General features: G+C 63.1%; 58 protein-coding genes (1 of these 58 running past the window's edge). 49 read left to right on the top strand and 9 right to left on the bottom strand.

Annotation, left to right across the window (positions count from 1 at the left end; all coding sequences use genetic code 11):
* The 3 genes from WDU96_RS11920 to WDU96_RS11910 all read left to right on the top strand — a co-directional run.
* Nucleotides 1-1,269, top strand: partial view of a polyribonucleotide nucleotidyltransferase gene (locus WDU96_RS11920; protein WP_337338745.1) — the 3' portion only. The gene continues 1,023 nt to the left of window position 1, outside the view; 1,269 of the gene's 2,292 nt are visible here — the last part of the coding sequence; its start codon lies beyond the left edge, outside the window; it ends in the stop codon at nucleotides 1,267-1,269.
* Between the two features lie 265 nt (nucleotides 1,270-1,534).
* Nucleotides 1,535-2,575: an aldo/keto reductase gene (locus WDU96_RS11915; RefSeq protein WP_337338744.1), complete on the top strand. Its 1,041-nt coding sequence runs from the start codon at nucleotides 1,535-1,537 to the stop codon at nucleotides 2,573-2,575.
* An 85-nt stretch (nucleotides 2,576-2,660) separates the two neighbouring features.
* Entirely contained in the window at nucleotides 2,661-3,263 is a 603-nt protein-coding gene (locus WDU96_RS11910) for a histidine phosphatase family protein (RefSeq protein ID WP_337338743.1), read from the top strand.
* Here WDU96_RS11910 and WDU96_RS11905 read toward each other — a convergent pair.
* Nucleotides 3,260-3,739, bottom strand: coding sequence for a GNAT family N-acetyltransferase (locus WDU96_RS11905; RefSeq protein ID WP_337338742.1), 480 nt, complete (start codon nucleotides 3,737-3,739; stop codon nucleotides 3,260-3,262). The two genes, WDU96_RS11910 and WDU96_RS11905, sit on opposite strands and share 4 nt — an antisense overlap.
* Nucleotides 3,740-3,796: 57 nt before the next feature.
* On the opposite strand from WDU96_RS11905, the gene dapB reads away from it, so the two are divergent.
* Nucleotides 3,797-4,615, top strand: a complete 819-nt coding sequence (gene dapB, locus WDU96_RS11900) for a 4-hydroxy-tetrahydrodipicolinate reductase (RefSeq protein WP_337338741.1) — start codon at nucleotides 3,797-3,799, stop codon at nucleotides 4,613-4,615.
* A complete protein-coding gene (locus WDU96_RS11895) occupies nucleotides 4,612-5,061 on the top strand; it encodes a tetratricopeptide repeat protein (RefSeq protein WP_337338740.1) in 450 nt (149 codons plus the stop codon). The genes dapB and WDU96_RS11895 overlap by 4 nt, the downstream gene beginning before the upstream one ends.
* An 8-nt stretch (nucleotides 5,062-5,069) precedes the next feature.
* On the opposite strand, the gene WDU96_RS11890 is transcribed toward WDU96_RS11895, so the two are convergent.
* From WDU96_RS11890 to WDU96_RS11880, 3 genes are all read right to left on the bottom strand, one after another.
* Entirely contained in the window at nucleotides 5,070-5,984 is a 915-nt protein-coding gene (locus tag WDU96_RS11890; protein ID WP_337338739.1) for a TIGR01777 family oxidoreductase, read from the bottom strand.
* The gene (locus WDU96_RS11885; protein ID WP_337338738.1) at nucleotides 5,977-6,402 is read right to left on the bottom strand and encodes an OsmC family peroxiredoxin; all 426 of its coding nucleotides are present in this window, start codon (nucleotides 6,400-6,402) and stop codon (nucleotides 5,977-5,979) included. The genes WDU96_RS11890 and WDU96_RS11885 overlap by 8 nt, the downstream gene beginning before the upstream one ends.
* Nucleotides 6,403-6,505: 103 nt before the next feature.
* The gene (locus WDU96_RS11880) at nucleotides 6,506-6,943 is read right to left on the bottom strand and encodes a TlpA family protein disulfide reductase (protein ID WP_337338737.1); all 438 of its coding nucleotides are present in this window, start codon (nucleotides 6,941-6,943) and stop codon (nucleotides 6,506-6,508) included.
* A gap of 71 nt (nucleotides 6,944-7,014) precedes the next feature.
* On the opposite strand from WDU96_RS11880, the gene WDU96_RS11875 reads away from it, so the two are divergent.
* The 15 genes from WDU96_RS11875 to dapF all read left to right on the top strand — a co-directional run bounded on the left by WDU96_RS11875 (nucleotide 7,015) and on the right by dapF (nucleotide 21,974).
* Nucleotides 7,015-7,824: a thymidylate synthase gene (locus WDU96_RS11875; RefSeq protein ID WP_337338736.1), complete on the top strand. Its 810-nt coding sequence runs from the start codon at nucleotides 7,015-7,017 to the stop codon at nucleotides 7,822-7,824.
* Nucleotides 7,821-8,342: a dihydrofolate reductase gene (locus WDU96_RS11870; RefSeq protein WP_337338735.1), complete on the top strand. Its 522-nt coding sequence runs from the start codon at nucleotides 7,821-7,823 to the stop codon at nucleotides 8,340-8,342. Before WDU96_RS11875 ends, WDU96_RS11870 begins: the two co-directional genes overlap by 4 nt.
* Nucleotides 8,339-9,103 carry an SDR family NAD(P)-dependent oxidoreductase gene (locus tag WDU96_RS11865; RefSeq protein ID WP_337338734.1) on the top strand — a complete coding sequence of 255 codons (765 nt, stop codon included), beginning with the start codon at nucleotides 8,339-8,341 and terminating at the stop codon, nucleotides 9,101-9,103. Before WDU96_RS11870 ends, WDU96_RS11865 begins: the two co-directional genes overlap by 4 nt.
* Nucleotides 9,104-9,126: 23 nt before the next feature.
* Complete coding sequence (dapA, locus tag WDU96_RS11860) at nucleotides 9,127-10,104, top strand: 4-hydroxy-tetrahydrodipicolinate synthase (RefSeq protein WP_337338733.1); 978 nt, start codon at nucleotides 9,127-9,129, stop codon at nucleotides 10,102-10,104.
* A 78-nt stretch (nucleotides 10,105-10,182) separates the two neighbouring features.
* Complete coding sequence (locus WDU96_RS11855) at nucleotides 10,183-11,859, top strand: ribonuclease J (RefSeq protein ID WP_337338732.1); 1,677 nt, start codon at nucleotides 10,183-10,185, stop codon at nucleotides 11,857-11,859.
* A 138-nt stretch (nucleotides 11,860-11,997) separates the two neighbouring features.
* Nucleotides 11,998-14,700: a DNA translocase FtsK gene (locus WDU96_RS11850; RefSeq protein ID WP_337338731.1), complete on the top strand. Its 2,703-nt coding sequence runs from the start codon at nucleotides 11,998-12,000 to the stop codon at nucleotides 14,698-14,700.
* A 21-nt stretch (nucleotides 14,701-14,721) separates the two neighbouring features.
* Nucleotides 14,722-15,291: a CDP-diacylglycerol--glycerol-3-phosphate 3-phosphatidyltransferase gene (pgsA, locus tag WDU96_RS11845; RefSeq protein WP_337338730.1), complete on the top strand. Its 570-nt coding sequence runs from the start codon at nucleotides 14,722-14,724 to the stop codon at nucleotides 15,289-15,291.
* Complete coding sequence (locus WDU96_RS11840; RefSeq protein ID WP_337338729.1) at nucleotides 15,288-15,764, top strand: CinA family protein; 477 nt, start codon at nucleotides 15,288-15,290, stop codon at nucleotides 15,762-15,764. The genes pgsA and WDU96_RS11840 overlap by 4 nt, the downstream gene beginning before the upstream one ends.
* A gap of 184 nt (nucleotides 15,765-15,948) precedes the next feature.
* Nucleotides 15,949-16,257, top strand: coding sequence for a helix-turn-helix domain-containing protein (locus WDU96_RS11835; RefSeq protein ID WP_337338728.1), 309 nt, complete (start codon nucleotides 15,949-15,951; stop codon nucleotides 16,255-16,257).
* 12 nt (nucleotides 16,258-16,269) lie between these two features.
* A complete protein-coding gene (locus WDU96_RS11830) occupies nucleotides 16,270-16,494 on the top strand; it encodes a DUF3046 domain-containing protein (RefSeq protein WP_337338727.1) in 225 nt (74 codons plus the stop codon).
* A gap of 252 nt (nucleotides 16,495-16,746) precedes the next feature.
* Nucleotides 16,747-17,799 (top strand): recombinase RecA, encoded by a 1,053-nt coding sequence (gene recA / locus WDU96_RS11825; RefSeq protein ID WP_337338726.1) that lies wholly within the window; start codon nucleotides 16,747-16,749, stop codon nucleotides 17,797-17,799.
* Nucleotides 17,800-17,801: 2 nt separating this feature from the next.
* Nucleotides 17,802-18,437: a regulatory protein RecX gene (locus WDU96_RS11820; RefSeq protein ID WP_337338725.1), complete on the top strand. Its 636-nt coding sequence runs from the start codon at nucleotides 17,802-17,804 to the stop codon at nucleotides 18,435-18,437.
* A gap of 98 nt (nucleotides 18,438-18,535) precedes the next feature.
* Nucleotides 18,536-20,086 carry a tRNA (N6-isopentenyl adenosine(37)-C2)-methylthiotransferase MiaB gene (gene miaB / locus WDU96_RS11815; protein ID WP_337338920.1) on the top strand — a complete coding sequence of 517 codons (1,551 nt, stop codon included), beginning with the start codon at nucleotides 18,536-18,538 and terminating at the stop codon, nucleotides 20,084-20,086.
* Nucleotides 20,087-20,091: 5 nt separating this feature from the next.
* Nucleotides 20,092-21,036: a tRNA (adenosine(37)-N6)-dimethylallyltransferase MiaA gene (gene miaA / locus WDU96_RS11810; RefSeq protein WP_420063961.1), complete on the top strand. Its 945-nt coding sequence runs from the start codon at nucleotides 20,092-20,094 to the stop codon at nucleotides 21,034-21,036.
* A gap of 68 nt (nucleotides 21,037-21,104) precedes the next feature.
* Nucleotides 21,105-21,974: a diaminopimelate epimerase gene (gene dapF / locus WDU96_RS11805; protein WP_337338723.1), complete on the top strand. Its 870-nt coding sequence runs from the start codon at nucleotides 21,105-21,107 to the stop codon at nucleotides 21,972-21,974.
* A gap of 7 nt (nucleotides 21,975-21,981) precedes the next feature.
* On the opposite strand, the gene WDU96_RS11800 is transcribed toward dapF, so the two are convergent.
* On the bottom strand, nucleotides 21,982-22,623 hold the full coding sequence (locus tag WDU96_RS11800; RefSeq protein WP_337338722.1) for a class I SAM-dependent methyltransferase: 642 nt from the start codon (nucleotides 22,621-22,623) through the stop codon (nucleotides 21,982-21,984).
* A gap of 84 nt (nucleotides 22,624-22,707) precedes the next feature.
* On the opposite strand from WDU96_RS11800, the gene hflX reads away from it, so the two are divergent.
* A complete protein-coding gene (gene hflX / locus WDU96_RS11795) occupies nucleotides 22,708-24,225 on the top strand; it encodes a GTPase HflX (RefSeq protein WP_337338721.1) in 1,518 nt (505 codons plus the stop codon).
* Nucleotides 24,226-24,237: 12 nt separating this feature from the next.
* Here the strand turns inward: hflX and WDU96_RS11790 are convergent, their stop codons facing one another.
* Nucleotides 24,238-26,166, bottom strand: a complete 1,929-nt coding sequence (locus tag WDU96_RS11790; RefSeq protein WP_337338720.1) for a S9 family peptidase — start codon at nucleotides 26,164-26,166, stop codon at nucleotides 24,238-24,240.
* Nucleotides 26,167-26,399: 233 nt separating this feature from the next.
* On the opposite strand from WDU96_RS11790, the gene WDU96_RS11785 reads away from it, so the two are divergent.
* Nucleotides 26,400-27,338, top strand: a complete 939-nt coding sequence (locus WDU96_RS11785) for a methylenetetrahydrofolate reductase (RefSeq protein ID WP_337338719.1) — start codon at nucleotides 26,400-26,402, stop codon at nucleotides 27,336-27,338.
* A gap of 62 nt (nucleotides 27,339-27,400) precedes the next feature.
* Here the strand turns inward: WDU96_RS11785 and WDU96_RS11780 are convergent, their stop codons facing one another.
* Nucleotides 27,401-28,867 (bottom strand): coiled-coil domain-containing protein, encoded by a 1,467-nt coding sequence (locus tag WDU96_RS11780; RefSeq protein WP_337338718.1) that lies wholly within the window; start codon nucleotides 28,865-28,867, stop codon nucleotides 27,401-27,403.
* Nucleotides 28,868-28,913: 46 nt separating this feature from the next.
* A complete protein-coding gene (lexA, locus tag WDU96_RS11775; RefSeq protein ID WP_337338717.1) occupies nucleotides 28,914-29,594 on the bottom strand; it encodes a transcriptional repressor LexA in 681 nt (226 codons plus the stop codon).
* 284 nt (nucleotides 29,595-29,878) lie between these two features.
* Between lexA and WDU96_RS11770 the strand changes: the two genes are divergently transcribed.
* The 6 genes from WDU96_RS11770 to WDU96_RS11745 are packed head-to-tail and all read left to right on the top strand — an operon-like array spanning nucleotide 29,879 to nucleotide 34,229.
* Entirely contained in the window at nucleotides 29,879-30,271 is a 393-nt protein-coding gene (locus WDU96_RS11770; RefSeq protein ID WP_337338716.1) for a LysM peptidoglycan-binding domain-containing protein, read from the top strand.
* A 14-nt stretch (nucleotides 30,272-30,285) separates the two neighbouring features.
* Nucleotides 30,286-31,380: a histidinol-phosphate transaminase gene (locus WDU96_RS11765; protein WP_337338715.1), complete on the top strand. Its 1,095-nt coding sequence runs from the start codon at nucleotides 30,286-30,288 to the stop codon at nucleotides 31,378-31,380.
* Nucleotides 31,377-31,997: an imidazoleglycerol-phosphate dehydratase HisB gene (gene hisB / locus WDU96_RS11760; protein ID WP_337338714.1), complete on the top strand. Its 621-nt coding sequence runs from the start codon at nucleotides 31,377-31,379 to the stop codon at nucleotides 31,995-31,997. Before WDU96_RS11765 ends, hisB begins: the two co-directional genes overlap by 4 nt.
* Nucleotides 31,994-32,644 carry an imidazole glycerol phosphate synthase subunit HisH gene (gene hisH / locus WDU96_RS11755; protein ID WP_337338713.1) on the top strand — a complete coding sequence of 217 codons (651 nt, stop codon included), beginning with the start codon at nucleotides 31,994-31,996 and terminating at the stop codon, nucleotides 32,642-32,644. The genes hisB and hisH overlap by 4 nt, the downstream gene beginning before the upstream one ends.
* Before the next feature lie 54 nt (nucleotides 32,645-32,698).
* Nucleotides 32,699-33,445: a bifunctional 1-(5-phosphoribosyl)-5-((5-phosphoribosylamino)methylideneamino)imidazole-4-carboxamide isomerase/phosphoribosylanthranilate isomerase PriA gene (gene priA / locus WDU96_RS11750; RefSeq protein ID WP_337338712.1), complete on the top strand. Its 747-nt coding sequence runs from the start codon at nucleotides 32,699-32,701 to the stop codon at nucleotides 33,443-33,445.
* Nucleotides 33,429-34,229 carry an SseB family protein gene (locus WDU96_RS11745; protein WP_337338711.1) on the top strand — a complete coding sequence of 267 codons (801 nt, stop codon included), beginning with the start codon at nucleotides 33,429-33,431 and terminating at the stop codon, nucleotides 34,227-34,229. Before priA ends, WDU96_RS11745 begins: the two co-directional genes overlap by 17 nt.
* Here the strand turns inward: WDU96_RS11745 and WDU96_RS11740 are convergent.
* Nucleotides 34,222-34,623 (bottom strand): DUF1844 domain-containing protein, encoded by a 402-nt coding sequence (locus WDU96_RS11740; RefSeq protein ID WP_396668878.1) that lies wholly within the window; start codon nucleotides 34,621-34,623, stop codon nucleotides 34,222-34,224. The two genes, WDU96_RS11745 and WDU96_RS11740, sit on opposite strands and share 8 nt — an antisense overlap.
* Before the next feature lie 263 nt (nucleotides 34,624-34,886).
* On the opposite strand from WDU96_RS11740, the gene infC reads away from it, so the two are divergent.
* The 21 genes from infC to WDU96_RS11635 all read left to right on the top strand — a co-directional run bounded on the left by infC (nucleotide 34,887) and on the right by WDU96_RS11635 (nucleotide 55,963).
* Nucleotides 34,887-35,537: a translation initiation factor IF-3 gene (gene infC, locus WDU96_RS11735; RefSeq protein ID WP_337338709.1), complete on the top strand. Its 651-nt coding sequence runs from the start codon at nucleotides 34,887-34,889 to the stop codon at nucleotides 35,535-35,537.
* A gap of 70 nt (nucleotides 35,538-35,607) precedes the next feature.
* Nucleotides 35,608-35,802, top strand: a complete 195-nt coding sequence (gene rpmI, locus WDU96_RS11730) for a 50S ribosomal protein L35 (protein WP_337338708.1) — start codon at nucleotides 35,608-35,610, stop codon at nucleotides 35,800-35,802.
* Nucleotides 35,803-35,834: 32 nt separating this feature from the next.
* Nucleotides 35,835-36,215 carry a 50S ribosomal protein L20 gene (rplT, locus tag WDU96_RS11725; RefSeq protein ID WP_337338707.1) on the top strand — a complete coding sequence of 127 codons (381 nt, stop codon included), beginning with the start codon at nucleotides 35,835-35,837 and terminating at the stop codon, nucleotides 36,213-36,215.
* 76 nt (nucleotides 36,216-36,291) lie between these two features.
* Complete coding sequence (locus WDU96_RS11720; protein ID WP_337338706.1) at nucleotides 36,292-37,092, top strand: TrmH family RNA methyltransferase; 801 nt, start codon at nucleotides 36,292-36,294, stop codon at nucleotides 37,090-37,092.
* 87 nt (nucleotides 37,093-37,179) lie between these two features.
* The gene (locus tag WDU96_RS11715) at nucleotides 37,180-37,977 is read left to right on the top strand and encodes an amino acid ABC transporter ATP-binding protein (RefSeq protein WP_337338705.1); all 798 of its coding nucleotides are present in this window, start codon (nucleotides 37,180-37,182) and stop codon (nucleotides 37,975-37,977) included.
* Between the two features lie 78 nt (nucleotides 37,978-38,055).
* Complete coding sequence (locus tag WDU96_RS11710; protein WP_337338704.1) at nucleotides 38,056-38,925, top strand: glutamate ABC transporter substrate-binding protein; 870 nt, start codon at nucleotides 38,056-38,058, stop codon at nucleotides 38,923-38,925.
* Between the two features lie 72 nt (nucleotides 38,926-38,997).
* Nucleotides 38,998-39,645, top strand: coding sequence for an amino acid ABC transporter permease (locus WDU96_RS11705; protein WP_337338703.1), 648 nt, complete (start codon nucleotides 38,998-39,000; stop codon nucleotides 39,643-39,645).
* Nucleotides 39,642-40,577: an amino acid ABC transporter permease gene (locus WDU96_RS11700; protein ID WP_337338702.1), complete on the top strand. Its 936-nt coding sequence runs from the start codon at nucleotides 39,642-39,644 to the stop codon at nucleotides 40,575-40,577. Before WDU96_RS11705 ends, WDU96_RS11700 begins: the two co-directional genes overlap by 4 nt.
* 45 nt (nucleotides 40,578-40,622) lie before the next feature.
* Nucleotides 40,623-41,663 carry a phenylalanine--tRNA ligase subunit alpha gene (gene pheS, locus WDU96_RS11695; protein ID WP_337338701.1) on the top strand — a complete coding sequence of 347 codons (1,041 nt, stop codon included), beginning with the start codon at nucleotides 40,623-40,625 and terminating at the stop codon, nucleotides 41,661-41,663.
* Entirely contained in the window at nucleotides 41,663-44,191 is a 2,529-nt protein-coding gene (gene pheT / locus WDU96_RS11690; RefSeq protein ID WP_337338700.1) for a phenylalanine--tRNA ligase subunit beta, read from the top strand. The genes pheS and pheT overlap by 1 nt, the downstream gene beginning before the upstream one ends.
* 314 nt (nucleotides 44,192-44,505) lie before the next feature.
* The gene (gene argC, locus WDU96_RS11685; protein ID WP_337338699.1) at nucleotides 44,506-45,558 is read left to right on the top strand and encodes an N-acetyl-gamma-glutamyl-phosphate reductase; all 1,053 of its coding nucleotides are present in this window, start codon (nucleotides 44,506-44,508) and stop codon (nucleotides 45,556-45,558) included.
* A complete protein-coding gene (gene argJ / locus WDU96_RS11680; RefSeq protein WP_337338698.1) occupies nucleotides 45,555-46,712 on the top strand; it encodes a bifunctional glutamate N-acetyltransferase/amino-acid acetyltransferase ArgJ in 1,158 nt (385 codons plus the stop codon). The genes argC and argJ overlap by 4 nt, the downstream gene beginning before the upstream one ends.
* Nucleotides 46,709-47,608, top strand: coding sequence for an acetylglutamate kinase (gene argB / locus WDU96_RS11675; RefSeq protein ID WP_337338697.1), 900 nt, complete (start codon nucleotides 46,709-46,711; stop codon nucleotides 47,606-47,608). The genes argJ and argB overlap by 4 nt, the downstream gene beginning before the upstream one ends.
* A complete protein-coding gene (locus WDU96_RS11670; RefSeq protein ID WP_337338696.1) occupies nucleotides 47,605-48,819 on the top strand; it encodes an acetylornithine transaminase in 1,215 nt (404 codons plus the stop codon). Before argB ends, WDU96_RS11670 begins: the two co-directional genes overlap by 4 nt.
* Nucleotides 48,816-49,739: an ornithine carbamoyltransferase gene (gene argF, locus WDU96_RS11665; RefSeq protein ID WP_337338695.1), complete on the top strand. Its 924-nt coding sequence runs from the start codon at nucleotides 48,816-48,818 to the stop codon at nucleotides 49,737-49,739. Before WDU96_RS11670 ends, argF begins: the two co-directional genes overlap by 4 nt.
* Nucleotides 49,718-50,854 (top strand): heparan-alpha-glucosaminide N-acetyltransferase domain-containing protein, encoded by a 1,137-nt coding sequence (locus WDU96_RS11660; RefSeq protein ID WP_337338694.1) that lies wholly within the window; start codon nucleotides 49,718-49,720, stop codon nucleotides 50,852-50,854. Before argF ends, WDU96_RS11660 begins: the two co-directional genes overlap by 22 nt.
* Before the next feature lie 48 nt (nucleotides 50,855-50,902).
* A complete protein-coding gene (gene argH / locus WDU96_RS11655) occupies nucleotides 50,903-52,333 on the top strand; it encodes an argininosuccinate lyase (protein WP_337338693.1) in 1,431 nt (476 codons plus the stop codon).
* Between the two features lie 57 nt (nucleotides 52,334-52,390).
* Entirely contained in the window at nucleotides 52,391-53,035 is a 645-nt protein-coding gene (locus WDU96_RS11650; protein ID WP_337338692.1) for a SatD family protein, read from the top strand.
* Nucleotides 53,032-53,766, top strand: coding sequence for a hypothetical protein (locus WDU96_RS11645; RefSeq protein WP_337338691.1), 735 nt, complete (start codon nucleotides 53,032-53,034; stop codon nucleotides 53,764-53,766). The genes WDU96_RS11650 and WDU96_RS11645 overlap by 4 nt, the downstream gene beginning before the upstream one ends.
* Before the next feature lie 42 nt (nucleotides 53,767-53,808).
* Nucleotides 53,809-55,113, top strand: coding sequence for a tyrosine--tRNA ligase (tyrS, locus tag WDU96_RS11640; RefSeq protein ID WP_396668528.1), 1,305 nt, complete (start codon nucleotides 53,809-53,811; stop codon nucleotides 55,111-55,113).
* A 22-nt stretch (nucleotides 55,114-55,135) separates the two neighbouring features.
* The gene (locus WDU96_RS11635) at nucleotides 55,136-55,963 is read left to right on the top strand and encodes a DUF4184 family protein (protein ID WP_337338689.1); all 828 of its coding nucleotides are present in this window, start codon (nucleotides 55,136-55,138) and stop codon (nucleotides 55,961-55,963) included.
* Nucleotides 55,964-56,252: the final 289 nt, after the last annotated feature.

Genomic DNA, 56,252 nt, shown 5'->3' with positions numbered 1-56,252 from the left:
ACGAAGACGATCGTTCGCGGTCGCATTCTTGCCGAGGGCGTCCGTATGGATGGTCGTGGTCTTGCTGACATCCGCCCGCTCGACGCGGAGGTGCAGGTCATCCCGCGCGTTCACGGTTCGGCGATTTTCCAGCGCGGCGAGACCCAGATCATGGGCGTCACCACGTTGAACATGCTCAAGATGGAGCAGCAGATCGACTCGCTGTCGCCGATCACGAGCAAGCGCTACATGCACCACTACAACTTCCCGCCGTACTCGACTGGTGAGACCGGTCGAGTGGGTTCGCCGAAGCGTCGCGAGATCGGGCACGGCTTTCTTGCCGAGCGCGCCCTCGTTCCGGTTCTACCGAGCCGCGAAGAGTTCCCCTACGCGATCCGTCAGGTTTCCGAGGCTCTCGGTTCAAACGGTTCGACGTCGATGGGTTCTGTCTGCGCCTCGACGCTGTCGCTGCTGAACGCTGGTGTGCCGCTGCGCGCACCCGTCGCCGGTATCGCCATGGGTCTGGTCTCGGACGAGGTCGACGGCCAGACGCGCTACGCCGCGCTGACCGACATTCTCGGTGCCGAAGACGCTCTGGGTGACATGGACTTCAAGGTCGCAGGTACGAGTGAGTTCGTGACCGCGATCCAGCTCGACACCAAGCTCGATGGCATTCCGTCATCGGTGCTCACGGCGGCGCTCCAGCAGGCACGTGAGGCTCGCCTCACGATCCTGGGTGTGCTCAACGCCGCGATCGACACGCCTGACGAGATGGCTCCCACGGCGCCTCGCGTCATCAGCGTCCAGATCCCCGTCGACAAGATCGGTGAGCTCATCGGGCCCAAGGGCAAGACGATCAACTCGATCCAGGACGAGACGGGCGCTCAGATCTCGATCGAAGAAGACGGCACTGTCTACATCGGTGCTGTCGACGGCCCGTCGGCTGAGGCTGCTCGCGCGCAGGTCAACGCGATCGCCAACCCGACCAACCCCGAGGTCGGCGAGCAGTTCCTCGGAACGGTCGTCAAGATCGCTACGTTCGGTGCGTTCATCTCGCTCCTTCCCGGAAAAGACGGACTGCTGCACGTCAGCGAAGTCCGCAAGCTCGCCGGTGGCAAGCGTGTTGAGAACGTCGACGACGTGCTCGGTGTAGGCCAGAAGCTGCTCGTGCGCATCACGAAGATCGACGACCGCGGCAAGCTGTCGCTGGAGCCGGTTGTCGAAGAGGCCGCAGACCAGGAGGGCCGCGCTGCTGCCAGCGAGGGTCCTGAGGCACCTGCCGAGGGATAGTCCTCTCTCGCGTCGAACGCAGATGCCCGTCTCCCCACTCGGAGGCGGGCATCTGCCGTTTGCAGAAGGCGTTCAATGTGTCCTCCGTTTGGGGGACACATTTGTATTTGGCCACTGGTCTGCCTAAAAGCGTTATCGAATGTTTATAGCTATCTCGCCGTTTCATCCGAGCAAACCGGCACTAGGCCCTAGCCTCGAAGTATCGCACCGGGGGGTGTGTGTCAGTCACGAAGCCTCTTCCAGGGCCATCGTGAGGGGGTAGGGCATGGCTTTTTTTAGCGTAGGTTCGACGCTCTCGTCAGCGGGAGCACACCCTTCGCCGGCGAGCAACGCCGCCGAGCATCCCTCAGCCCCCATCCCTGTTCAGGGGGCGCCGCTGGGCAGCGCACTTCGCGTGCCGTTCGGTGAGACAGGCGAAGAGATCTTCCCGCTGATTCTGGGCGGAGCTGAATTCGGGTGGAACGTCGACCTTGAGTCAAGCCACGAGATCCTCGACGCGTTTGTCGAGCGAGGTGGCAATGCGCTGCACACCGCCGACAGCTACTCCAGCGGCCGTAGCGAGCACATCATCGGCCAGTGGTTGAGCGCGCGGGGACTACGCGACGAGATGGTGCTGGGCGTGAGGGTGGGCGGTCACGCCGACAACCCTGGTCTCGGGTCGGTGAACCTGGTTCGTGCCGTCGAAGCATCCCTCACACGCTTGAACACCGACGTGATCGACGTTCTCTATCTCGATGCCGTTGCCGATTCGAAAACCCCGCTTGAAGACACTCTTGCCACCACCGAGTGGCTGGTTGAAAGCGGAAAGGTGAAGAGCATCGGGGCTGTGGGCTACACCGCAGAGCAGCTGGTGGAAGCGAGGATCCTATCTTCGGCAGGTTTTCCGCGGCTGAAGGTGCTCGACGTGCCGTTCAATGTCTTGCGCCGCCACGAGTTCGATCCCGACCTACGTCTTGTCGCCGGCGCTCAGAACATGGCCGTAACACCGTCTCACGCGCTTGAGCACGGTTTTCTTGCTGGCCGCGCGCGCACTCGTCGCGCGGGAAGCCTTTCGGTGCGAAGCGCGCAACTTGCCGCCAACTTAAATCGTCGGGGCAGTCGCACCCTGCGCGCGCTGGACGCTGTTGGTGCCGAGCTCGGTGTGCCAGACGCGGCCATCGCCGTCGCCTGGCTGCTCGCTCAGAAACTGGTTACCGCACCGATCATCAACGCATTCGCGTCGGGGCACATCGAAGAGCTGGTTCAGGGGGTCGGCGTGCCTCTGAGCCGCGCCCATCTCGCCGATATCGCCCGCGCCGCAGACTGACAGGACGGTCGCGTCCGTGGCGTGACGTAGGGTGGAATGGTGCTCGAATCGGGCACCCGATCCCCTCAACAACGGAGTGAGTTGCGTGACGCACTATATCTACCTCGTGCGGCACGGCGAGCACCAAGACGCGGAGTACGGCCTCTCGGATGGCCCGCTGTCGGCACGTGGTCGCAGGCAGGCCGAGGCTGTTGCCGATCGTCTGTCGGGCATTCCATTCGACCGCATGTGGCATTCACCGCTTGAGCGTGCAAGCGAGACGGCTCGCGCGGTGGCAGAGCGCATGCCGTCGTTGAATCCCGAACCATCGGCGCTGCTGTTCGACTGCGTGCCCACGGGTATGACTGACGACACCCCGCCGGCCTTCGAGCCGTTCTTCGGTTCGATCACCGAAGCAGAAGTCGACGCGGGACGTGCCCAGATGGCCGATGCCGTGAGTGAATTTCTGATCCGCAAGAACGGTGAGGTGCATGATCTGCTGATCACCCACAACTTCGTCATCTCGTGGTTTGTGCGAGAGGTGTTGCAAGCTCCAGATTGGCGCTGGATGACGCTCAACCAAGCTCACTGCGGGTTGAGCGTCATCGCCCAAAAACAGGGTCGGCCCTGGACGCTGCTCTCACACAATGATCTGGCGCACCTGCCGAAGGAGCTTGAGACAGGGCTGCCCGATACCTACCCGTTCTAGCCGACGAGCGACTTGACGTACCAACGCGTTGCGTTGGGATTGTCGTTGTATGGGTCGGTGAGCATATAGCCAGCACTGGCATAGAGCGCGCCCGCTGCGGTCAGCGAGTGATGGGTATCGAGCACCAGCTCACTGGCGCCGAGGGCTTGTGCGTGGCTCTCTAGAGCGCTCAGCAGGTTTCGACCCCACCCGCGGCCGCGCGTCTCGGGACGCAGATAGAGGTGCTTCAGCTCGTAGCGAGTGCCGTTCTGCCCGCTGGGAACGCGGCGAATGCCCCCGCACCCCACGGCCCTGCCGCTCTCGTCACGCGCGATTACGAAGACCCCCGCGGGTGCGGTGAATGCATCGACCGCCGGGAACGCGATCGAGTACACGACGTTCTGGTTTGCGAAGCCCAGTTCGCGCGAGCGGAAGTACTCCTCCAGCAGTGAAAGCGCTTCCGGCGCGTCGACCGCAGATTCTTGAATCGTCACCACGCCTCCACGATATTGCACCGGGGATGCTCGTCCGGCGGCGCACCTAGGATGGAGGCCATGACGACGCGCGTGGCGATAGTAGGCGGCACCGGCAAACTCGGCGGAATAATCCGATCCGTGGTTGAGGCTGAAGACGAGTTCGAGGTTTCGGCGGTGCTCACTTCGCGCTCCGACCTTTCCGAGATTGCGGGCGCCGATCTGGTGGTGGATGCTTCCACTCCCGCGGTGTCGATCGATGTGGTCCGTGCAGCGATCGATCTCGGCATCAACGTGCTCGTGGGAACTTCCGGTTGGTCCGCCGAGCGAATTGCGCAGGTGCGGCCTCTCGTGAAAGCCGCCGAGACGGGTGTCGTGTTCATCCCCAACTTCTCGCTCGGATCGGTGCTGGGCTCTGCACTTGCAGCCGCGGCAGCGCCGTTCTTTCCTTCGATTGAGATCGTCGAAGCCCACCGTGAGTCAAAGATCGATTCCCCCAGTGGCACGGCTGTGCGCACCGCTGAGATGATCGCTGCCGCGCGCACATCGGTAGGGCCGGTGGAGTCACCGCACGTCGACCAACGCGCGCGCGGACAGCAGGTGGCGAGCGTTCCGATTCACTCCCTTCGCCGGCCGGGGGTTGTCGCCAAGCAAGAGACGGTTCTGTCGGGGGCAGGAGAGTCGCTCACGATCGTGCACGACACCGTAGAACCGGCTCTGGCCTACGCGCCTGGCATCCGGTTGGCACTTGCCGCTGCGCGCGATGCGAGCGGAGTCACGGTCGGACTCGATAGCTTTCTTGACATCGGCATCCGCCCGCCCGGCTCGCGCAGAAGCGACGCGAAGCCCTTTGACGACGGCGGCGTCCCCGGCCAGGTGGCGCAGGCAACGAGCACATGAGCGCACGCATCGGGGTCGCCGTCATGGCGGTGCTGTTGTTGCTGTACGTACTCCTCGTGGGTCAGCGTGCGTGGCTCTTGCTCATCTCTGCAGACCCCGTCGGCATCCTGATGGGCGCAGCGCTGGTCGTGCTGCCGCTCATCGCGCTTTGGGCGCTGGGGCGTGAACTGTGGTTCGGGGTTCGTGCAGACCAACTCGGTCGTCGGTTAGAGGCAGCCGGGGCCCTCCCTGACGAACCGGTCTCTGTCCGTCCCAGTGGCCGTGTGGTGCGCGAAGACGCAGACGCGTTGTTCCCCCACTACCGCAGCGCCGTCGAGCAGAACCCCGACGACTGGGCTGGATGGTATCGCCTGGGCATCGCTTATGACGCGTCGGGTGATCGCCGTCGGGCTCGCGGTGCGATCAGACGCGCGATCATCCTCGAAGCGCGACAGCGGCGCGGCTGAGATCAGACCTATGCGGCGGGTAGCGCAGCGGCGACCGCCTCATCGACGGTGGCGTGAGTGAAAGTGAATCCTGACTCGCTCAGCACCTCGGGCACGACGTGAGCGTCGCTGGTGAGCAACGATTCGACGGCATCAGAGCCCAGAGCCGCTTTCATCGCCCACACCGGTGCGGGCAGCACAAACGGACGGTTCATCCTGACCGCCAGCGCGAAACCGAGATCGTTCGCGGTGGCGCGGGTGGGCCCCGATAGGTTGACGGCGCCAGATATCTCGGAGTCGATCACGTGTCGAATCGCGCGAACTTCGTCATCGAGCGAGATCCATGGCCACGCCTGCGTCCCGCGGCCGATCTTTCCGCTCACTCCCGCCTTGGTGAGCACAATCATGGGTTTGAGCACGCCTTCGCGGTGGACGATCGGAGCGGTGCGAAGGCGCGCGACTCGCGCGGCGTCGCCAGCACCGAGTGCAGCTGTCTCCCATTCACCGCAAAGATCAGCGAGAAAGGTTTCACCTCGCCCAGCACGCTCGGTGAGGACGACTCCGGGCGCCGAGCCGTAAAAACCCACCGCGGATGCACTCAAGAAGGCAGGCGCATCCGTTCCAAGGGCTCTGATCGCCTGAGCGATAGCCCGCGTCGGGGCAATGCGCGACCAGAGCAAAGTGTTGCGGTAGGAACTTGTCCACGGGAAGCGTCCGATGCTAGCGCCGTTGAGGCTCACCACAGCGCTTGCCCCGGCGAGAACGTCAGGGTCGAGGCTGTCAGTATCGGTGAGCCACTGCACTTCGTCTGCGCCGGTCGCGGGTCGCCGCACGAGAGTGGTGACGGCGATGCCATCTGCTCGCAGGCTGTCGACAAGAGCGGTGCCAACCAGGCCAGAGGCTCCGGCGACAACGACTCGGGAATCGGGGCGTGCTTCAGGCAAGCGTCGCCTCGAGCGTGATCTCAATCCCTGCGAGCGCCTGCGAGACCGGGCAACCGGCTTTCGCCTCTGCGGCGAAACGTTCGAAATCCTCGGCACTCAGCCCGGGGACCACGGCATTGACGTTGAGGTGGCTGCCGGTGATTCCGGTGCCGGGAGTGAACGACACCGACGCTGTCGCGTCGATGCGTTCTGGCGGTGTGCCATTCTGACCGAGGGCGTGAGACAGCGCCATGCTGAAGCACGACGCGTGCGCGGCAGCCAGCAGCTCTTCGGGGGTCGTCATCGACGTCGAGCCTTCGCTGCGCGCCTTCCAATTCACATCGAAACTGCCAAGACCCGACGACACCAAAGTGACGGCGCCTGATCCGGTTGCGAGGTCACCCTCCCAGGCGGTGGTTGCTTCGCTCGTGACTGTCATGGGTAGCCTCCTGTTTCACGCGCCGGGGAGTCCTTACGCGTCGCGGTCAGCCTAACCGGCGACCGCGATCTGCGCGAGAGATTCCGTCGAAGCAGCGCGCTGATCAGGCGTGTGGTATCTCGGCGCCGAGGCGTGACAGCTCAAGCTCCAGCACGTGGCGGCCCGGTGTTCCCCCGAAGCGCGTCTGCACCGCGCCATCGCGGTCCAGTACAAGCGTGGTGGGCGTCTGCAGTACCTGAAAGTGTCGCGCGATGTCGGGGCGGTGAGTCAAGTCGATGTCGAGGTGGCGAACTCCCACGTGGTCGGCGGCGACGTCAGCGAGAGTCTTGTGCACGCTCGGGCAACGAGCGCCTGCTTCAGTGCTGAACTGCAAGAGGGTCGCGACGTCGCCGAGCGCATCGGCGCCAAGTCGCTGAGGTTGAATCACCTCGTGGTCGATGCTTCGCCTCGGGCGCGATTGCATCCAATGCAGTACCGCCACTACGGCCGTTGTCAGCGCGAGCAAGGCGGCGATGACAATGAGGACGTCGACGAGGTTCACAACACGCAAGGGTATCCCCTTTCACGGTGATCGTCGCCACACGCCCCAAAGCCGGCGGTAAAGTGGGCGCCGTGACGTCGCCAACTCCCACTCCATACGAAGACCTCTTGCGGGATGTGCTGCAAAATGGCACCCACAAGGCAGACCGCACCGGGACGGGGACGACGAGCGCTTTCGGTCGCCAGATCCGATTCGATCTCTCGCAGGGCTTTCCGCTGATCACCACCAAGCGGGTGCACTTCAAATCGATCGCCTATGAACTGCTGTGGTTTCTGCGTGGCGAATCCAATGTGCAATGGCTCCAAGAAAACGGTGTCACCATTTGGGACGAATGGGCCGATGAGCGCGGTGAACTCGGCCCTGTTTACGGCGTGCAGTGGCGCTCATGGCCCTCGCCGAACGGTGCGCAGATCGACCAGATCACAGAAGTGATCGAACAGATCCGCGTCAATCCCGACTCGCGACGCCTCATCGTCTCGGCGTGGAATCCTGCAGATATTCCCAACATGGCGCTCGCTCCGTGTCATGCGCTGTTTCAGTTCTACGTAGCAGACGGAAGGCTGTCGTGCCAGCTCTATCAACGCAGCGCAGACCTCTTCTTGGGGGTTCCCTTCAATATCGCCTCCTACGCGCTGCTCACGCTGATGGTCGCGCAGCAGACAGGACTCGAGCCGGGGGATTTCGTCTGGACTGGCGGAGACTGCCACATCTATGACAATCATCGCGAGCAAGTACGCGAGCAGCTGAGCCGAGAGGCCTATCCTTACCCGACGCTTCGATTCGGCCGCCAGCCTGATTCCGTTTTCGACTACGCGTTCGAGGACTTTGTCGTCGAGGATTACCAGCACCATCCCGCGATCCGGGGCGCCGTGGCGGTATGAGCGTTCTCATTGGTCTGGTTTGGGCTGAAGCCGAAGGGGGTGTGATCGGCGCTGATGGCGGAATGCCGTGGCACGTTCCCGAAGATCTCGCGCACTTCAAAGCGGTGACCATCGGCGCCCCGGTGATCATGGGGCGTCGCACGTGGGAATCGCTGCCCGAAAGATTCCGTCCGTTGCGCGACCGCCGCAACATCGTGGTCACTCGAAACGAGAACTGGACAGCCACTGGCGCGGAACGCGTGAGCTCACTCGAGAGCGCGATCGCGCTGGTTGATGACTCGAGCACGGATTGGGCGTGGGTGATTGGCGGCGGAGCGTTGTTTGCCGAGAGCATGCAACACGCGACGAGGCTCGAAGTGACGCAGCTCGATCTCGCCACTGCAGGAGACACCTTCGCCCCGTCGCGGTCGGGATGGCACACGACCGCCGAGGATCCTTCTGCAGGCTGGCATCTATCGTCGAGCGGGATTCGATATCGCTTTGTGACGTGTGAACGCGACGACAGGAAGAACGAATGAGCAAAACCGCATTGATCACCGGCGCCAGCTCCGGACTCGGCGCCGAATTCGCACGCCAACTCGCTCAGCGCGGCGCAAATCTCGTTCTTGTCGCCCGCGACCATCCGGCCCTTGAATCCCTCGCGACGCGACTGCGCTCCGCCCACGGCGTGAACGTGGAGGTCATGGCGATCGACCTTCTGAAGACGCACCAGCGTGAGAAGGTCGAGCGGCGGGTCGCCGACTCAGATCACCCCATCGAGATTCTGATCAACAATGCCGGCTTCGGGTTGCCGCTGGAGTTCGACAAGAACGACATCGAAGACGAGGTACGTCACCTCGACCTGCACGTCGAAGTTCCCATGCGCCTCACCCATGCGGCGCTAGGAGCCATGCTCGAGCGCGGCCACGGCCGCATCGTCAACGTTGCCAGCGTTGCGGCGTACACGCCGCGCTCCACCTACGGCGCGTGCAAGCGCTGGCTCGTGAGCTTCAGCCAGTGGGCCAACGGAGCTTACGCGCGGCGCGGCGTGACAGTCACAGCGGTGTGTCCCGGGTTCACTCACACCAACTTTCACGAACGAATGGGTCTGGCTCCCGGAAACGAGGGGGTCGCTGGGTGGATGTGGCTGGATGCTGATCGAGTCGTCGGTGATGCGCTGCGCGATGTTGCTCGAGGCAAAGCTGTGTCTGTCCCCTCGAAGCGGTACTCGCTGCTTGTCGCTCTGACGCGGTTTGTGCCAGCGGTGTTGGCTGCACGTGTGGGGGAATCGGGCAGATAGCACGCACCCGGTACTGTTGAGGGGTGGCTCATATTGGCAATCCCTTCGGTCAGGTAATGGTCGCGCTCGTCACTCCGATGACGGCGGACGGCGAGGTTGACTGGGCCGGGGTGGAAAAACACGTCGACGACGTGATCACCGCCGGTGCTGACGGCATCGTCGTCACGGGAACGACCGGCGAGACCTCGACGCTTACCGACGCAGAGAAGCTGCGGCTGGTCGAGGTCGGCAAAGATGTTGCGTCTGGGCGCGCGAAGATCATCACGGGCGGCGGTTCGAACGAGACTGCCCACGCGATAGAGCTCTATAAGGCGAGTGAGCGCGCGGGCGCTGACGGCATCATGATCGTCACCCCTTACTACAACAAGCCCACACAGGCGGGCATTCTGACGCACTTCCGGCTGGTGGCCGATGCCACCGATCTGCCCGTGATCCTTTACGACATTCCCGGTCGCACCGGTGTGCCAATCAAATACGAGACGATCCTGCGGCTGGCAAAGCACCCCAATATCGTCGCGGTGAAAGATGCGAAGGGCGACTTCAGCGAGGTGAGCCGCGTGCTCAACCAAACTGACTTGTTGTACTTCTCCGGTGACGACGCCAACGTTCTTCCGCACCTGTCGATCGGTGCGAGCGGCATGATCGGCGTAACCGCCAACATTGCCGCGCAGCCGTACCGCGAGATCGTCGACGCTGTGAACCGCGGCGACCTTGCTGCTGCGACTGCCGCGCACAAGCAGCTGGAACCGCTCGTGCGCGCAGTGATGACGCATGTTCCGGGCACGGTGTCGGCGAAATACATCCTGCACGGGCTCGGTCGAATCGCGAGCCCCCGCGTGCGCCTGCCCCTTGTCGGCCCAGAAGAGTGGGAAGCGGCGGCAATCGAAGACGAGCTTGCCCTCGTGACCAACGTCCCGAGTGTCGATTTCTCGAATTTCCGACCTGACCGCAATGCCGCCGCCGGTGGCGCTTTGCCGAAGGTGTCGGGCACCACGCGATGAAGTACTTCAGTCCGCGACACGCACTTCGCGCGCGGACCCATTGGATATTGGATGCTTCGGCATCCTGAGGAGATGACCATGCCCCGCACCGTCTACGACCCGCCCGCACTCGAGCCCGGAACGCTGCGGGTCACCCCGCTCGGCGGTCTCGGTGAGATCGGTCGCAACATGACCGTATTCGAGTTCGAGGGCAAGCTGCTCATCGTGGACTGCGGGGTGTTGTTCCCCGAAGAGCACCAGCCGGGTGTCGACCTGATCTTGCCCGACTTTGAGCCCATCAAGGGTCGCCTTGACGATATCGTCGCGGTCGTGCTGACGCACGGCCACGAAGACCACATCGGCGCCGTGCCGTACCTGCTGAAGATGAAGAAGGACATCCCACTCATCGGGTCGGGCCTTACTCTTGCCCTCATCGAGGCAAAGCTCAAAGAGCACCGGATCCGTCCCTTCACTTTGACCGTCGCCGAGGGGCAGAGCGAGAAGCTGGGACCCTTCGATCTCGAGTTCATCGCGGTCAACCACTCCATTCCCGATGCGCTCGCTGTCGCAATCCGAACCCCTGCTGGTCTCGTTCTCGCCACCGGCGACTTCAAGATGGACCAACTGCCGCTGGACGGCCGCCTCACCGACCTGCGCGCCTTCTCGCGCCTGGGCGAAGAAGGCGTTGACCTTTTCCTCGTCGACTCGACCAACGCCGACGTTCCCGGATTCACTCCGCTTGAACGCGACATTGGACCCGTCCTGGAGCAGGTCATCTCCAAGGCTCCGCGGCGTGTGGTGATCGCCAGCTTCTCAAGCCACGTTCACCGCGTGCAGCAGGTGCTCGACGCAGCGCATGCCCACGGGCGTCGTGTCGCGCTGCTCGGGCGGAGCATGGTGCGCAACATGACGATCGCTGCTGATCTCGGCTACCTGAAGGTTCCCGAGGGTGTGCTGATCGACTATAAAAAGGCCAAGGACCTTCCCGAAGACAAGATCGTCTACATGTCGACGGGCTCGCAGGGCGAGCCGATGGCGGTGCTCAGCCGCATGGCGAATCTCGATCACGCGATCGAGCCAGGGCCTGGCGACACGGTGATTCTGGCGTCGAGCCTTATTCCGGGCAACGAGAACGCCGTGTATCGGGTGATTGATGGTCTTACCAAGCTCGGTGCCCATGTCGTCCACAAGGGCAACGCGAAGGTTCACGTTTCCGGGCACGCTGCTGCCGGTGAGCTGCTGTACTGCTACAACATCCTCAAGCCCAAGAACGTCTTGCCGATTCACGGCGAATACCGACACCTGATCGCGAACGCCCAACTCGCTCAAGACACCGGCGTTGAATCTGACCGCACGATCATTGGCGAGAACGGCACGGTCATCGACCTCCGTGACGGCGATGCGCAGGTCGTGGGGCAGCTCGACCTCGGTTTCGTGTACGTCGATGGTTCGACCGTAGGAGAGATCACCGACGCGGATCTGAAGGATCGTCGCATCCTGGGCGAAGAAGGCTTCATCTCGGTGATCGTGGTGGTTGACGCCGCAACCGGGCGCATCATCTCGGGTCCCGAGATTCACGCGCGCGGTTTCGCAGAAGACGACAATGTGTTCGAGAGCGTCAAGCCGAAGATCGCTGCGGCGCTTGAAGAAGCCGCACGCTCAGGTGTGCGTGACTCGCACGCGCTGTCGCAGGTTGTTCGTCGCACGATCGGCAGATGGGTGAACCAGGCGCTGCGTCGACGTCCGATGATCGTGCCGCTCGTCATCGAGGCGTAGACCACCTGCTCGGCTGGGCGCGACGCGACACGACGGTGGCGCGCCCCCGCTCAATCTCGCGCCGGTCGCCACCGACGCGTCTCGTCGGGCGCCGCGTCGTTCCGCGGAAATGTCGGTGCCGCGGCGTAGCGTGGAGGAATGGCCAGGACTACAAGCCCGACCACCAAAGGTGGCGCGCCCGCGAAAGCATCGAACTCGCGCGCGGCGAAGCCTGCCCCCGCGCCCAAAAAGTACGTAGGCGAACCCGAGAAGCCCCCCGTCGTGGTGCGCGCTTGGCTTGGGCTCGCTCACGCGACGGGTGGGCTCTTTCGAGCTTTCGGCCCTGAGTCACTGGAGAAAGACCAGCGCCGCGACGGGTTCCCCTTTTTGCTGGTGCTCCTCGCGATCGTCGGAAGCACGGTCGAGTGGTTCTTCATCGGCAATGAGGTCGCGACGACGATCAGCGCCTATACCGTGGGTGGTCTTCTCGGGCGGGAAGCTTTCATCTTGCCGGTGCTGCTCTTGCTCCTTGCCGGGTGGATGTTTCGGCATCCATCGTCGGTGCACGACAACGGTCGGCTCGGGATCGGCTTCGGCCTGCTCATACTCACGATCGCCGGTTTCTGCCACGTTGCAGGTGGTCGCCCCCAGCCGAGCGAAGGGCTTCCCGCGCTCAGCCAAGCCGGCGGATTGTTCGGGTGGATGATCGGCGAGCCGCTCGCCGTGGTGCTCACCGATATCGGCGCGTACATCGTTCTCAGCCTGCTCGCGTTGCTCAGCGTGCTCATCATCACCAAGACCCCGCCGAACCGCATTGGCCGACGACTTGGTGAGCTTTACACCTGGGCATTCGACGCGCAGCCAGATGAGAAGTCCGACATGAGCTCACAGGGCAAAGACGCGGTGCCTTCTGACGAAGACGATTCCGCGGACTCTTCTCTGCCATGGTGGCGCCGCAATCGCACGGGTCGTGAGCAGGACGACGAGAGTGAGCTGGGCTCGCAGGATCTCACCGAACTGCTGTCCGTCGGCACCACTGACGGTGGCTTCGAGCAGGCCATCGAGCCGCCCGTTGCCGCACCGGCGCCGACCGCCGCACCCGATGCGCTCACTGAGGTCTTCGACGCAACGGCGCTCGCTGGCGTGGCCGCGGGCCAGCCGTCGGGAGTGTCGCTTCGCGATGACTACGATCAAGACCCCACCGCAGATGGTGAGCTTCCTGGGGTGGCCGGCATCGGTGCGGATACACCGCGAGAGGCGCCGCCATTGCCCTACCGACTGCCCTCGGTGAACGCGCTGGGCGAGGGAACACCGCCCAAGGCGCGCTCGCAGGCCAACGACGACACCGTGCGGGCCATCACCAGCGTCCTCGAGCAGTTCGGGGTGAACGCGAAGGTCACGGGGTTCTCGCGCGGGCCCACGGTTACGCAGTACGAAATCGAAGTCGGGCACGGCGTCAAAGTCGAGCGAATCACCGCCCTTCAGAACAACTTCGCATACGCGGTCGCGTCCAACGAGGTCAGAATTCTCGCTCCTATTCCGGGCAAGAGCGCCATTGGCGTCGAGATCCCGAACGCTGATCGCGAGATCGTGACGCTCGGCGATGTGCTGCGTTCGCAGAACGCCACGCAGTCGACTCACCCCATGACGATCGGCGTCGGAAAAGATGTCGGTGGCGGGTTCGTGGTGGCGAATCTCGCGAAAATGCCTCACCTCTTGGTGGCTGGCTCCACAGGCTCGGGCAAGTCGAGCTTTGTGAACTCGATGATCACGAGTCTGCTCATGAAGGCCAAGCCGAGCGATGTGCGCATGGTGCTGATCGACCCGAAACGCGTCGAGCTGACCTCGTACGCTGGGGTGCCGCACCTCATCACACCCATCATCACAAACCCCAAGAAGGCCGCCGAAGCGCTGCAGTGGGTCGTGAAAGAGATGGACATGCGCTACGACGACCTCGCGTCGTTCGGCTACCGCCACATCGACGACTTCAACAAAGCTGTGGTCGCTGGCGAGATCAACCTGCCCGAAGGCAGCGAGCGCGTCCTGAAGCCGTACCCCTACCTGCTGGTGGTAGTCGATGAGCTCGCTGACCTCATGATGGTCGCTCCTCGTGACGTGGAAGATTCGATCGTGAGGATCACGCAGCTGGCGCGAGCAAGCGGCATCCACCTGGTGCTCGCGACTCAGCGGCCTTCCGTCGACGTGGTCACCGGTTTGATCAAGGCCAATGTGCCCTCGCGACTCGCCTTCGCTGTCACCAGCGTGACCGACTCTCGCGTCATTCTGGACCAGCCGGGCGCCGACCGCCTGATCGGCCAGGGCGACGGGCTGTTCTTGCCGATGGGTACGTCAAAGGCGATCCGCGTGCAGGGCGCATGGGTGAGCGAAGCGGAGATCGAGCGGGTCGTCAAACACGTCACACAGCAGGCGCGGCCGGAGTATCGGAATGATGTCGATGCGGTCGTGGAGAAGAAGACCATCGACGCAGACATCGGCGATGATCTTGAACTGCTGCTTGCCGCCGCAGAACTGATCGTTTCCACACAGTTCGGATCCACCTCGATGCTGCAACGCAAACTCAGGGTCGGTTTCGCGAAGGCGGGTCGGTTGATGGACCTTCTCGAAGCACGCGAGATCGTGGGACCGTCTGAAGGCTCCAAGGCGCGTGACGTGATGGTCACCGCCGAGCAGCTGCCCGAAGTTCTCGCCCGCCTCCGCGGCGACGACGCGCCCGCTCCGGCGCCCGCCCCGGCTGCCGACGGCTACGGCCCAGATGCCGTTGCTGCCCAGTATGACGGTGTGCCGGTCGTTGAAGTCGCCGACGACTCTGAAGACGCCTGGGGTCTGACGGGCCGCGACTGATCCGACCGATAGGCTCTGCACATGGCTGTTCCTCGTCAACTTCCCAACGCGATCACGATCGCGCGAATTCTCTGCGCACCGGTGTTTCTATGGATGCTGCTGGCAGATGGGGGAGCCGACGGAGCGCTGCGCTGGTGGGCGGCCGTGCTTTTCATCGTTGCTATCGCCACCGATGGCATCGACGGGTACATAGCCCGCAAGTACAACATCGTCACCGACCTCGGCAAACTTCTTGACCCAATCGCCGACAAAGTCCTCACCGGCGTTGCTTTTGTCGGTCTGTCGATTCTGCTCGAGTTGCCGTGGTGGGTGACCGTTGTCGTGCTGATCCGTGAAATCGGCATTACGGTCTATCGCTTCGTGGTCGTCAGCGACCACGTGCTGGCTGCGGCGTGGATGGGCAAGCTCAAGACAGTCGCGCAGGGTGTTGCGCTGTCACTGGCTCTGCTGCCGCTGTGGACCCTCGTGGGCGAGTGGATCTGGTGGGTGAACGGCGTCACCATGGCTATCGCGGTTGCACTGACGATTGCCAGCGGGATCGACTACATCGTGAGCGAAGTCCGCGCTTCTCGAAAGGCGAAGACCAGTTGACCCAAGGTCGGGCCGCTGAGGTGCTCGAAGCGCTCTCGAAGCGCGGATGGTCTATTGCGACTGCGGAATCGCTCACCGGCGGCTTGCTGGCCGCCGAGATCGTGGGCATCTCGGGAGCATCGACGCATATGCGTGGGGGAGTAATCGCCTACGCCACCGACGTCAAAGAAACGGTGCTCGGCGTCGATGCTCACCTCCTGAAGGAGAGCGGGCCGGTGCATCCTGATGTCGCGGAGCAGATGGCCGTGGGCGTGCGGCGTGCGCTTGACTCGGATGTTGGCCTCGCCACCACGGGGGTCGCTGGCCCCCTGGAGCAAGACGGTCACCCGGTGGGCACCGTTTACGTCGCGGTGTCGACTCCCGACGGCTGTTCCGTGGCCGCGCTCGATTTGGATGGTGACCGCGCCGAAATTCGCGCCCAGAGCGTTGATCATGCGCTTGCACTGTGTCTTTCGGCGTTGCAGGCGCCCTGAGCCTGCGCAGCTTGCGAGAATTCTGGTGCGAGACGGGAACAATTTATGTTTCGTGTCGGTTACTTTCTTCGATTCCCGCCATATGCCCAGCTCACGGGTTTAGATTGTCACCAAGAACGGTGATGTAAAGTTATCCATCCGGATGGCTCTCAGAGCCCGGGAATCAGAAGTGAGGAGGGGGCCCATGATCCTGGTTCGTCAAGAGATCGGCGAAGTCCTTCGTGACTTTCGCCAACAGAAGGGACGCACCCTCCGCCAGGTTGCGAGCCGCGCAAGCGTCGCGCTCGGTTACCTGAGTGAAGTGGAGCGTGGCCAGAAAGAAGCATCGAGCGAGATTCTCGCGTCTGTCGCAGAAGCGCTTGATGTACCCATATCCACCATCATGCGTGAGGTCGGAGATCGGCTTTCGGTGATGGAGGGTCTACAGACATTCCCTGACGTCGTACCCGATGATCTGCTCGCCGAGGTCGACGCTGAGCTCTCGCTTCGCTGAACCAAACGGCTGATGCGTCGCAGTGAATTTGAGCGCGCAGTCTCAGACGAGTTCGGCGCGCGCGGTGGGCCGGTGCTCAACGACCTCGTGTTGACGTCTCTCGGCGATCGGACCGCATCTGAAGCGATGGAAGCTGGCCTGCCCCCGAAAGACATCTGGCTGGCGCTGTGCGTCGAGATGGATGTCGCGCCTGAGCGCCGTTATGGCGCGGGGCGACTTGAGCCCAAAGGGCGCTAAGAGATCCGAATGCAGTGGATGCTGCGAGCGGCGTGTCGTCGAATATCTGTTCGATACCGGCGTAGGCTCCTCCACAGAAGGTGACGGTGCAACGTCATCCACCGCGAGGGGCGTGCCGACGATCGATGTCGGAGGCCACCCGTAGCGTGAATGACGTCACATCGACACCTCATGCCTTGCCGTAGCACCCGTCTTGTGAAGGCGGATCGCGGCAGCCTACAGGCGACGGATCTCATATCTAAGGAGCACGCTATGCCCTCACCCGCTGACCGCGAGAAGGCCCTCGATTCGGCCCTCGCACAAATCGACCGGCAGTTCGGAAAGGGCTCGGTGATGCGTCTTGGCAGCGACGAGCGTGCTCCCGTCGAAGTCATTCCCACCGGCTCCGTCGCGCTGGACGTCGCTCTCGGCGTCGGCGGCCTGCCCCGCGGTCGCATCATCGAGATCTATGGTCCCGAGTCCTCCGGTAAGACGACGCTGACGCTCCACGCCATCGCCAATGCCCAGAAGGCCGGCGGTATTGCTGCATTCATCGATGCCGAGCACGCTCTCGATCCTGACTATGCGCAGAAGCTTGGCGTTGACATTGACGCCTTGCTGGTCTCGCAACCCGATACCGGAGAGCAGGCGCTTGAGATTGCCGACATGCTCGTGCGTTCCGGAGCCATTGACCTCATCGTGATCGACTCCGTGGCCGCGCTGGTGCCCAAGGCCGAGATCGAGGGTGAGATGGGTGACACTCACGTCGGACTTCAGGCTCGACTGATGTCGCAGGCCTTGCGCAAGCTCACCGGTGGCCTCAGCCAGACGAACACCACGATGATCTTCATCAACCAGCTGCGCGAGAAGATCGGTGTGTTCTTCGGGTCCCCTGAAACGACCGCTGGCGGTAAGGCCCTCAAGTTCTATGCCTCGGTGCGTCTGGACATTCGCCGAATCGAAACGTTGAAAGACGGCACCGACGCGGTCGGAAACCGCACTCGCGTCAAGATCGTCAAGAACAAGATGGCTCCGCCCTTCAAGCAGGCCGAGTTCGACATTCTCTACGGCGTCGGTATCTCGCGCGAGGGAAGTCTTATCGACTTCGGCGTTGAGCACGGCCTCGTGAAGAAATCGGGCGCGTGGTACACGTACGACGGTGAACAGCTCGGCCAGGGCAAAGAGAACGCGCGAAACTTCCTCCTCAAAAACCCCGATATTGCCGCTGACATCGAAGGCAAGATCAAGGTGAAGATGGGAATCGGCCAGCCGAAAGAGACGGAAGCCTCAAAGGCTGACGAGCTGGCGGCACGCCGCCCGGCCTGATCATGGTTCGTTTTACAGACGGCGGGGGCGACGATACAGCTGCCGCGGCTTCGGATCTCGCCCCCGTCATCGATCTCTTCCCCGCTTCGTCGGCTTCGTCGGCTTCGTCGGCTTCGCCGTCTTCGCTGGTCGACACTCGCAGCGAAGACGAGGCGTGCGAAGCAGCGGAGAACCAGCTTCTGCGAAAGTTGCGTTCACGATCTCTCTCCGTGGCTGAAGCGCGGGCCGTCCTTCGCGATCACGAGATCAGCGAACACCACGTCGAAGAGCTGATCGAGAAGTTCGAGAGGCTGAGTTACCTCGACGACACCGTCCTTGCCGAACACCTCGTGTACATGGGCGCGGAGCGCAAAGGCCAAGGTCGTGGCGCTATTGCGCAGACCCTCAGCAAGCGAGGCATCGCCCGCGACCTCGCAGAAGAGGTGCTGAGCACACTCGGCGATGACGAGGCCGAGCGCGCGTTGGAGTTCGCTCGAAGTCGCGCGTCGCGAATGTCATCGCTTGAGAACGATGTTGCCCTGCGACGACTACACGGCCAGCTGGCCAGGCGAGGATTCGGCGGCCACGTTGCGATGACCGCCGCTCGCACCGCGCTAGACGAGTTGCGACGCGCTTCCTCGGGCGTTCGATTCAGCTAGCTTCGTCGCGTCCTTTGCCTACGTTCTAGGGCAGATAGTCGCCACCGGGTGCGGGCCTCAGCCGGTACACACTCTCGGCTCGTAGAATGGCATACATCATGTCGACCCCATCAAGTTCCCCGACGTTGATCGCGCCTTCCGAGGCAGCTGTCGGCGTCGATGGCCGAACCCGCACCTATGAAGTGCGCACCTTCGGTTGCCAGATGAATGTTCACGACTCCGAGCGGCTTTCCGGCTCGCTCGACAGCGCTGGTTACGTGCGAGCGGATCCAGGCGTCGAGGCAGACGTCATCGTCATCAATACCTGCGCAGTGCGCGACAACGCGGCGGGCAAGCTCTATGGAACGCTCGGCCATTTGAAGTCCCGCAAAGACAAGCACGAGGGCATGCAGATCGCCGTTGGCGGCTGCATGGCCCAGATGGACAAAGATGCCGTGCAGACGAAAGCACCCTGGGTTGATGTGGTCTTCGGAACACACAACATGGGTTCGCTGCCGAGTCTGCTCGAACGCGCCCGCCACAACGGAGAAGCCGAATTCGAGATTCTCGAGTCGCTCGAGGTGTTCCCCTCGACTCTCCCCACCAAGCGTGAGAGCGTCTACAGCGGCTGGGTATCTATTTCCGTCGGATGCAACAACACCTGCACGTTCTGCATCGTGCCCAGCTTGCGCGGAAAAGAGAAGGATCGCCGCCCCGGCGACATTCTCAACGAGATCCGCCTGCTTGTCGAAGACGGTGCCACCGAAGTGACCCTCCTGGGGCAGAACGTCAACTCCTACGGAGTCGAGTTCGGTGATCGCCTGGCATTCGGCAAGCTGCTCCGCGCGGCAGGCGCAATTGAGGGGCTCGAGCGTATTCGTTTCACCAGCCCGCATCCTGCGGCCTTCACAGACGACGTGATCGATGCGATGGCCGAAACGCCGGCCGTGATGCCCCAGTTGCATATGCCGCTGCAGTCTGGCAGCGATCGGATTCTCAAAGCGATGCGCCGCTCCTACCGCAGCGACAAATTCCTCGGGATCCTTGATCGGGTGCGAGCCCAGATGCCTGACGCTGCCATCACCACCGACATTATCGTCGGGTTCCCCGGCGAGACCGAAGAAGACTTCAACGAGACGATGCGGGTTGTCGAAGCCTCACGCTTCACGAGCGCCTTCACCTTCCAGTACTCGATTCGTGAAGGTACTCCGGCAGCGACAATGCCCGATCAGGTTCCCAAGGAGGTCGTTCAGGAGCGCTACGAGCGTCTGCTGGCCCTGCAGGACCGCATCTCAACCGAAGAGAACCAGAAGCAGGTCGGCCGCGAGGTGCGCGTGCTGGTCTCCACATCAGATGGCAAGAAGGATGCGGCGACGCACCGTCTCACCGGTCGTGCCGAAGACAACAGGCTCGTGCACTTCGAGCTGCCAGAGGGATCGGAGCGCCCGCGGCCGGGCGACGTTGTCACCGTCGTCGTGACCCACGCGGCTCCGTACCACCTGCTGGCAGATTCACCCGATGGTGCCCCCCTGCGCATCCGCCGCACACGATCCGGCGACGCGTGGGATCGCACCCAAGCAGAGTCCTGCGGCGTGCCGTCTTCTGCATCCGCTGACGCGGCGCCCCGCGCGGTGTCGCTCGGTCTTCCCTCGCTGCGCGTGGGGGAGTGAGCGGCCTGCCGTCCGCGCCCAACGCGCTCCAGACCACCTCGGTTGCAGTGTGGGGTGTTGTCGGTGCAACAGGCACAGGCAAGACTGCGCTATCGCTGAACCTGGCTGAAGCCCTCGCGCGGGCCGGAAGGCCGGCCGAGATTGTGAACGCCGATGCGATGCAGCTGTACCGCGGAATGAATATCGGTACGGCAAAGCTCCCGCCTCACGAGCGCCGCGGAATCGCCCATCACCTCTTCGACTCGCTCGCTGTCACCGAAGAGGCTGCCGTGGCCTGGTACCAGCCGACAGCACGCGAAGCAATCACTGACATCCACGCGCGAGGTGCGGATGCGATCTTGGTTGGCGGCTCGGGGCTCTACGTTTCGAGCGTCATCTTCGATTTCCAGTTTCCCCCGCACGACGAAGCGTTACGCGCCGAACTTGAAGCCGAGTTGACGACGCACGGCCCTGGGGTGCTTTTTGCGAGACTCCGCGCGGCCGATCCCGTGACCGCCGCACGAATAGATCCCAAGAACGGCCGCCGCGTCGTGCGCGCACTCGAAGTGCTCGCTCAAGGCTCCACAACTCACGGAGCAGCCCTTCCCGAGGCTCCGGCGCTCTGGCATGAACACACGCGCCTTATCGGCGTAGCGGTGCCACGCGAAGAGCTGGTACCGCGTCTCGATGCGCGGGTCGAGGCGATGTGGCAGCACGGGATTCTCGACGAGGTGACGAAGCTTCGTGAGCAAGGGCTTGAACAGGGGGTGACCGCGCGGCGCGCGATCGGCTACGCGCAGGCTCTTGCACAGTTGCAGGGCGAACTCACCCCGGCCGAGGCGATTGCGCAGACGCAGGCGCTCACGCGGCGCTATGCCCGCCGCCAGGTGTCATGGTTCAAACGGTACTCACAGCTCCAGTGGGTACAGCCCGAGCACCCGGTGCAACAGCTGCTTGACGACGTCTCATAGCGAAGCCCCGCCAGATAGCGAGCGGGCGGGCGAGCGGTACCCGCCCGACGACTGCCTAGACTTGAGCCATGCCATCCATCGCGTTTACCAAAGGTCACGGCACCGGCAACGATTTCGTGATCGTCCCCGATCCCGATGGGCAACTGTCGCTGAGCGACGACCAGATTGCCGTGTTGTGTGACCGCCGATTCGGAATCGGCGCCGACGGCATTCTGCGAGTAGTCCGATCTCGCGCAATCGACGAGGGCGCGGTGGCTGCAGCATCCGGAGCCGAGTGGTTCATGGACTACCGCAACGCCGACGGGTCCAAGGCGGAGATGTGCGGTAACGGCATCCGCGTGTTCGTCCACTACCTGGTGCAGGCAGGGTTCGTGACGCTCGGTGCCGAACCGCTCGAGATCGGCACACGCTCGGGCGTCAAGGCCGTCACACGCGCGGACAACGGCTATGAGGTCGACCTGGGTGCGTGGACGGTCGACACCGCTGACGTGCTCGTACGCGTTCGCGGTGGGGGAGCGCCTCGCCCCGGCCTTGGCATCGATGTCGGAAACCCACACGTCGTGGTCGCATTGCCCGACGAAGATGAACTCACTGGCATCGACCTTGCGGCGCAGCCGCAGATGCACCCAGAACCGGCGCACGGGGCGAACATCGAGTTCGTGGTGCCGGGCGATCCGCTGGTGCACAACGGCGTCGCGTCGATCACCATGCGCGTCTTTGAGCGCGGTGTCGGAGAGACTCTGAGCTGCGGCACGGGGGTGGCGGCAGCGGCGCTCGCCGTGCGGCACTGGGCGGGTCCGGCGGCGCCCGACCACTGGAGCGTCACGGTGCCCGGCGGCACCCTCGGGGTTCGCATGTCCTACGTCGGAAGCGAGCAGCATGTGCTGCTCTCGGGACCAGCGACCCTCGTGTATTCAGGTGAGGTCGCGCTCGCGTAGCGATCAGCTACGGCAACGCGATTGGTTCGCTCACCGGCGAGCCATGGTGCCTGACCTTCAGCACTCTGAAGCCTTTGGCGGTCGACGAGCGGTGCACGCTGAAACCGGTTTCGAACGTCGCTGCGAGCCAGCGCTGCAGTGAGTCTGAGCCGAGGTTTCGCTGTACGACCAGCCAAGCATCCGATCGCTCTTCCAAGCGTGGAATCCACCGCTGCATCAGGGCGTGCAATTCGTTCTTTCCCACACGGATGGGTGGGTTCGAACGGATGGTGCGAAAAACCACGTCATCGGGAACATCGTCGGGCAGCACCGCGTTGACATTCGACAGACCGTGTTCTTCGGCGTTCTGACGAACCAGATCAAGGGCACGTTCATTCACATCCACAGCCCACACTGTGGCGTGCGGCGCTTGCATTGCGAGCGTTAGCGAGATCGGCCCCCACCCGCACCCAAGATCGAGCAGATTGCCCCCGGGCGGGGGAGGCGGGGTGTGCGAAAGCAACACCGCCGTACCGGTATCGACGTGGTCGGGACTGAAAATTCCCCCGGCTGTCGTCACGGCAACCTCGTGGCCGTCAAGCGTCACGTTGATGCGGCGAAGTTTCTCAGCACTGCCGGGTGACGCGCTGAAGTAGTGGTCACTGCCCATGGCTTCAGATCGTAGCGGAGGTAACGCTCAGTGCGGGAGGCTAGAGTTACGGATGCTACTGGAGAGGCACAACGAAAGGAACCCATGACCGATACCACCGCACCGACAGACACAGACGACACCACGATTGATCCGGTGGACCGAGTGCTGGCACGCGCCGAGGCGCGTTCGGGTGTGCGAGTGTTCGGTGGGGCGCAGGCGCTGCAAGACGACGCCACGGTCGGTCACACCTCCAACGATGGAGACCAGTGGGATCGAGAAGAACGGGCTGCACTTCGTCGCATTCCTGGCCTTTCCACCGAACTCGAAGATGTCACCGAGGTCGAGTACCGCCAGCTTCGACTCGAGAACGTCGTTCTCGTCGGGGTCCATCCCCAGGGCGACCAAGAAGACGCCGAGAACTCGTTGCGTGAACTCGCGGCGTTGGCCGAAACAGCGGGGGCTGTGGTGCTCGACGCAGTCCTTCAACGCCGGCCCCACCCCGATCCAGCGACGTATATCGGCAGCGGCAAAGCTGAAGAGCTGCGCGGCATCGTCGCGGCAGTGGGAGCTGACACCGTCATCGCCGACACGGAGCTAGCACCAAGCCAGCGTCGCGCGCTTGAAGATGTCGTCAAGGTCAAGGTGATCGACCGCACCACGGTGATTCTTGACATTTTCAGTCAGCACGCGAAGAGCCGGGAGGGCAAAGCTCAGGTCGAGCTTGCGCAGCTCGAGTACCTGCTCCCGCGTCTGCGCGGTTGGGGAGACTCGATGAGCCGCCAGGCTGGTGGCCAGGTGGGCGCCGGCGGCGCCGGTATGGGCTCTCGCGGCCCCGGCGAGACCAAGATCGAGCTCGATCGGCGTCGGATTCGAACGAAGATGGCGCAGCTTCGGCGCCAGATCCGAGATTTCGCACCGGCTCGCGATGCCAAGCGTGCTGAACGCAAGCGCAATACGATCCCTTCCGTTGCAATCGCCGGCTACACCAACGCCGGAAAATCTAGCCTGCTCAATCGCCTGACCAGCGCCGGTGTCTTGGTAGAGAACGCGCTGTTCGCGACTCTGGATGCAACAGTGCGGCGTTCTATCACCGCAGACGGGCGCATCTACACCCTCACGGACACGGTGGGATTCGTGCGCAACCTGCCGCATCAACTGGTCGAAGCATTCCGTTCAACCCTCGAAGAAGTGGGCGCATCCGATGTCATTGTGCACGTGGTCGACGGCTCGCACCCCGACCCTGCCGCTCAGCTCGCCACCGTGCGTGACGTTATCGGCGACGTCGGGGCACGTGACCTTCCCGAACTTGTCGTCTTCAATAAGGCCGACCTGATCGATGAAGACACGCGGCTGGTACTGCGTGGTCTGGAACCGAAATCGGTTTTCGTCTCGTCGCGCTCTGGCGAGGGAATCGACGAGCTGCGCGCAGCAATCGAAGCCGCGCTGCCGCTACCGGCCGTCGAACTGAACCTTCTCGTTCCTTACGACAGAGGAGATTTGATCTCGGCTATTCACGAGCACGGCATGATTCTCGACCAGCGTCACGAAGAGACCGGTACCGCGATTCACGTGCGCGTGGGAAGTCACCTCGCCGCGCGGCTCGCCGAATTCGTGCAGTAGTCCGGCGCGAACCTAGTCGAGTTCGATCGGCGGAACATCGGCCGGCGCGAAGTCGAAGACAGCACCGATGAAGGCGATCTCGGCTTTGAGGGTCGCCTCGATGGTCTCGGCGCGGCGGAAGCCATGGCCTTCTCCCTCGAAGGCGAGGTAAGCGTGCGCGATACCCGCGGTGGCAAGAGCATCACGCACTGCCTCGGATTGAGACGGTGGCACCACGAGATCATCCAGTCCCTGCTCGATCAGCAGCGGCGTCGTGAACTGGTCGAGGCGCGACAGCGGCGAGCGATCGATGTACAGCTGCTCAGCTTCGGGCAGCGGTCCGACCATGCTGTCGAGATAGCGCGCTTCAAAGTCGTGAGTGTCTTCGGCGAGACGGCGCAGGTCGGCAACGCCGTATCGGCTGATCCCCGCCCCGAAGACATCTGATTGCGCGAGCGCGCACAGCACTGTCCACCCACCCGCGGATCCGCCCGCGATAGCAAGCCGATGCGGATCGGCAATGCCCGCTTCGGCGAGCCCTTGAGCGGCCGCGATCACATCCTCCACGTCTACGACGCCCCACTGCCCGAGTAGTCGTTCTCGATACTCTCGCCCATAGCCCGTAGAACCGCCATAGTTCACATCGAGCACACCGATTCCGCGGCTGGTCAAGTAGGCGATCTTTCCGGATGCTGCGCCACCCACATGGCTTGTCGGACCACCGTGTACGAACACGACGTATGGTGGTCGCTCGTTCACTGGCGCGCGCACATTCGGGTTGGTCGGCGGAAAATCGAAGGAGTACACCGGGCCACGTGCGCCCTCAACGACGAATGGGCGCGCGCGCGGCATCCACTCTTTGACCCACGCCGGTGCGCCACCGGCAACTCGCTCGGCGCGCTCTGGCTGATCGACGTCAACGCGCCAGATGGTCGCGCTGCCGTCGGCGCCCGACGTCGAGATCAGCACCTCATGGCCTCGGGCCGCTTCGATGACAGTGTTGGCCATGACATCGATTGGCAGGGCAGTCGCGGTGCCGTCAGGCTCAATCACCACTACTTCGTCGATGCCGTTGGTTCGTATGGCCACTATGCGGCCATCAGCCAGCACCCCAAACCAGCGCAGCCCCAGTACCCACAATCCGCCGCCGGTGTCGGCGTTCGCCGGCGCGAGCGCACGAGGAGCGGCGCCGTCTGGGCCCGGGGTGACGCGCATGAGGTTCCAACGCCCTGATTCGTCGTCGGTGTAGGTGAGTTCCGCGGGAGAGGTCCATACGGGCTGCAGGGGCGCGCTGCCGTTTCCGCCCGCAACCGTGATGAAATCGTCGAGGCTCGCCGCCAGCTGCTTCACCCGCAACTGGGTTTCGTCCCACGGCATGTGGGGGTGATCCCACGCGATCCATGCCAGCATCGTGCCGTCTGGCGACAGCGCGGGTTGCGCAACGAACGTGCTGTGGCTCGCGAGAACTGTGACAGCGCTGCCGTCACGATCCGCAGAGGCATCCATTGAGATCTCTACGATGTCGCGCAGCGGAGTGGGCGAATCACCGTGCGTTTCACGGATTGCCAATAGCCGGCCGTGCTGCACGCTCAGTCCGCCGAAGCGATAGCCTCCCGACTCTGGCGTGAGGGCTCGCGGGTCGCCGCCCGGGCGCACGAGCCAGACACGCTGATCCGTCTTCTCTACGAACACGAGCACACCGTCTTCACACGCCGCCCAGGCGCCACCGCCGTACTCGTGCACGCTCGAGCGAGCATTCCATGGTGCAACGAGCAACGATTCTGGGGGCGATGTGGCCGTTCGCCGCATCACCGTCGTGCGTCCGCCTTCAGCCGCGACAGACTGCCCCCACCACACGTCATCGCCGACGTATTGGGCGCCTTCAAGGCGCGGAGATGCCGTCGAGACAGAAGCTGCGGTGAGCGGAGACGGCCAAGTGCCGTAGGCGAGCGAAGTAGTCACTCTTCCACGGTAGGCGAAAGCGAAACACGGTGACACATGCCGCGACGCACGTCATCCCGTCCGCTACCTTGGAACCATCGTCGCCTGACGTCTTCTTCCCTGGAACGCCGACGGCAATGGAGCGACAGCCGAGCCCGGCATCCGCCCGCGATGGCACAGCTCGGCGGCTTTCGCCCGGGTGTATGTCCGCGGCCGTCCGGCCCGTAATCGTCCTCTTACCCGAAGATCACCCCATGTCAATCGACCTGAGCGCACCACCCGTGCCGATATCTTTTGAGGTGTACCCGCCCCGCTCCGAGGCGGCGTGGCCGAAGCTTCATCAGACGATTCAACGACTGGCTACGGTCAACCCGCGGTTCATCTCAGTCACCTATGGCGCCGGGGGCACGACGGGTGGGCGTTCGCTCGAACTGCTGAGCCACATCCTCAATGAGACGAATGTGGAGCCGCTCGCCCACCTGACCTGCGTAGGCAGCACATACGAGACGACGAACGCCCTGATTCGCGAGTTTCTCGACGCAGGAATCGGGAGTTTCCTGGCATTGCGGGGTGACCCGCCCCCGGGCGTCAGTGAAGACGATCAATTTTTGGGAGACCTCGAAAGCGCAGCGCAGCTTGTGCAGCTCATCGATCGGGTGCAGGCAGAGCGCACGCCGTATCGCGAAGAACCTGTGCCTGGCGTACCTGGTGCCGCGCGAGTCGCTCGTCGCGACAACATCGACATCGCTGTGGCAGCGTTCCCGAATGGGCACCCACGCTCGCGCTATGCCAACGAGCACATCGACGCTCTGCTTGCAAAGCAAGCGGCGGGAGCAACTCTCGCTATTACGCAGCTGTTCTTCCACGCTGACGACTACCTCTCTTTCGTTCAACGTTCGAGAGCGGCTGGCGTGACCATTCCGATCCTGCCGGGCATCATGCCGGTTACTACACCAGCTCGGCTGCGCCGCACCATCGAGTTGAGCGGCGAACCGATGCCCGCTGAACTGTCCGTTGCGCTCGAGGTCGAGCCGACGCCCGAAGGACAGCAGCAGATCGGGATTGCGCATGCATCAGCTCTGGTGCGTGAGGTGCTCGCAGGCGGAGCGCCGGGGATTCACCTTTACGCGTTCAACAATCACGACACCGTGCTCGCAGTGCTTCGCGATGCCGGCGTGACCACCGACGGCTGAGTGACCAGAGAAGAGGCGGATGCTGCAGCGTCTAGGCTGCGGCATCCGCCTCTTTCGGCTTGCTACGACAGCTTCTGAGTCTGAGCGTCGCTCGGCGTCACGGTGGCCAGCTCTGCGCCCGCAGCGTCTGGCACGGTGTCGTCGAGGACCAGAGTGTCGCCCTCTCCGGCAGGATCGTCGAGGCCAGTCGGCAACGACGCCACCGCGTCATCGGGGGTTCGCTGCACCAGTGTCGCGGCGAGCCAGGCTGCAAGTGCGAGCACCACTACCAACACGATGTCGCCGATCGACAGCGGTCGCAACGCGAACACAAGCAACACAGCGAGTACGAGGATGATGGCGCGTACCAGCAGTCGCTGCTGGTACATCCACTCGCCGAATCGGCCCGTATTCATACCGCTGCGCTGCAGCGAACCGCGTGCCGAAGTCGAGAGCGTCGCGCTGAAAGCGCGGGCTCGTGCGGCGTGACGCGATCGTCCCGCCATCCAGCCTGACAAAGCGATGATGACTCCGAGGAAGGTAAGAACGACAGCCGTGTCTTGCATCGCCCCGACCACGGCGTAGAAGATTGTGCTCAGCGTGGTGCTCGGAATGCCCACGGCAGAGGCGTTGAGACCCAGCACGGCATTTGCGCCGGCGAACCCGGCGGCGAGAAGGCCAGAGCCGATCGCAATCGCGATGCCCGTGCCCAGCACTGCGACCGAGCGATGGCGGGCAAGCGCAATGCCGATCGCGAAGAGCGCGAGGCAGATCACCGGCAGCCACCAGCCCACTGCGACAGCGATCGCATATATGGTGCCTACCAACACCAGTGCATCGCTTTGCACGATATCGATTGAGGTCGAAATCGCGGGAATCAAACTTGCGACACCGATTCCCTGGTCGATCATCTGCGACTTGAGCTCTTCGACGATGGGACCGAGCTGAATGGCGAGGGTGCCATCGTTGGCGATCGTGACGACGCCATCAGTATCGTCTGCCGTGGCGGTCGCTATCAATGCACGGTGGCTCGCTACCAGAGCCGTACGCCATACGTTCGCGAACGCGTCTGATTCGACGGCTCTCGTCACCCCGGTCTCTATCAGGCTCTCGACGCCGGATGCTGCCGGGGCACGAAGCAGATCAAGCGCGGTGAGCGCGGCAGGCGGAAGGTCGAGGGTCGCGATCCCGTCGAACAAGCTATCGGTGTAGGTCTCGACGTCGATCGAGGCATCGATGGCGGTGACCGCTTCATCGATGATCAGAGCCTGCACGCCTGGGTCATCGGCGAGTGGTGCAAAGGTGGCAACGAAAGCATCTTCGCTGACGAGTTCCACGCGCGCCCAGCTGGCCACGACCGACACCGGCACCATGAAGCCGGCGAGGATGATGCAAAAGGCCGACAGCGCAGCGCGCCACCATCCCGCTCGCGACCTGGCAGGCTTCGCCGGCCCCGTGGCAACGGGTTCTGATGATGCTGTCTTGAGAGCTGCGTTCTCTTGACGCAACTCCTCTAACTCAGCGCGTAGCTTCTCGACCTCTGATGCCATGGCGTGCCCCCTAAGAATCTTGGTGACGCCAGACTAGTGGAGGGGGTTAGACAGCGCGTAACACCGCAACCACTTTGCCGAGAACGACGGCATCGTCGCCCAAAATCGGTTCGAACGCGGAGTTGCGTGGCAGCAGCCACGTGTGGCCGTCTCGCTGACGAAAGGTTTTGACGGTTGCCTCATCGTCGAGCATGGCGGCAACGATGTCGCCATTGTCTGCAACGTTCTGCGAGCGCACGACTACCCAGTCGCCGTCGCAGATGGCGGCATCGATCATCGAGTCGCCTGAAACCTTGAGCATGAACAGCTCGCCCTTGCCGACGAGCTGACGAGGAAGAGGGAAGATCTCTTCGACGTGCTGTTCGGCGGTGATCGGCACGCCTGCCGCGATGCGCCCGACCAGCGGAACCATCGCGGCGTCACCGACAGTAGGTGCGCTGTCGGCGGGATTCTCGGTGGCGGTGCCGGGCAGGTCGATGAGCACTTCCATCGCGCGGGTCTTTCCGGCATCGCGACGCAGGTATCCGCTCAACTCCAGCTGGTTGAGCTGGTGGGTGACGCTAGAGAGCGACTTCAGGCCGACGGCGTCGCCGATTTCGCGCATGCTCGGCGGATACCCGTTGCGCGCGATCGCACGCTGGATGACTTCGAGGATCGCCATCTGCTTGTCGCTGAGGCTCTTGCGCCGACGGGTTTGCGGTTTCTCGCGCCCACTCGCATCGCTCATCTTCGGCTCCTGTCTGGTTTCTCCGGCAGCCGTGACCAGCATCGGTCTTCGAATGTCGGAGGGTCGTGGTGGGGTTCTCCTATCGAAACCGTATCCGGATTTAGCCCCCGAACGCACGAGCGCATGCGCGTGTCGCGTTCGAGAGTCGCAAATCAGAAACGGCACTTGACACCCAATTAGATCGAAGATACGTTCGGAATATAGATTCACATCATGACCACTTGGTCGATCCGCTCCTGCGAATCTTCCACCAGTCGAATCTTCCTGAGTCGAGGAGACCCGCCATGACTACTATCGCCATCACAGCCTTTTCGCCGACCGCGTCAGTCTCAGCGCCGCGAACGTCGAGCCAGCCCACCAAGCTGCGGTTGACCGTGCGTGGACGGCGAGTGTTCGCTGCCATGGCTGCATTGCCGCTCGTGATCGCTTTGAGTATCGCGGTCATCAGTGGCGGTGCGGCAATGGCGTCTCGAGACTCCGGCGTGGCGTCGGTCTCCTACGAGAGCGTGACCGTCGGAACCGGCGACTCGCTCTGGTCCATCGCCGAAGAGGTGGCCCCGGCGGCAGACCCGCGCGACGTGGTTGATGCCATCGTGCGGTTGAATGCCCTCGACAGTGCCAACGTTCTTGTCGGTCAGCGACTGGCGGTACCGGCTGAATACTCATCCGGCTCCTAGTCACACGGCCTACGATGGGCCGAGTGAGTGTACGTCTGGAAGATCTGCCCCTCCGCGATGATTTACGCGGCTTGACGCCCTATGGTGCACCGCAGGCGCCGTTGCCGATAGCGCTGAATGTGAACGAGAACACCCATCCCGTGCCGCAAGAGGTCGCGGACGACATCATGGACTCGATCGCGTTAGCACTGCGCGAAGTGAACCGTTATCCCGATCGCGATTTTGTCGCATTGAGAGAAGGTTTCGCGGACTATCTCGGTCACGGATTGACAGCCGAGAACATCTGGGCAGCGAACGGTTCCAACGAGGTGCTGCAGCACGTTCTCCAAGCCTTTGCTGGTCCGGGGCGCAAGACCTTCGGTTTTGCGCCGACGTATTCGATGTATCCGCTGCTCAGTCAAGCCGTCGGGGCGACTTGGCTCGCGGGCAGGCGGGAGGTGGACTATTCGATTTCGGCGACCGACGCCGCCGTTCAGGTGCGCGAGGCGCAACCTGACGTTGTCTTTCTTTGTTCGCCGAACAATCCCACGGGCACACCCGTGAGTCTCGATGTGATCGAGGCGGTGTACGAGGCGTCAACCGGCATCGTCGTGGTCGATGAGGCGTATCACGAGTTCGCGCCGCAAGGGGAGCGCTCTGCGCTTACGCTGCTCCCCGGTCGGGAGAGGCTCATCGTTTCGCGCACGATGAGCAAAGCGTTTGCTTTTGCAGGTGCTCGGGTCGGCTACCTCGCCGCTGACCCTGCCGTCGTCGATGCGTTGCGGCTGGTTCGGTTGCCTTATCACTTGAGCGCTCTTACTCAAGCAGCCGCGAGTGCGGCGCTTCGTCACGCACCGACGATGCTGCAGATGGTTGATGAGATCGTTGCGCAGCGGGATCGAATCTCAGCGACCATCGAAGCACTCGGGTATCGCCCCTACGAATCCTGGTCGAATTTCGTTCTGTTTGGCGATGTCGCTGATCCCGCAGCCCTATGGCAGTCGCTCTACGACCGTGGCGTTTTGATTCGCGACGTCGGGATCCCTCACCACCTGAGAGTTTCGGCCGGCACCGAAGAAGAGACCACCGCGTTCTTGGACGCGTTGGCGTCGATAGGATCAGCGTCATGACCGAAGCTACTTCTCGCGCCCCACGCACGGCATCCATCCGGCGCTCCACGAGCGAGTCATCCGTTGAGCTCGAACTCAACCTCGATGGGAACGGCCGCAGTCACATCGATACGACCGTGCCCTTCTTCGACCACATGCTGACGGCGTTCGCCAAGCACTCGCTCACCGATCTCACCGTGCGCGCATCAGGCGACACTGACATCGACGCACACCACACGGTCGAAGACATATCGATCGTGCTCGGGCAAGCAATTCGCCAGGCACTCGGAGACAAGTCCGGAATTTCTCGCTACGGCGATGCACTCGTTCCGCTCGACGAGGCGCTGGCGCAAGCGGTTGTCGACGTCAGCGGCCGCCCCTACCTGGTGCACACCGGCGAGCCCGTCGGATTTGAGCACCACCTCATCGGCGGCCACTTCACCGGCTCACTCGTACGCCACACCTTCGAAGCGATCTCGTTCCAAGCGGCGTTGACCGTACACGTTCGGGTTATCTCGGGGCGTGACCCACACCACATCGCCGAAGCGGAATATAAGGCTTTCGCGCGCGCTTTTCGCCAGGCCAAGGCTCTGGACCCGCTCGTCGATGGTATTCCCAGCACGAAGGGCGCACTGTGACTTCGAAGCCGGTGGTTGCAGTGCTCGACTACGGGTCGGGCAACGTTCACTCCGCGGTGAAAGCGCTGGACGCTGCTGGTGCAGACGCACGGCTGACGTCGGACCGTTCCCTCGTGCTCGAAGCGGACGGATTGCTTGTGCCCGGGGTCGGGGCGTTCAGCGCCGTAGCGAACGCACTTCGCGCGACCCGCAGCGACGAGCTGATCGGTCGTCGGCTCGCCGGAGGGCGTCCTGTACTTGGGATCTGCGTCGGAATGCAGGTGTTGTTCGAACACGGCGTCGAGCGAGGGGCCGACTCCGAGGGCTTAGGGGAGTGGCCCGGTGCGGTAACCGAGTTAGACGCCCCCGTGCTGCCACACATGGGGTGGAACACTGTCACTCCTGATGAGGGGACGCGTCTGTTTCGGGGCATCGAAGACGAGCGCTTCTATTTCGTGCACTCGTTTGCCGCGCAAGAGTGGACGCTCGACGTGCAACCGCCGTTTCCGAAACCCACCTTGACCTGGTGTGACTATGGGGCGCCGTTCCTCGCCGCGGTGGAGAACGGGCCGCTTTCTGCGACCCAGTTCCACCCGGAGAAGTCGGGCGATGCAGGCATCCAATTGCTCTCCAATTGGCTCGACGGGCTCAGCAGGACTACCCTCTGAAATCGTGCCGTCTGCGCAGGTAAATGCCTCCGCGATTTTCCCGCACAAGGAGCCATGAACGATTTCTCGTCAACACCCGAGTTGATCCTGTTGCCCGCTGTTGACGTTGCCGGTGGCAAAGCCGTGCGTCTTACCCAGGGGGAGGCCGGCAGCGAGACCAGCTACGGCGACCCCGTGGATGCCGCCCTCGAGTGGGCACGCAGCGGTGCCGACTGGATTCACCTGGTCGACCTCGACGCCGCATTCGGTCGCGGCACGAATACTGCGATCATCCGCAAGGTGATCAAGCAGGTCAGAGGCGTGCAGGTCGAGGTATCCGGCGGAATTCGAGACGATCGCACCCTCGAAGCGGCCCTCGAGAGCGGCGCAGCGCGCATCAACCTCGGCACGGCCGCGCTCGAAAACCCCGAGTGGGCAGCCGACGCGATCAGTCGCTACGGCGACGCGATCGCAGTGGGGCTCGATGTGCGTGGAACGACCCTCGCGGCGCGCGGCTGGACGCGCGAAGGTGGCGATCTGTGGACGGTGCTCGATCGCCTCGAAGAGGCAGGTTGCAGCCGCTACGTCGTCACCGACGTGACGAAAGACGGCACCTTGCAGGGCCCCAACGTCGAGCTGCTGCGCGAGCTGACCGCTCGAACGCCCAAGCCCGTCGTGGCGTCGGGAGGCGTTTCTAGTCTCGATGACATCATCGCCCTGCGCGAGCTCGTACCGCTTGGCGTCGAAGGGGTCATTGTGGGCAAGGCCCTCTACGCGGGCGCTTTCACACTGGCCGAGGCGCTGGATGTCGCCGGGCACTGACGGTCCTGACCCACTTGGCAACGATCCCCACGCGGATTCAGCCGGTGTGCCATGGGAGGGGAGGGGCTTCAGCGCCAACCCGCACTCGGGCGACGATGGTTCCGCCGATCCCGCGCTGCTGAGGGCGCTTGAGGCCTTCCATGCCGGCGTCGGCGATCAGGTAGCTGTCGTCGACGCGTATCGCGAAGCCCGATTGCTGATCCCGTTGATCGCAGAGAAGGGCGACGAGGGAATCGGCGCTCACGGGCTCGCGGTCGACAAGACGCAAGAGCTTTCCATCGTCACCGTCGCTGCTCCGGACGGCCGCCGGGTGTTGCCCGTGTTCAGCTCGGTCGAGGCGATGAAACGATGGGATGCGACGGCACGACCCGTTCCAGCGGAAGGTGTGCGCACCGCTCTGGCAGCATCCGCCGAAGACACTGACCTGATCGTGATCGACCCAGCCTCAGAAACCGAGTTTGTGTTGCGCCGCCCCGCGGTGTGGGCCATCGCACAGGGTCACCCCTGGGAGCCGAGCTTCGCCGCACCCGAAGTCTTTCTGGCGTTGCAATCGAGCATCGGCACCGAGTTGACGGTGCTTGACCTGAGCGTTGCAGCGGGGGATCCGTCCGCACGGCTGCGGGGACCCGAACTTGTTGTACGCCTGGAGCTAGTCGCCGGACTGGAGCGCGATCAGCTTGACGCGGTGCTCTCTCGCCTTGCGACTCGCTGGGCCGCCGACGATCGCGTCGCGGTTCTTGTCGATTCGCTGAGCGTCAAGCTTCTTGGAGGAGCGGCTACGTAACCGGTCCGGTCCATTTTTCGCCCGGACCTTTGCCGATCGGGTCTTCAACGAGCGACGCTTCACGAAACGCCAGCTGCAGTGAGCGCAGGCCGTCGCGTAGTGAACGCGCGTGCATGTCGCTGATCTCGGGTGCCCCCGCCGTGATGAGCCCTGCCAGCGCGTTGATGAGCTTGCGCGCTTCGTCGAGATCGCGCTGGTTGTCGGGGTCATCGGCAAGTCCGACTTTGACGGCGGCGGCGCTCATGAGATGCACCGAGGCTGTCGTGATGACCTCGACAGCGGGCACGTCGGCGATGTCTCGGGTCGCGGACGCTGCCGCGCGTTCCTGCTCTTCCCAGTGGGCGTGCCGATCATCATTGTGAGCGGCTGCCGGCGACGTGTCGGGGCCATCAATCTGGCCGTTGTTGTCTCGAATCGTGTCCACGCCACTCTCTCTGCTAAACTCATGAAGGCTCTGGAGCGTTCTGCTCCAGACTGAAAGAGGATTTCATCCCACCCGCGCTTGCCGTTCAAGGCTACCGGGTCAAGCACTCCGCCCCGACCGTCATGCGGCCGGGGTAGCCATGTGGATACATATGGGTCCGGGTGCAAGCTCGCGCAGAAGCGTCGAGTGGGTGGAGTGAACCCTCTTTCAACCACATCACAACCGTGCTGTGGTTGCCTTCACAGTACGAAGAGGAGTTCCGCATCAGCGATCCCCGCACCAATGACCGCATCCGCGTCCCAGAGGTCCGCCTCGTAGGACCCGCGGGTGAGCAGGTCGGCGTCGTCCGCATTGAGGTCGCGCTGCGCCTCGCTCAGGAGGCCGACCTCGACCTGGTCGAAGTTGCCCCCAACTCGAAGCCCCCGGTTGTCAAGATCATGGACTACGGGAAGTTCAAGTACGAGGCCGCGCAGAAAGCCAAAGAGACTCGACGCAACCAAGCGAACACGGTCCTCAAAGAGGTTCGGTTCCGTCTGAAGATCGAGGCTCACGACTACATAACCAAACTCAAACGTGCCGAGGGCTTCTTGCAGGCTGGCGACAAGGTCAAAGCGATGATCCTGTTCCGTGGCCGTGAGCAGTCACGACCCGAGCAGGGTGTGCGTCTGCTTCGCAAGTTCGCAGAAGACGTCGCTGAGTTCGGAACGGTCGAATCGAACCCCACGATCGATGGTCGCAACATGGTCATGGTCGTCGCCCCGCACAAGAACAAGTCCGAGGTGAAGACCGAGCAGAACGCCCAGCGTGCTGCAAACAAAGAAGCGGCACGCTCTGCGCGCACCGCTTCTCCCACAGACACACCCGACTCAGCTCCCGCCGAGTAGGGCCCCACACTCCCGCGATGCGGGATCCCGACTCCCGCTCGCGCGGGAAGTGAAACGAAGGAAGAAAGAGATGCCGAAGCAGAAGACCCACTCGGGTGCCAAGAAGCGCTTCAAGGTGACCGGTAGCGGAAAGCTGATGAAGCAGCAGGCCGGTATGCGCCACAACCTCGAGGGCAAGTCGAGCCGTCGCACTCGTCGCCTCAACCAGGAGCAGGTTCTGGCTCCCGGCGACGCGAAGACCGCCAAGAAGCTCCTCGGTCTCTGAGCACCGACGCACACATTTAGGAAGTAGAAGAAATGGCTAGAGTCAAGCGGGCGGTAAACGCCCACAAGAAGCGTCGCGTCATCCTCGAGCGCGCATCCGGTTACCGCGGACAGCGTTCGCGTCTTTACCGCAAGGCGAAGGAGCAGGTCACTCACTCCCTCGTTTACGCATACCGCGACCGCCGCAAGCGCAAGGGCGACTTCCGCCGCCTCTGGATCCAGCGGATCAACGCGGCTGCACGTCAGAACGGCGTCACCTACAACCGTTTCATTCAAGGTCTCGGCCTTGCAGGTGTGCAGGTTGACCGCCGCATGCTTGCTGACCTCGCAGTCAACGATCCGGCGACCTTTGCCTCGCTGGTCGAGACCGCGAAGAGCGCACTTCCCGAGAACGTCAACGCCCCTAAGGCGTAAGTTTTCACGAAAGGCGTCCTCCCCTCGGGAGGGCGCCTTTCGCGTTGCCGACACCCGTGCGCGATAGGGTGATCGTGTGCTGGAAAACCCCCGTTCCCCGCGAGTGCGCGCTGTCGCAAAGCTCACCAAGCGCAGCGCGCGCCACGAGACCGGACTGTTCCTGTTGGAAGGGCCGCAGGCTGCACGAGAGGCTCTCGCATACCGACCAGAATCAGTCGTCGAGCTGTTTGCCACTCCGGCCGCCATGGAACGACACGCCGACGTTCGAGATGCCGCGCGCGACGCGGGCTTTGAGGTCGTTCTCACCACGGAGTCGGTGCTCGACGCGATGGCTGACACCGTTACCCCACAAGGCATAGTCGCAGTCGCCCGACAGTCGCCCACGTCGGTGCGCGATGTGTTTGCCGCGTCGCCCCAGCTGATTGTCATCTGCGAAGAGGTACGCGACCCCGGCAACCTGGGAACGATCATCCGCGCCGCTGACGCCGTCGGCGCCGATGCCGTCGTGCTCACGGGCCGCACGGTCGACCCGCACAACCCGAAAGTTGTGCGGGCCACAACGGGATCGCTCTTCCACCTTCCCGTCGCGGTGGGCGTCGAGCTTCCCACGGTGATAGAGCGTGCTCGTGCAGCGGGGATGCAGGTCATTGCTGCCGACGTCGGCGGAGAGGACTTCCTCGCCGCGCGCGGGCGATTGGCCAGGCCGACAGCGTGGCTGTTCGGAAACGAGGCTCGCGGTCTCGAAGCCGAACATCTCGAGATGGTCGATGTGTCGCTGCGCCTGCCCATCTACGGTGCAGCAGAGTCATTGAATCTCGCCACCGCGGCCAGCGTGTGCCTTTACGAGACTGCGTTCGCCCAGCGCTCCACTGACTGAATCCTCACGTTCCACTCCTGTTACAACTCGGTAAAGGTCGCGTCCACCAGGGGTGTGTAGACCCTGCTTCACCCCTAGGGTGAACTTATGGCGACACCTGAATCTGCGGCGCCTGCGCCTCGTACATCGAATATCAACGTTCGACGAGGCGAGCCGCTCGTCGTAATCGAGCACGTCGACAAGCACTACGGTGACTTGCACGTGTTGAAAGACATCAACACCACCGTCAATCGCGGCGAGGTTGTCGTGGTGATCGGGCCCTCCGGGTCTGGCAAGTCCACGCTTTGTCGCGCGATCAACCGACTCGAGACGATCGACTCTGGTGTGATCACCATCGACGGCGCCAAGCTGCCAGAAGAAGGCAAGGCCCTCGCACACCTGCGCGCGGATGTCGGCATGGTGTTTCAGTCTTTCAACCTCTTCGCACACAAGACGATCCTTGAGAACGTGACCCTCGGTCCGATCAAGGTCCGCAAGATGAAGAAGAAGGCCGCTGATGAAAAGGCCATGGCGATGCTCGATCGCGTCGGCATTGCCAACCAGGCGCAGAAAATGCCCGCACAGCTCTCCGGCGGCCAGCAGCAGCGCGTTGCGATCGCTCGATCACTTGCGATGGACCCGAAGCTGATTCTGATGGACGAGCCGACGAGCGCGCTCGACCCAGAAATGATCAACGAGGTGCTCGACGTCATGGTCGGCCTCGCGGCCGAAGGAATGACGATGATTGTCGTCACTCACGAGATGGGTTTTGCCAGAAAAGCAGCCGATCGTGTGCTGTTCATGGCAGATGGCGCGATCGTGGAAGAAGCGACTCCCGAAGAGTTCTTCACCAACCCCCAGAGCGAACGGGCCCAGGACTTCTTGTCGAAGATCCTCGAGCACTGAGAACGCTCAGCCGTTGCCAGCGGCTGAGAACCAAGAGGCGGACTGCGAAAGCGGTCCACAACAGCAAAGGACGAAGAGATGAAGCGATCGAGACTCCCGCTTATTGCGCTGGCGATGACCGGCGCACTCGCACTCACAGCGTGCGCGGGCGACACCAGTGATGCCGAAGACACTACGGTCGAGGCTGATACCGAAATGGTCGAGTTCGAGGAAGGCACCACCATGGCCGACCTCAGCGAGGCCGGCACGATCACCATCGGCACGAAGTTCGACCAGCCGCTGTTCGGCTTGAACGGACTTGACGGCCCCGAGGGCTTCGACGTTGAGATGGGTAAGATCATCGCCGCGAACCTCGGAATCGACGAAGAGAACATCGAGTGGGTCGAAGCGGTCTCGGCAAACCGTGAGCCGTTCATCGAGAACGGTGAAGTTGACATCGTCATCGCCACGTACACGATCAACGACTCCCGCAAAGAGGTCGTCTCTTTCGCCGGCCCGTACTACATGGCTGGCCAGTCGATCCTCGTGCTCGCTGACAACGACGACATCACCAGCGAAGAAGACCTCGTCGGTCAGCCCGTCTGCTCGGTCACCGGTTCAACGCCAGCCGAGAAGCTGGCCGAGATCGGCGCAGAGCCGGTTCTCACCGACACTTACACGAACTGCCTCGAACCGCTTCGCAACGGTGCCGTGGTTGCCGTCTCGACCGACAACGTGATCCTCGCGGGTCTTGCTGCCCAGAACGAGGGCGAGTTCAAGGTTGCCGGTGAGCCCTTCACCGACGAGCCCTACGGAATCGGTCTGGCGCTCGATGACACCGAGTTCCGCATGTGGATCAACGACGTTCTCGAGGCTAGCTACGCAGACGGCTCGTACGAAGCTGCGTGGGATGCCACGGCCGGAACGGTTCTGCCGTTCATCGAGCCGCCGGCAGTCGATCGCTACTGATTGATCGGATGCCTCGGCTCTGCACAGCGCAGAGCCGAGGCATCCACCTACTGACACGCGAGAGGATCACCAGTGGATCAGTACCTGAGTCTGTGGCCTACCTTCTGGGAGGGCTTTCGAATGACCCTTCTGCTGCTGGTAGCCTCGGGGATTCTGTCGCTCCTGGCCGGCACCTTGGTTGCCGCCATGCGCATCTCGCCGGTGACAGCGCTCAACGCGTTCGCCGCTCTGTATACCGAGATCGCACGAAACACTCCGCTCACGCTGGTCTTCTTCTTCACGGCATTCGTGCTTCCGTTTCTCGGATTGCGTTGGGCATTCGTACCGCTGGCGATTCTCGCCCTCACCTACTACACCTCCCCGTTCGTCGCAGAGGCGCTGCGCTCAGGGATCAACGGGGTTCCCGTCGGGCAGGCCGAAGCGGCGCGAAGCATTGGTCTCGGCTTCGGCCAGTCGGTGTCGCTCATCGTCTTGCCGCAAGCCTTCCGTATGACGATTCCACCGCTGATCAACGTGTTCATCGCCCTGACGAAGAACTCGTCTGTCGCAGGCGGATTCTTCGTGCTTGAACTGTTCGCCGTCACGCGTGCGCTCGCAAACTCGAACGGCAATATGGTGATTCCGATCCTGCTGACTGCGGCTGGACTGTACCTCGTGATCACGGTGCCGCTGGGCCTTGTCGCGGGTCAACTCGAGAAGCGTCTGGTGGTGCAGCGATGAGCTCTGCGAATGTTCTCTTCGACGCCCCGGGGCCGCGCGCGCGTCGGGCCTCGCTGATCGGTTCGATCATTGCCGGAGTGCTGATTCTCGGCGCTGTCGTCTGGCTCGTCTTCACGCTGGCCGCTGAGCGCCAGTCTGGTGGCATCACCCTTCCCGGCATGTTCGATTCATCGCGCTGGGAGGCATTAGCGCAGCAACGATTCTGGGAGATCGTCGGCGAAGGTGTCATGGCGACCCTTGCCGCGGCCGCCATCGCCGCGGTCGGCGCCATTGCCCTCGGCATGGCCTTCTCGCTGATGCGAAGCTCAGAGATCGCGTGGGTTCGCATCCCGACCGCCTGGCTCATCGAATTCCTTCGCGGCATGCCCGTGCTGCTGATGATGCTGTTCATCTTGCTCGTCGCATCGACCGGTGCATTCTGGGCTGTGGTCGTCGCCCTCGTGCTGTACAACGGCACGTTGATCGGCGAAGCGCTGCGAGCCGGCCTGGCCTCGCTTCCGCGCGGTCAACGTGAAGCCGCCCTCAGCGTCGGTATGGGCGTATTCCAGTCGAAGATCCTGGTCGAGTTTCCACAGGCGTTCCGACAGATGCTCCCGATCATCGTGGCCCAGCTCGTCGTGCTGCTCAAAGACACCTCTCTCGGCTACATCGTCGGCTACCACGAACTCATTCGCTCGACGATGAACCAGCTGTCGGCGGCATTGGGCAACCGCTATCTGTTCACTCTGTTCGCCGTCACGCTGGTGATCTATCTCGTCATCAACCTGTCGCTGTCATGGTTCGCGCGCTGGCTGTCTCGACGCACATCATCGGGCTACGGGTCTTCGCGCAAGGCAAAGCGCGCAGCTGGCGACGTCGATCCGGATCAGGCGATCCTCGTCGCAAAGGCCAATGCGGCCGCAGGCGAGTCCGAGACGAACTCAGGGCGATAGCGGTCTCGTCGGAGAGGCGCGTGAGTCTCGGTAGACTCGACTCTCGTGTCTGACGTTCCCGAAATCACTCCCGAAGCGGTTGCCGAAGCGGTGGATGCTGCACTGGCAGCGATCACCGCAGCATCCGATTCCTCCGCATTGAAGACCGCCCGCGCTGCCCACAGCGCCGACGGATCGCCGCTCGCGCTACTCAATGCCCAATTGCGCAACGTGCCCAATGAGAAAAAGGCTGAATTCGGCAAGCTCGTCGGTCAAGCCCGTGGTCGCGTGAATCAAGCGTTCGCGGCTCGAGAAGCTGAGATCGCTGAGGCTGAGACCGCCGCGAAACTCGAGGCCGAGCGAATCGACATCACCGCCCTCGCCGCTCGAAGCCGGGTTGGTGCGCGGCATCCGCTGACTCTCTTGCAGGAACAGATCGGCGATATTTTCGTCGGCATGGGGTGGGAGATTGCCGAAGGCCCCGAACTCGAACACGAGTGGTACAACTTCGATGCGCTGAATTTCGATGAAGATCACCCCGCGCGTCAGATGCAGGACACGTTCTTCGTTGACCCGGTGGCGCGTCACCTGGTGATGCGCACTCACACCAGCCCCGTGCAGGTGCGCTCGATGCTTGAGCGTGAGCTGCCAATCTATGTGGTGTGCCCCGGCCGCGCGTACCGCACCGATGAGTTCGACGCCACGCACCTGCCGGTCTTCAGCCAGTTCGAGGGCCTCGTGATCGACAAGAACATCACGATGGCTCACCTCAAGGGGACTCTTGACCACATCGCCAAGGCGCTGTTCGGCGCTGAAGCGAAGACACGCTTCCGCGCAAACTTCTTTCCGTTCACCGAGCCTTCGGCGGAACTAGACCTATGGCACCCCACCTTCAAAGGGGGTGCCCGCTGGATCGAGTGGGGCGGTTGCGGCATGGTGAACCCCAACGTGCTGCGTGCGGCAGGCATCGATCCAGAGGAGTACTCGGGCTTCGCCTTCGGCATGGGGATTGAGCGGACCTTGATGTTCCGCAGCGACGTGAAAGATATGAGAGACATGGCAGAGGGCGACGTTCGCTTCAGCGAGCAGTTCGGGATGGTGGTCTGATGCGCGTTCCGCTCTCATGGCTTCGTGAATACGTCGATGTTGCGCCCGAGGCTACGCCCGAGGACGTCCTTGCTGCCTTGGTGTCCGTCGGCTTCGAAGAAGAAGACGTCTTTCGTTTCGAGCTTCACGGTCCCATCGTGGTGGGCGAGGTGCTCGAGTTCGTCGAAGAGCCGCAGAAGAACGGCAAGACCATCCGCTGGTGCCAGGTGCGCGTCGCCCCCGAGGGTGAGAACGCAGCAGATGGTGGCGAAGCAGTGCACGGCATCGTGTGCGGCGCCGGCAACTTCTTCCCCGGCGACAAGGTTGTTGTCACCCTGCCTGGGTCGGTGCTGCCTGGCCCGTTCCCCATCGCCGCTCGCAAGACCTACGGGCACATATCTGACGGCATGATTGCGTCTGCTCGCGAGCTCGGCCTCGGCGACGAACACGACGGCATTCTGCGGTTGGTCGAACTTGGGATCGATGCTCCCGCGGGAACCGACGCGATCGCCCTTCTCGGGCTTGACGACGTCGCGGTCGATGTGAATGTCACGCCCGACCGTGGCTACGCGCTGTCGGTGCGAGGCATTGCGCGAGAGTACTCCCACGCCACGGGTGCCGCTTTTCGCGATCCGGGCCTTCGCGCCGAAGCCGAACTCGCTGCGGGAACGGGTTTCTCCATCGCCGTGAACGATGAAGCCCCCATCCGTGGCCGCGTGGGTGCTTCCGAGTTCATCGCACGTGTTGTGCGTGATGTCGACCCGACAAAGCCGACGCCGGCCTGGATGATTGCTCGGCTGACCCTTGCGGGTATTCGCTCACTCGGAATTCTCATTGACATCACGAACTACGTGATGATCGAGCTGGGCCAGCCGATTCACGGCTATGACCTCGACACACTGCAGGGCGGCATCGTTGTCCGTCGCGCGAACGCGGGAGAGACGCTGGAAACGCTCGACGGCAAGCTGCGCACACTCGACCCCGAAGACCTGCTGATCACGGATGACTCCGGGGTCATCGGTCTTGCGGGAGTCATGGGTGGCGGTCGCACTGAAATGTCGGCATCGACGCGCAACGTGCTGATCGAGGCAGCGACGTTCGACACCGTCACGATTGCTCGCAGCGCCCGTCGCCACAAGCTTCCATCGGAAGCATCGCGACGTTTTGAACGAGGCGTGGACCCCGCGGTAGCAGCCGTGGCTGCACGTCGTGTTGCAGACCTGATGGTCCAGTACGCCGGCGGAACGCTTGATGAGAATTTCGGGGGCTCGCTCGGCAACGACATCACGCGCACCCGCATCGCGTTGCCGCGGCTGTTCGTGAACGGACTCATCGGAGTCGACTACACCGATGAGCAGGTTGCTACTTCGCTCGCGCTGATCGGCGCTGAGGTGGCGGGTGTGGATGCTGGGTGGAGTGTGCTGACGCCGACGTGGCGCCCCGACCTCACAGACAAGTGGACACTCGCTGAGGAGGTCGCGCGGATTCAGGGCTACGACCGCATTCCCTCGGTATTGCCGGTTCCGCCATCGGGACGGGGATTCACCCCTGCTCAGCAGGGTCGCCGTCGCGCGTCCAACGCGCTCGCCGCTGCGGGGTTCGTCGAAACGCCGTCATTCGGCTTCACAACAGCCGAGCAGAACAACCTGCACGGCTCCGCCTCGGGCGGATCAGTGCCGAGCATGAAGCTCGCCAATCCGCTTGACGGGCAGGCGCCCTTCTTGCGTCGTTCGCTGATTCCGGGGCTGTTGCAGATTGCTCACCGCAACTTGTCACGTGGATTCACCGACCTCGCTCTGTTTGAGTCCGGCTCGGTCTTCTTGCCGAAAGAGGGAGTGCAGTACGGCACTGCCTTTATTCCGCCGCTCGCTGTGAGGCCCTCTGCGTCGACGCTTGCCGAGCTCGACGAGTCGATCCCGCCGCAGCCTCGTTTTGTCGCGGTGCTGCTCACGGGAAACATCGTGGCCAAGCAGCCCGGACAGCCCGCCGTCGGCGCTGACCTCAGCCATGCTCTCGACGCGGTGCACACGATCGCCTCGGCGGCAGGGGTGAGCATCGAGGTCACGCAGACGCAGCGCGCGGCGCTGCATCCCGGCCGCGCGGGCACGCTCACTGTAGAAGGTCGCGAAGTCGGCTACATCGGCGAGCTGCTTCCGGCGGTATCAGAGGCGGCAGACCTGCCCGGTCGCGTGGTCGTGGCGGAGCTCGATCTTGATCTGGTGATTTCGCTGGCTGGCGAGAAGGTTGTCGCCGGGTCGCTGTCTGGTTTTCCCGCTGCAACCCAAGACGTTTCGCTGGTCGTCGACTCGGGTGTTCCGGCAGCCGAGGTGCGCGCAGCCTTCACAGACGGCGCAGGGGAGTTGCTCGAGGCAATTCGCCTGGTTGATGACTATCGCGGTCAGGGCGTGGCTGAGGGTGCCAAGAGCCTGACGTTTGCGTTGCGCTTTCGCGCGAGCGATCGCACGCTCACAGCGGCCGATGCGACCGAAGCAAAACTTGCCGGTGTCGCGGCCGCCGCCGAGCGGTTCGGGGCGACGCTTCGCGAGTAGCACCAGCGAAGGGTGAACGATCCGCACCCCCGGCGTGCGGATCGTTCGCTGATTTGCGGTTGTGGAGAGATCGCGGCTATGGTCGGCGCATGCCCTCGGCCCCGCTGCGCCTCTCGACGCGTGCTCTGCGCGTCGCCCCCGCACGCCGACGCCGCAACCGCCGACTTTAGGCGACCTCGCCTTCAGTTCCCGCGTGGAACGAGCCTTCCCCTCCCGCGCCGAACGAGTGAGTGTCGCCGTCTCTGGCCCATTTGCGGGCCCTTGAGCGGACTTGCGAGCCAGCCAAGGGCCAACCAGACCCTAAGGTGGAATCCATGACATATTCGGTCGCCGTCTCCGGTGCGTCCGGCTATGCGGGCGGTGAGATCCTACGGATACTCGCCGCGCATCCCGATGTTGAGATCCGCACCGTGACCGCGCACTCCAACGCAGGACAGCCGCTGATCGCGCATCAGCCGCACCTGCGCTCGCTCGCGCATCTCACACTGAGCGAGACCACCCCTGAGGTGCTCTCAGGTCACGACATCGTGTTTCTTGCGTTGCCGCACGGCCAGTCCGGCCAGTACACCGATGCACTCGGCGCGACTCCGCTCGTCATCGATGCAGGCGCAGACCATCGCCTCGAGTCGGCGGCTGCGTGGAACAGGTTCTACGGGGGCGAGTTCCATGAACCATGGAGTTATGCCGTGCCAGAACTTCTGGTAAACGGCGTGAAGCAACGCGAACGGCTGGTTGGAGCGGCTCGCATCGCCGCGCCAGGCTGCAACGCCTCCACCGTGAGCCTGAGTCTCGCGCCTGGGGTCGCAGCGGGTGTGATCGACTCGGCTGACATTGTCACCGTGCTTGCGGTAGGTCCTTCAGGGGCGGGCAAGGCTCTAAAAGCCAACCTGCTGGCGAGTGAGATTCTCGGCTCGGCAACCCCCTACGCCGTAGGCGGAACCCACCGCCATATCCCGGAGATCCAGCAAGCGCTCGCCGCCGCATCCGGTCAGGAGTCAACGAGCATTCGAATCTCCTTCACCCCCGTGCTCGTGCCCATGGCCCGTGGCATTCTCGCGACATCGACGGCACCGATCGCGCATGGCGTGAGCGATGATGACATTCGCCAGGCGTGGGAAGCAGCATATGCCGATGAGGCGTTCGTGCAGTTGCTGCCCGAGGGGCAATTCCCTCGGACGGCGGATGTCATCGGTGCGAACACCGCGTTGATCGGGTTGGCAATCGATCGAGACGCGAACCGTGTTGTCGTGGTCACCGCGGTCGACAATCTCGTCAAAGGGACAGCCGGAGCAGCAGTCCAATCCATGAACATCGCGCTGGGGCTCAGTGAAGCAACAGCGCTCTCGATGAACGGAGTCGCGCCGTGAGCGTCACCGCACCAGCAGGTTTCGAAGCAGCCGGGGTTGCTGTCGGACTGAAATCCAGCGGAGAACCCGATGTCGCCATGGTCGTCAACCGCGGCCCACTGAAGGTGGGCGCGGCTGTGTTCACGAGCAACCGCGCCAAAGCGAACCCGATCATGTGGTCGGAGCAGGTGATTCAGGATGGCGTCGTCGAGGCGATTATCCTCAATTCCGGCGGTGCGAACTGCTTTACCGGCTCTTTCGGATTCCAGACGACGCATCAGACGGCGGAAAAAGTCGCCACCGAACTCGGCGTCAGCGCGGGGGATGTTCTCGTCTGTTCCACGGGTCTGATCGGCACCGGCGACGAACTGTTCCGTTCGCGGGTACTCGAGGGTGTCTCGCAGTCCGCGGCGTCGTTGAGCGTTGACGGGGGAGTGCAGGCGTCTGAGGCGATCATGACGACCGACTCCAAGGCGAAGAGGTCAGTGGTTACTCGCGACGGCTGGTCGATCGGCGGAATGGCAAAAGGTGCGGGGATGCTGGCGCCTGGGCTCGCCACGATGCTCGTCGTCATCACGACAGACGCGGTGCTTGACGCTTCCCAGGCCGACGCGCATCTTCGCGACGCGACACGAGTGAGTTTTGATCGGTTGGACTCCGACGGCTGCATGTCGACCAACGACCAGGTCACGCTCATGGTCAGTGGCGCCAGTGGCATCACGCCGTCTGCATCGGAATTTGGTTCAGCGCTCGCTGAGGTCTGCCTCGAGCTCTCGCGTCAGCTGCAGGGCGATGCCGAGGGCGCCAGCCACGACATCACCATCGAGGTTGTCAATGCCGCGTCCGAGCAGGATGCCGTTGAAGTCGGCCGCTCGGTCGCCCGAAACAACCTGTTCAAGGCTGCGATCTTCGGAAACGACGCCAACTGGGGCCGTGTGCTGGCGGCCATTGGGACCACCGATGCTGCCTTCGACCCCTATGACGTCGATGTATGGATGAATGGCGTTCGCGTATGCACGGCTGGTGGCCCTGACCGACCGCGCGAAGACGTCGACCTCACTCCGCGCGCCACCCACCTTGTCATCGACCTCAAGGAGGGCAGCTCGACCGCCACCATTCTCACCAACGACCTCACTCACGACTACGTTCACGAGAACAGTGCATATTCCTCATGACTGATATTCAAGACACCGATCCCGCTGAGGCGAGCAATAAGGCCGTCACGATGATCGAATCGCTGCCCTGGCTGCGCCGCTACAGCGACCAGATCATCGTGATCAAGTACGGCGGCAACGCGATGGTGAGCGAGGAGCTGCAAGATGCTTTCGCCGCCGACATCGCCTATCTGCGATACGTCGGTGTGAAGCCGGTTGTCGTTCACGGTGGCGGGCCGCAGATCTCTTCAATGCTTGATCGCCTGGCTATTCCGAGCGAGTTCAAGGGTGGCTACCGCGTAACGAGCACTGAGGCGATCACGGTCGTTCGAATGGTGCTGACCGGGCAGATCAATCCCCAGTTGGTCAGCAAGATCAACGCGCACGGCCCGGTGGCTACCGGACTCAGCGGTGAGGATGCCGGTCTGTTCGGGGGGCGTCAGCGTGGCGTCACGATCGACGGCATCGAGCACGACCTTGGCCGTGTCGGCGATGTCGTCGAAGTCGACCCACAGCAGGTGCTCGACCAGCTGGCAGCCGGTCGGATTCCGGTTATTTCGAGCATCGCACCTGATCTCGACCACCCCGGGCACTCGCTCAACGTGAACGCCGACGCGGCAGCATCCGCTCTCGCCGTCGCTCTGGGCGCTGTCAAGCTGGTCGTGTTGACCGACGTCGCCGGCCTGTACGCAGACTGGCCGAATCGTGACTCGCTGGTGTCGCACCTCACCTCCAGCGAATTGCACGCACTGTTGCCCTCGCTGGAGTCGGGCATGATTCCGAAGATGGCGGCATGCTTGCAAGCGGTCGAAGGGGGAGTGGAGAAAGCCGCGATCATTGATGGTCGTGTTCCCCATTCGGTACTGGTGGAGATCTTCACCAGCAAAGGAATCGGAACTGAGGTGGTAGCCGGATGAGCTGGCAAGATGACGCGGGACGCGATCTCGTTCGAAGCTTCGGCCCGCGAATGGCCATGTTCACACGCGGTCAGGGCGCCTACCTCTGGGATGACCAAGGCAAGCAGTATCTCGACTTTCTCGCCGGTATCGCGGTGAACTCGCTCGGTCACGCACACCCGGTCTTCGTGAACGCGATCACCGAGCAGGCGGCTACCCTCGCTCACGTCTCGAATTACTTCGCGACTGAACCGCAACTCGCCCTCGCCGCCACGCTCAAGCGCCTCGCCGGTACGGGTGATGACGGTCGTGTCTATTTCGCAAACTCGGGAGCCGAAGCGAACGAGGCTGCCTTCAAGTTGGCACGGTTGCACGGTGGCGCCGATCGCCCGCGCATTCTGGCGTTCACCAACGCATTCCACGGGCGCACGATGGGCACACTCGCGTTGACCGGTAAGCCAGCAATGCAGGAGCCCTTCCTGCCGATGGCGCCGGGGGTGGAGTTCATCGACACGACCGTTGCAGCGCTCGAGTCGGCTCTTGACGATCGCGTCGCTGCCGTCTTCGTTGAGCCGATCAAGGGTGAAGCCGGGGTGATAGATCTTCCCGAGGGTTTCCTTGCGGCTGCCCGCGCGCTCACAGAGCAGCATGGCGCGCTCCTGATCATCGATGAGATTCAGACTGGCGCTGGGCGAACGGGCGAGTGGTTTGCATTTCAGCACGACAGCATCACTCCCGATGCGATCACCGTCGCGAAAGGGATCGGCGGTGGCTTCCCCATCGGGGCGCTCATCACTTTCCCCACGGCGAGTGACCTCTTCTACCCCGGCACACACGGTTCGACGTTCGGTGGAAATGCGCTTGGCACGGCTGTCGCCGACGCGGTGCTGGGCGAGATCGAAGATGCCGAACTGGTGAGTAATGCGGCGGAGCGAGGTGCACAGCTGCGTGCTGCGATCGACGCGATCGACTCCGAGCTGATTGCAGGTTGTCGAGGGCGCGGACTGCTCGTGGGCATCGCGCTCGCGCAGCCTGTCGCCAAGGCGTTGGTTGAAGCTGCCCAAGTGCACGGGCTTATCATCAACGCTCCCAACGACGAGACTATTCGGCTCGTGCCCGCACTCACCATCGGTGACGTCGAGATCGACGAATTCATTGAGCTATTCACGGCGTCACTGCGCACGGTTGAACACGCGCTGCTGATTGACACCCCGACGGAGGACACCGCATGACCCGCCACCTGTTGCGTGACGACGATCTGACCACGGCAGAGCAGTCCGAGATCCTCGATCTCGCGATCGAGTTGAAGAAGGATCGCTTCGCCGTCAAGGCCCTCGAAGGCCCACAGACTGTCGCGGTGATCTTTGACAAGTCATCGACCCGCACAAGGGTTTCGTTCGCGGTGGGAATCGCCGACCTTGGCGGATCGCCTCTGATCATCTCGACAGCCAACAGCCAGCTCGGCGGTAAAGAGACACCGGCCGATACCGCGCGGGTGCTTGAACGTCAGGTCGCGGCAATCGTGTGGCGCACCTACGCCCAGGCGGGCCTAGAGCAGATGGCACAGGGCACGACAGTTCCCGTTGTCAATGCGCTGAGCGACGACTTTCACCCTTGTCAGCTGCTGGCTGACCTGCTCACCATCCGCGAGCACAAGGGTGACCTGCAAGGCCTGACGCTCACCTTCTTCGGTGACGGCAAATCGAACATGGCGCACTCGTACATTCTGGCTTGCGTCACGGCGGGTATGCATGTGCGCGTCACATCGCCGGAGTCGTACTCGCCGCGTGCGGATGTGATTGCTGACGCCGATCGTCTCGCGGTCACGACCGGTGGCTCGGTGACTCTGTACACCGACGCGAATGAAGCCGCGGCGGGAGCGGACGTCATCGTGACCGATACGTGGGTATCGATGGGCAAAGAAGAAGAGAAGCTGTCGCGACTTCGTGACCTTGGCGCCTACAAGGTAACGGGGGAGACGATGACGCTGGCAAAAGACGACGCGATCTTCATTCACTGTCTCCCGGCTGATCGCGGCTATGAGGTCGATGCCGAAGTCATCGACGGTCCGCAGAGCGTCGTCTGGGACGAAGCAGAGAACCGTCTGCACGCACAGAAGGCACTGCTCGTTTGGCTGTTGCGCCAGAAGTGATTGCCCGGCCAGGGTGGCTTGAGAGCCGTTGGATGCGGCTCAACGGTCCGAGCCGCATTGCTGGTGTCGATCTGGCTCGCGGCTTGGCGATTCTCGGCATGCTGGCGGCCCATCTATTGTGGATTCGCGAACCCCTCACCCTGACTGACCCCTTCAGCTGGATCGCAATCGTCGAAGGTCGTTCATCGATCCTTTTTGCGACGCTCGCTGGTATATCGATCGCGCTGGTAACCGGCGCGCGCGTGCCGCTCGTCGGCGAGGCTCGACAACGGGCGCAGCTGCGTCTCGGTACCCGAGCCTTCGCGCTCTGGCTCCTGGGCTTGGCGCTGATCTTCACGGGAGTGCCGGTCTATGTGATCCTTCCCGCGTACGCACTTCTCTTCTTGCTTGCAACCATGCTCGTTCCGCTGCGCGCACGCTCACTTCTGTTCGTCGCTCTCGTGTTGGCCGCAGTGATGCCGTTCGTTCAGGTTGTGCTCGATGCGCTGCCGATCTGGACAACCCCCATTGGCAACGATCTCTCGCTCGCCATCGGTTGGCACTATCCCTTCACCACTTGGATCGCGTTCGTTGCGGCTGGTATGGCTGTGGCGCGAGCGGGCATCACGCGCTTGAAGGTTCAGGGGTGGATGCTGGTGGTGGGCGCCGCGTTGGCCGTCGTGGCTGCGGCGCTTGACGCCATTTCAGGCGTCAGCGGTCTGCCGACGTCGTTTTGGCAAGCGTTGTGGACGGGCGAGGCGCACTCGACCGGCCTATTGGAGGTATGGGGCTCGGGTGGCTTCGCGATGTTCGTGATCGCGCTGTGTCTGCTCGCCTGTCGCACCGTTCTCACGTGGGTGGTGTTGCCGCTGCGTGCGCTCGGAGCGATGCCGCTCACGGCGTACACCGTGCAGATTGTCGCGTGGGCGATCGCAGCGACCGTGCTGTTGGGCAGCCCTGGCGATCTGGCGGCGTTCCGCGCACTCGAGCCGTTCGTGCCGCTCACCCTCGCAACGATCGCGGGATGCACGGCATGGGCTCTATTGGTTGGCCGCGGCCCGCTGGAGTGGGCGCTCGACCGCTTGGCCAAGCTTGCCGTTCCCTCGACGCCAAACGACGCGGCGCGCAGTCGCTGAGGTGTGCGCGCGGCGGTCACCACGCACGTGCTCCCGTAGGCTGGACACGTGAGCGACAACAAGGGTGACGGTACAAACGAGGGCGCACTTTGGGGCGCCCGTTTCGCGACGGGACCGTCGCCTGAACTGGCCGAGCTGAGTCGTTCGACGCACTTCGACTGGGATCTAGCGCTCTACGACATTGCGGGTTCTCACGCCCACGCCAAGGCGCTGGCTTCGGCAGGCTACTTGAGCGAAGACGAAGAACGCACGATGCACGACGGCCTCGACACTCTCGCCGCCGGCATCACCGACGGCTCACTGTTGCCGACCCCGGCCGATGAAGACGTGCACGGGGCGCTGGAGCAAGCGCTCATCAGCGTTGTCGGTGCAGATGTCGGCGGAAAGCTTCGTGCAGGCCGCAGCCGGAACGATCAGATCGCAACCTTGGTGCGGTTGTACTTGATCGACCATTCACGCACGATCGCGCGGGAGATTCTGCGCCTCATAGACGCACTTGTCGCTCAGGCGGAGGCGCACCCGGAGGCGATCATGCCCGGCCGCACTCATCTGCAGCACGCGCAGCCAGTGCTTCTGGCTCATCACCTACAAGCCCATGCATGGCCTCTCGTGCGCAACCTTGAGCGGCTTGTCGACTGGTCAGTGCGCGCCAGCGTGTCACCGTATGGCGGTGGCGCGCTCGCCGGATCGACGCTGGGACTTGACCCGCAACTCGTCGCATCCGAACTAGGACTTGCCCGGCCCTCTGAGAATTCTCTCGACGGCACGGCGGCACGCGATGTGGTGGCTGAGTTTGCCTTCGTCACGGCCATGATCGGAATCGACCTGTCGCGATTCTCGGAAGAGATCATTCTGTGGAACACGCGTGAGTTCGACTTTGTCACGCTCGACGACGGCTACTCCACCGGCTCAAGCATCATGCCGCAGAAGAAGAACCCAGACATCGCCGAGTTGGCGCGAGGAAAGGCGGGTCGACTGATCGGAAACCTCACCGGTCTGCTCGCGACGCTCAAAGCGCTGCCGCTCGCCTACAACCGTGATCTGCAAGAAGACAAAGAGCCGGTCTTCGATTCGGTTCGCACGCTTGAAACGGTGCTGCCCGCCTTTGCAGGGATGGTGGCCACGCTCCGCTTCAACACCGCACGCATGGCTGAACTGGCGCCGCAAGGATTCTCGCTCGCGACAGACGTGGCCGAGTGGCTTGTGAAGCAGGGGGTTCCCTTCCGCGATGCGCATGAGATCTCGGGCCACCTCGTTCGCGTCTGCGAAGAGAACAACATCGAACTCCACGAGGTCACCGATGAGCAGCTTGCCGGAGTTTCGTCGCACTTGACCCCCGCGGTGCGTGGAGTGCTCACCATCGAAGGATCGGTCGCAAGTCGAACGGGTGTCGGTGGCACTGCGCCGGTGCGGGTTGCCGAACAGCGCTACGAGCTCGTTCAGCGGGCACAACGGGCAGCTCACTCGCTCGGCTTATAACCTGCTCAAATAAGAATTTGACTTATATTCTGGCAATATAAGGGGTATGATCGCGATATGAGCGTCGCAGTGATCGCAGACATTGTGGGCTCGCGGCGCCTTGTCGATCGGGAGGCTGCACAACGTGCGCTCGAAGAAACGATCGCACAAGTAGAGCAGGACTATCCGGTTGCCACGCAGCCCCTGCGGCCCACAGTGGGCGATGAGCTGCAAGCGCTGTTCCCCACGGTCGAAAAGGCGCTCAGCAGCATCCTGTTGCTGCAGCTCGCTCTTCCAAGCATGATCCAGTGTCGTTTCGGAATCGGTATTGGCGAGGTCGGAACCGTCGCGTCCACGAACGGAAAACTCCCTGATGGTCCTGGCTGGTGGGCAGCGCGTGAGGCCATCGACAAGGTGCACGCGCTCGAACAGCGCACCGCACCGACGGCCCGGGGATGGATTGTCGCAGCCCAGGGGCACCATGAAAGCGTGCACTCTTCGACCGCAATGGCAAACGCCTATCTGCTCAGCCGCGACGAAATCGTCTCATCAATGAGTGAGCGTGCCCGTCGGTTGACCTATGGCCGATGCATCAAGGCAACGCAAAGCGAGCTTGCCCGAGCTGAAGGCATTTCGCAGCCCGCCGTATCGCAAGCGCTCACGGCAGCAGGTGCCGCCGCAGTAGTTGAGGGCTTTTTTGCTCTGTCTGGATCAGTGTCGTGATCGTCGCTTCGCTCTCGTTGATTGCGGTGGGCGCCGCGGACTTGGTGCGGCAGTTCTTTCCAGCCCAAAGGCGCTGGATCGGCTATGCCATGCTCGCGCTGTTGACGATCGTTCTCGGTGCCGGCGTGGACGGTGGAGTAGCCGTCTTTGTCGCGATCTCGGTCGCCGCGCTGTGGCTGTTGACGATGCCCGCCGATGGCACCGGTCGAGGCGGCTTCTGGCCCGTTGCAGCACTCGCCGTGCTGTGCTCAAGCGCAATCGCGGCGTTCGCACCTCGGATCGGTGCCGGTTACTTCGCGGATCTTTTCATATCGAGCGGCGCATTCGAAGGCGTCGGCGTAGACCTCGCGTTGCTTGTCGTCGGAGTCGGGGTGTTCTTGCTCGAATCGAGCAACGTCATCGTGCGTACCGCGCTACGCAGTGAGGATGCCCCACCCCGCGAAGCAACCCAGCCCGCAGCGACCGCAGCCGCAGCGCCGACTTTGAAAGGCGGACGACTCATCGGTCCGCTCGAGCGGATACTGGTGTTCGCCCTGACGCTGGCCGGCGCCTACACCCTGCTGGCCGCGGTGCTCGCGGCGAAGGGAATCGTAAGGTTTCCTGAAATCTCCCGCGACACCGATACCGGCGGCCGCGCCGAGTACTTTCTCGTGGGCAGCCTCGTCAGCTGGGTCATCGCACTTGCGTGCGCCGCGCTGGTGTGGTGGGCGAGCGGTATCACCCCCGTCTAGTGGCGGCGGATGCAGCATCCACTCGCTGATAACCTGGCAGGCGTGTCAAATGCCCCACTGAGCACGACCGTGCCCGCCAATGATTCATCATTCGACAACGTCTGGGATGAGATCGTATGGCGTGGTCTCGTGCACGTCTCCACCGACCAAGAGGCGTTGCGCACGCTGCTGGCTGGGGATCCGATCACGTATTACTGCGGGTTCGACCCGACCGCGCCGAGCCTGCACCTGGGAAACCTCGTGCAGCTGTTGCTGTTGCGTCGGCTGCAACTCGCCGGCCACAAGCCGCTCGGCCTCGTTGGCGGATCGACCGGCCTCGTCGGCGACCCGCGGCCCTCGGCAGAGCGGACCCTCAACACGCCCGAGACAGTGGCGAAATGGGTCGGTGACCTGCGCGCACAGGTGGAACGCTTTCTCAGCTTCGATGGCGACAACGCTGCCCGCATGGTCAACAACCTTGACTGGACCGCACCTCTGAGCGCCATCGATTTCTTGCGTGAAATCGGCAAGCACTACCGGGTTGGCACGATGCTTAAAAAAGACGCCGTTGCCGCTCGCCTCAACTCGGAAGCAGGCATCAGCTACACCGAGTTCAGCTATCAGATTCTGCAGGGTCTCGACTTTCTCGAGCTCTACCGCCAGTACGACTGCGTGATGCAGACCGGCGGAAGCGACCAGTGGGGCAACCTGACCAGCGGCACGGATCTCATCCATCGAGTCGAAGGCGCGTCTGCGCACGCCATCGGGACCCCGCTGATCACTAACAGCGATGGCACAAAGTTCGGCAAGAGCGAGGGCAACGCCATTTGGCTGGATGCTGAAATGTGCAGTCCGTACCGCATGTACCAGTTCTGGCTGAACACCGATGACGCCGATGTGATCTCGAGGCTGAAGGTCTTCACCTTTCTCACGCGAGCTCAAATCGAAGAGTACGAACAGCTCGTCGAGAACGAGCCATTCCGTCGCGCCGCGCAAAAGCGACTGGCGCTCGAGGTGACGGCCTTTGTGCACGGGCCGGAAGCAACTTCGGCGGCCATTGCAGCATCCGACGCGCTCTTCGGTCAAGGCGATCTCGCGGCTCTCGATGCGGCAACGTTGCAGACAGCTCTTGAAGAACTGCCCAACGCGACGATTCCCGTTGATACCGGCATTCTGCAGGCCCTCGTCGATACGGGTCTCGTTGCGAGCATCTCAGAAGGTCGACGCGCAGTCGCTCAGGGCGGTGTTTCGCTCGACGGGGTAAAAGTCGCCGATGAGTCGACTGTTGTCACGGGTTCGCTGCCCGGGGGAGTCTCTGTGCTGCGTCGCGGCAAGAAGACGCTCGCTGGCGTGTTCATTGAGCGATGACTGTGGACACTGACCTCTAGCGATGCCGTTTACGCCGAGTCACGCGGTGGTCGCGTTGCCCTTCGTGCGCACGCCTCTCGTGCCCGCGGCTATCGCCATCGGCGCGATGACGCCAGATCTGCCGTTGTTCGTGCGGGGGTTCCCGCTGCATTACGGCAGAACTCACGATCTCGTGTGGCTGCCGGCCACTATGTTGCTGGCGCTCGCCTTGCTGCTGGTCTGGCGCTGCGCGCTGCGCCCCGCGGCACGCGAACTGTCACCCCGTTGGCTGGCAGTGAGGCTTCCCGCACAGTGGGACGCCGGCGCTTTGGCGGCTCTACGCGAGACGTTCTTTGTGACCGTGCGCGACGGTCGGCGTCGCACGTCTGGCGTTGGCATGCTGATGCTCGCCGTGTCGTTGGGCCTCGGCGTGCTGTCGCACGTTGTGTGGGATCTCTTCACACACGAAGGTCGCAGCGGTGTGAACGCCATTCCCGCTCTTGACGAGCAGTGGGGGCCGCTTCTCGGCTACAAGTGGTTGCAGCACGGATCGAGCTTGGTTGGCCTGATCGTCATTGCGATTTGGATGCTGCTCTGGTTGCGCCGCGCCGACGTGTCATCCGCACCTGCGCTGATGGCTCCCTGGATGCGTTGGGCATGGTGGCTTTCGCTACCTGCAGTGATGCTCGTCGCGTGGCTTGGCGGGCTGCAGCTGTGGGGACCACTCACGGCGGAATTCACCGTGGCGCATCTTGCCTACCAGGTTCTGCCTCCCGCATGTGCAATCTGGGGGATGGGCACGCTTGTGCTCGCGGTCTTGGTTCAGGTGTGGCGCCAAACCCAAGCGCGGCGATCGAGGGCAGTGCGCTGAGCTCCGCGACTTTCCGCGGAAAGTAAGCGCGACACGCCCGGGGGGTCGCTGTGATTTGCCGGATGCAGAATCCCCGCGTAAGTTATTACTTGTTCGCCCCACAGGGAAGAGCAGAGGCCGAGAGCCTCAGCCCCCTCAAGCGGAGAACAAACCTCCTTCCTTCAACTCTTTCACTTCGGTGTTTTTGTGTCTAAGATGGTGGTCTTCCCTTCGTGGACCGCGGTCGTTGATTGCCGCCGAGTTTTGCTCGGCGCGTCGATTTGACAGACGGAACGAAGGGGATAAGATT

Origin of the sequence: Microbacterium marmarense (assembly GCF_037204165.1) — a bacterium.
In the GTDB taxonomy this organism is placed as follows: Bacteria; Actinomycetota; Actinomycetes; order Actinomycetales; family Microbacteriaceae; genus Microbacterium; species Microbacterium marmarense.
The sequence above is the reverse complement of the archived record's forward strand: the minus strand, read 5'-3'. Positions and strand labels throughout refer to the sequence as shown.

What these genes read in the sequence shown, in the direction of transcription:
- WDU96_RS11915 (WP_337338744.1), top strand. Translation starts at nt 1,535, where the DNA reads ATGGCTTTTTTTAGCGTAGGTTCGACGCTCTCGTCAGCGGGAGCACAC.
- dapB (WP_337338741.1), top strand. Translation starts at nt 3,797, where the DNA reads ATGACGACGCGCGTGGCGATAGTAGGCGGCACCGGCAAACTCGGCGGA.
- WDU96_RS11895 (WP_337338740.1), top strand. Translation starts at nt 4,612, where the DNA reads ATGAGCGCACGCATCGGGGTCGCCGTCATGGCGGTGCTGTTGTTGCTG.
- WDU96_RS11885 (WP_337338738.1), bottom strand. Translation starts at nt 6,402, where the DNA reads ATGACAGTCACGAGCGAAGCAACCACCGCCTGGGAGGGTGACCTCGCA.
- WDU96_RS11870 (WP_337338735.1), top strand. Translation starts at nt 7,821, where the DNA reads ATGAGCGTTCTCATTGGTCTGGTTTGGGCTGAAGCCGAAGGGGGTGTG.
- WDU96_RS11865 (WP_337338734.1), top strand. Translation starts at nt 8,339, where the DNA reads ATGAGCAAAACCGCATTGATCACCGGCGCCAGCTCCGGACTCGGCGCC.
- WDU96_RS11855 (WP_337338732.1), top strand. Translation starts at nt 10,183, where the DNA reads ATGCCCCGCACCGTCTACGACCCGCCCGCACTCGAGCCCGGAACGCTG.
- WDU96_RS11850 (WP_337338731.1), top strand. Translation starts at nt 11,998, where the DNA reads ATGGCCAGGACTACAAGCCCGACCACCAAAGGTGGCGCGCCCGCGAAA.
- pgsA (WP_337338730.1), top strand. Translation starts at nt 14,722, where the DNA reads ATGGCTGTTCCTCGTCAACTTCCCAACGCGATCACGATCGCGCGAATT.
- WDU96_RS11835 (WP_337338728.1), top strand. Translation starts at nt 15,949, where the DNA reads ATGATCCTGGTTCGTCAAGAGATCGGCGAAGTCCTTCGTGACTTTCGC.
- WDU96_RS11830 (WP_337338727.1), top strand. Translation starts at nt 16,270, where the DNA reads ATGCGTCGCAGTGAATTTGAGCGCGCAGTCTCAGACGAGTTCGGCGCG.
- recA (WP_337338726.1), top strand. Translation starts at nt 16,747, where the DNA reads ATGCCCTCACCCGCTGACCGCGAGAAGGCCCTCGATTCGGCCCTCGCA.
- WDU96_RS11820 (WP_337338725.1), top strand. Translation starts at nt 17,802, where the DNA reads ATGGTTCGTTTTACAGACGGCGGGGGCGACGATACAGCTGCCGCGGCT.
- miaB (WP_337338920.1), top strand. Translation starts at nt 18,536, where the DNA reads ATGTCGACCCCATCAAGTTCCCCGACGTTGATCGCGCCTTCCGAGGCA.
- dapF (WP_337338723.1), top strand. Translation starts at nt 21,105, where the DNA reads ATGCCATCCATCGCGTTTACCAAAGGTCACGGCACCGGCAACGATTTC.
- WDU96_RS11800 (WP_337338722.1), bottom strand. Translation starts at nt 22,623, where the DNA reads ATGGGCAGTGACCACTACTTCAGCGCGTCACCCGGCAGTGCTGAGAAA.
- hflX (WP_337338721.1), top strand. Translation starts at nt 22,708, where the DNA reads ATGACCGATACCACCGCACCGACAGACACAGACGACACCACGATTGAT.
- WDU96_RS11785 (WP_337338719.1), top strand. Translation starts at nt 26,400, where the DNA reads ATGTCAATCGACCTGAGCGCACCACCCGTGCCGATATCTTTTGAGGTG.
- WDU96_RS11780 (WP_337338718.1), bottom strand. Translation starts at nt 28,867, where the DNA reads ATGGCATCAGAGGTCGAGAAGCTACGCGCTGAGTTAGAGGAGTTGCGT.
- lexA (WP_337338717.1), bottom strand. Translation starts at nt 29,594, where the DNA reads ATGAGCGATGCGAGTGGGCGCGAGAAACCGCAAACCCGTCGGCGCAAG.
- WDU96_RS11770 (WP_337338716.1), top strand. Translation starts at nt 29,879, where the DNA reads ATGACTACTATCGCCATCACAGCCTTTTCGCCGACCGCGTCAGTCTCA.
- WDU96_RS11765 (WP_337338715.1), top strand. Translation starts at nt 30,286, where the DNA reads ATGGGCCGAGTGAGTGTACGTCTGGAAGATCTGCCCCTCCGCGATGAT.
- hisB (WP_337338714.1), top strand. Translation starts at nt 31,377, where the DNA reads ATGACCGAAGCTACTTCTCGCGCCCCACGCACGGCATCCATCCGGCGC.
- priA (WP_337338712.1), top strand. Translation starts at nt 32,699, where the DNA reads ATGAACGATTTCTCGTCAACACCCGAGTTGATCCTGTTGCCCGCTGTT.
- WDU96_RS11745 (WP_337338711.1), top strand. Translation starts at nt 33,429, where the DNA reads ATGTCGCCGGGCACTGACGGTCCTGACCCACTTGGCAACGATCCCCAC.
- rpmI (WP_337338708.1), top strand. Translation starts at nt 35,608, where the DNA reads ATGCCGAAGCAGAAGACCCACTCGGGTGCCAAGAAGCGCTTCAAGGTG.
- rplT (WP_337338707.1), top strand. Translation starts at nt 35,835, where the DNA reads ATGGCTAGAGTCAAGCGGGCGGTAAACGCCCACAAGAAGCGTCGCGTC.
- WDU96_RS11715 (WP_337338705.1), top strand. Translation starts at nt 37,180, where the DNA reads ATGGCGACACCTGAATCTGCGGCGCCTGCGCCTCGTACATCGAATATC.
- WDU96_RS11710 (WP_337338704.1), top strand. Translation starts at nt 38,056, where the DNA reads ATGAAGCGATCGAGACTCCCGCTTATTGCGCTGGCGATGACCGGCGCA.
- WDU96_RS11700 (WP_337338702.1), top strand. Translation starts at nt 39,642, where the DNA reads ATGAGCTCTGCGAATGTTCTCTTCGACGCCCCGGGGCCGCGCGCGCGT.
- pheT (WP_337338700.1), top strand. Translation starts at nt 41,663, where the DNA reads ATGCGCGTTCCGCTCTCATGGCTTCGTGAATACGTCGATGTTGCGCCC.
- argC (WP_337338699.1), top strand. Translation starts at nt 44,506, where the DNA reads ATGACATATTCGGTCGCCGTCTCCGGTGCGTCCGGCTATGCGGGCGGT.
- argB (WP_337338697.1), top strand. Translation starts at nt 46,709, where the DNA reads ATGACTGATATTCAAGACACCGATCCCGCTGAGGCGAGCAATAAGGCC.
- WDU96_RS11670 (WP_337338696.1), top strand. Translation starts at nt 47,605, where the DNA reads ATGAGCTGGCAAGATGACGCGGGACGCGATCTCGTTCGAAGCTTCGGC.
- argF (WP_337338695.1), top strand. Translation starts at nt 48,816, where the DNA reads ATGACCCGCCACCTGTTGCGTGACGACGATCTGACCACGGCAGAGCAG.
- WDU96_RS11650 (WP_337338692.1), top strand. Translation starts at nt 52,391, where the DNA reads ATGAGCGTCGCAGTGATCGCAGACATTGTGGGCTCGCGGCGCCTTGTC.
- WDU96_RS11635 (WP_337338689.1), top strand. Translation starts at nt 55,136, where the DNA reads ATGCCGTTTACGCCGAGTCACGCGGTGGTCGCGTTGCCCTTCGTGCGC.